At 63.7% G+C, this 53,618-nt stretch carries 58 protein-coding genes and 1 tRNA gene (2 of these 59 running past the window's edge); 35 read left to right on the forward strand and 24 right to left on the reverse strand.

Annotated features, from left to right (window positions below; translation table 11 throughout):
- The 3 genes from KMZ29_RS05875 to KMZ29_RS05885 form a co-directional block, all read left to right on the forward strand.
- On the forward strand, positions 1 to 307 hold the final stretch of the coding sequence (locus KMZ29_RS05875) for an acetolactate synthase large subunit (RefSeq protein ID WP_215622848.1). 1,238 nt of this gene lie to the left of the window's left edge; 307 of the gene's 1,545 nt are visible here — the last part of the coding sequence; its start codon lies off the left edge, out of view; the stop codon is at positions 305 to 307.
- Positions 308 to 487: 180 nt separating this feature from the next.
- Positions 488 to 991 carry a hypothetical protein gene (locus KMZ29_RS05880; protein ID WP_215622849.1) on the forward strand — a complete coding sequence of 168 codons (504 nt, stop codon included), beginning with the start codon at positions 488 to 490 and terminating at the stop codon, positions 989 to 991.
- 127 nt (positions 992 to 1,118) lie between these two features.
- Complete coding sequence (locus KMZ29_RS05885; protein ID WP_215622850.1) at positions 1,119 to 2,378, forward strand: sensor domain-containing diguanylate cyclase; 1,260 nt, start codon at positions 1,119 to 1,121, stop codon at positions 2,376 to 2,378.
- Between the two features lie 88 nt (positions 2,379 to 2,466).
- Here KMZ29_RS05885 and KMZ29_RS05890 read toward each other — a convergent pair whose 3' ends face one another.
- Complete coding sequence (locus KMZ29_RS05890; protein WP_215622851.1) at positions 2,467 to 2,985, reverse strand: PAS domain-containing protein; 519 nt, start codon at positions 2,983 to 2,985, stop codon at positions 2,467 to 2,469.
- 540 nt (positions 2,986 to 3,525) lie between these two features.
- Here KMZ29_RS05890 and KMZ29_RS05895 point away from each other — a divergent pair.
- Positions 3,526 to 3,771, forward strand: coding sequence for a PilZ domain-containing protein (locus tag KMZ29_RS05895; protein ID WP_215622852.1), 246 nt, complete (start codon positions 3,526 to 3,528; stop codon positions 3,769 to 3,771).
- Between the two features lie 43 nt (positions 3,772 to 3,814).
- Positions 3,815 to 4,537 (forward strand): HAD family hydrolase, encoded by a 723-nt coding sequence (locus tag KMZ29_RS05900; protein WP_215622853.1) that lies wholly within the window; start codon positions 3,815 to 3,817, stop codon positions 4,535 to 4,537.
- 37 nt (positions 4,538 to 4,574) lie between these two features.
- On the opposite strand, the gene KMZ29_RS05905 is transcribed toward KMZ29_RS05900, so the two are convergent.
- Positions 4,575 to 5,321, reverse strand: a complete 747-nt coding sequence (locus tag KMZ29_RS05905) for an endonuclease/exonuclease/phosphatase family protein (RefSeq protein ID WP_215622854.1) — start codon at positions 5,319 to 5,321, stop codon at positions 4,575 to 4,577.
- A gap of 273 nt (positions 5,322 to 5,594) precedes the next feature.
- Here KMZ29_RS05905 and KMZ29_RS26850 point away from each other — a divergent pair, with 273 nt between their 5' ends.
- A complete protein-coding gene (locus tag KMZ29_RS26850) occupies positions 5,595 to 5,723 on the forward strand; it encodes a hypothetical protein (protein WP_256442495.1) in 129 nt (42 codons plus the stop codon).
- A gap of 30 nt (positions 5,724 to 5,753) precedes the next feature.
- Here the strand turns inward: KMZ29_RS26850 and KMZ29_RS05910 are convergent, their stop codons facing one another.
- The 4 genes from KMZ29_RS05910 to KMZ29_RS05925 form a co-directional block, all read right to left on the reverse strand.
- Positions 5,754 to 5,981: a hypothetical protein gene (locus KMZ29_RS05910; protein WP_215622855.1), complete on the reverse strand. Its 228-nt coding sequence runs from the start codon at positions 5,979 to 5,981 to the stop codon at positions 5,754 to 5,756.
- A 65-nt stretch (positions 5,982 to 6,046) separates the two neighbouring features.
- A tRNA-Val gene (locus tag KMZ29_RS05915) sits at positions 6,047 to 6,121 on the reverse strand.
- 140 nt (positions 6,122 to 6,261) lie between these two features.
- The gene (locus KMZ29_RS05920; protein WP_215622856.1) at positions 6,262 to 7,545 is read right to left on the reverse strand and encodes a coiled-coil domain-containing protein; all 1,284 of its coding nucleotides are present in this window, start codon (positions 7,543 to 7,545) and stop codon (positions 6,262 to 6,264) included.
- Between the two features lie 135 nt (positions 7,546 to 7,680).
- Positions 7,681 to 8,286 (reverse strand): DUF1134 domain-containing protein, encoded by a 606-nt coding sequence (locus tag KMZ29_RS05925; RefSeq protein ID WP_215622857.1) that lies wholly within the window; start codon positions 8,284 to 8,286, stop codon positions 7,681 to 7,683.
- Positions 8,287 to 8,396: 110 nt separating this feature from the next.
- Here KMZ29_RS05925 and KMZ29_RS05930 point away from each other — a divergent pair, with 110 nt between their 5' ends.
- Positions 8,397 to 8,930, forward strand: a complete 534-nt coding sequence (locus tag KMZ29_RS05930; RefSeq protein ID WP_215622858.1) for a YHS domain-containing (seleno)protein — start codon at positions 8,397 to 8,399, stop codon at positions 8,928 to 8,930.
- 121 nt (positions 8,931 to 9,051) lie between these two features.
- On the opposite strand, the gene KMZ29_RS05935 is transcribed toward KMZ29_RS05930, so the two are convergent.
- A complete protein-coding gene (locus KMZ29_RS05935; RefSeq protein ID WP_215622859.1) occupies positions 9,052 to 9,891 on the reverse strand; it encodes a 3'(2'),5'-bisphosphate nucleotidase CysQ family protein in 840 nt (279 codons plus the stop codon).
- Between the two features lie 135 nt (positions 9,892 to 10,026).
- Between KMZ29_RS05935 and chpT the strand changes: the two genes are divergently transcribed.
- The 6 genes from chpT (at position 10,027) to KMZ29_RS05965 (ending at position 16,664) form a co-directional block, all read left to right on the forward strand.
- On the forward strand, positions 10,027 to 10,674 hold the full coding sequence (gene chpT, locus KMZ29_RS05940; RefSeq protein ID WP_215622860.1) for a histidine phosphotransferase ChpT: 648 nt from the start codon (positions 10,027 to 10,029) through the stop codon (positions 10,672 to 10,674).
- Positions 10,675 to 10,864: 190 nt separating this feature from the next.
- Positions 10,865 to 13,615, forward strand: coding sequence for a hybrid sensor histidine kinase/response regulator (locus KMZ29_RS05945; protein ID WP_215622861.1), 2,751 nt, complete (start codon positions 10,865 to 10,867; stop codon positions 13,613 to 13,615).
- A 12-nt stretch (positions 13,616 to 13,627) separates the two neighbouring features.
- Positions 13,628 to 14,098: a chemotaxis protein CheW gene (locus tag KMZ29_RS05950; RefSeq protein ID WP_215622862.1), complete on the forward strand. Its 471-nt coding sequence runs from the start codon at positions 13,628 to 13,630 to the stop codon at positions 14,096 to 14,098.
- A 72-nt stretch (positions 14,099 to 14,170) separates the two neighbouring features.
- A complete protein-coding gene (locus KMZ29_RS05955) occupies positions 14,171 to 14,536 on the forward strand; it encodes a response regulator (protein ID WP_215622863.1) in 366 nt (121 codons plus the stop codon).
- Between the two features lie 77 nt (positions 14,537 to 14,613).
- Positions 14,614 to 15,798: a protein-glutamate methylesterase/protein-glutamine glutaminase gene (locus tag KMZ29_RS05960; protein WP_215622864.1), complete on the forward strand. Its 1,185-nt coding sequence runs from the start codon at positions 14,614 to 14,616 to the stop codon at positions 15,796 to 15,798.
- On the forward strand, positions 15,795 to 16,664 hold the full coding sequence (locus KMZ29_RS05965; RefSeq protein WP_215622865.1) for a CheR family methyltransferase: 870 nt from the start codon (positions 15,795 to 15,797) through the stop codon (positions 16,662 to 16,664). Before KMZ29_RS05960 ends, KMZ29_RS05965 begins: the two co-directional genes overlap by 4 nt.
- Positions 16,665 to 16,771: 107 nt before the next feature.
- On the opposite strand, the gene KMZ29_RS05970 is transcribed toward KMZ29_RS05965, so the two are convergent.
- Complete coding sequence (locus tag KMZ29_RS05970; RefSeq protein ID WP_215622866.1) at positions 16,772 to 17,929, reverse strand: glutathionylspermidine synthase family protein; 1,158 nt, start codon at positions 17,927 to 17,929, stop codon at positions 16,772 to 16,774.
- A 103-nt stretch (positions 17,930 to 18,032) separates the two neighbouring features.
- Here KMZ29_RS05970 and KMZ29_RS26950 point away from each other — a divergent pair, with 103 nt between their 5' ends.
- Positions 18,033 to 18,221 (forward strand): hypothetical protein, encoded by a 189-nt coding sequence (locus tag KMZ29_RS26950; protein WP_215622867.1) that lies wholly within the window; start codon positions 18,033 to 18,035, stop codon positions 18,219 to 18,221.
- 130 nt (positions 18,222 to 18,351) lie between these two features.
- Here the strand turns inward: KMZ29_RS26950 and KMZ29_RS05980 are convergent, their stop codons facing one another.
- A complete protein-coding gene (locus KMZ29_RS05980) occupies positions 18,352 to 18,756 on the reverse strand; it encodes a DUF350 domain-containing protein (RefSeq protein WP_215622868.1) in 405 nt (134 codons plus the stop codon).
- Between the two features lie 238 nt (positions 18,757 to 18,994).
- Here KMZ29_RS05980 and KMZ29_RS05985 point away from each other — a divergent pair, with 238 nt between their 5' ends.
- From KMZ29_RS05985 to KMZ29_RS05995, 3 genes are all read left to right on the forward strand, one after another.
- Positions 18,995 to 20,617, forward strand: a complete 1,623-nt coding sequence (locus tag KMZ29_RS05985; protein ID WP_215622869.1) for an ABC-F family ATP-binding cassette domain-containing protein — start codon at positions 18,995 to 18,997, stop codon at positions 20,615 to 20,617.
- A gap of 260 nt (positions 20,618 to 20,877) precedes the next feature.
- Positions 20,878 to 22,677, forward strand: coding sequence for an adenylate/guanylate cyclase domain-containing protein (locus KMZ29_RS05990; protein WP_215622870.1), 1,800 nt, complete (start codon positions 20,878 to 20,880; stop codon positions 22,675 to 22,677).
- 281 nt (positions 22,678 to 22,958) lie between these two features.
- Entirely contained in the window at positions 22,959 to 25,757 is a 2,799-nt protein-coding gene (locus KMZ29_RS05995) for a di-heme-cytochrome C peroxidase (RefSeq protein ID WP_215622871.1), read from the forward strand.
- Between the two features lie 56 nt (positions 25,758 to 25,813).
- On the opposite strand, the gene KMZ29_RS06000 is transcribed toward KMZ29_RS05995, so the two are convergent.
- The 5 genes from KMZ29_RS06000 to KMZ29_RS06020 form a co-directional block, all read right to left on the reverse strand.
- Positions 25,814 to 26,545 carry a DUF8737 domain-containing protein gene (locus KMZ29_RS06000; RefSeq protein ID WP_215622872.1) on the reverse strand — a complete coding sequence of 244 codons (732 nt, stop codon included), beginning with the start codon at positions 26,543 to 26,545 and terminating at the stop codon, positions 25,814 to 25,816.
- Positions 26,546 to 26,597: 52 nt separating this feature from the next.
- Positions 26,598 to 27,026 carry a MarR family winged helix-turn-helix transcriptional regulator gene (locus KMZ29_RS06005; RefSeq protein ID WP_215622873.1) on the reverse strand — a complete coding sequence of 143 codons (429 nt, stop codon included), beginning with the start codon at positions 27,024 to 27,026 and terminating at the stop codon, positions 26,598 to 26,600.
- Between the two features lie 2 nt (positions 27,027 to 27,028).
- The gene (locus KMZ29_RS06010; RefSeq protein ID WP_215622874.1) at positions 27,029 to 28,108 is read right to left on the reverse strand and encodes an NmrA family NAD(P)-binding protein; all 1,080 of its coding nucleotides are present in this window, start codon (positions 28,106 to 28,108) and stop codon (positions 27,029 to 27,031) included.
- A gap of 129 nt (positions 28,109 to 28,237) precedes the next feature.
- Positions 28,238 to 28,936 (reverse strand): NrsF family protein, encoded by a 699-nt coding sequence (locus KMZ29_RS06015; protein ID WP_215622875.1) that lies wholly within the window; start codon positions 28,934 to 28,936, stop codon positions 28,238 to 28,240.
- A complete protein-coding gene (locus tag KMZ29_RS06020) occupies positions 28,933 to 29,574 on the reverse strand; it encodes an RNA polymerase sigma factor (RefSeq protein ID WP_215622876.1) in 642 nt (213 codons plus the stop codon). Before KMZ29_RS06020 ends, KMZ29_RS06015 begins: the two co-directional genes overlap by 4 nt.
- A gap of 177 nt (positions 29,575 to 29,751) precedes the next feature.
- On the opposite strand from KMZ29_RS06020, the gene KMZ29_RS06025 reads away from it, so the two are divergent.
- The 7 genes from KMZ29_RS06025 (at position 29,752) to KMZ29_RS06055 (ending at position 34,111) form a co-directional block, all read left to right on the forward strand.
- Positions 29,752 to 30,063, forward strand: a complete 312-nt coding sequence (locus KMZ29_RS06025; RefSeq protein WP_215622877.1) for a BufA1 family periplasmic bufferin-type metallophore — start codon at positions 29,752 to 29,754, stop codon at positions 30,061 to 30,063.
- A 9-nt stretch (positions 30,064 to 30,072) separates the two neighbouring features.
- The gene (gene bufB, locus KMZ29_RS06030; protein ID WP_215622878.1) at positions 30,073 to 30,957 is read left to right on the forward strand and encodes an MNIO family bufferin maturase; all 885 of its coding nucleotides are present in this window, start codon (positions 30,073 to 30,075) and stop codon (positions 30,955 to 30,957) included.
- Entirely contained in the window at positions 30,941 to 31,717 is a 777-nt protein-coding gene (locus tag KMZ29_RS06035) for an HvfC/BufC N-terminal domain-containing protein (protein ID WP_215622879.1), read from the forward strand. The genes bufB and KMZ29_RS06035 overlap by 17 nt, the downstream gene beginning before the upstream one ends.
- A 10-nt stretch (positions 31,718 to 31,727) precedes the next feature.
- On the forward strand, positions 31,728 to 32,216 hold the full coding sequence (locus tag KMZ29_RS06040; RefSeq protein ID WP_249779839.1) for a DoxX family protein: 489 nt from the start codon (positions 31,728 to 31,730) through the stop codon (positions 32,214 to 32,216).
- Between the two features lie 60 nt (positions 32,217 to 32,276).
- Entirely contained in the window at positions 32,277 to 32,684 is a 408-nt protein-coding gene (locus KMZ29_RS06045) for a thioredoxin family protein (protein WP_215622880.1), read from the forward strand.
- 131 nt (positions 32,685 to 32,815) lie between these two features.
- Positions 32,816 to 33,352 (forward strand): TlpA disulfide reductase family protein, encoded by a 537-nt coding sequence (locus KMZ29_RS06050; protein WP_215622881.1) that lies wholly within the window; start codon positions 32,816 to 32,818, stop codon positions 33,350 to 33,352.
- Positions 33,353 to 33,388: 36 nt separating this feature from the next.
- A complete protein-coding gene (locus KMZ29_RS06055; protein WP_215622882.1) occupies positions 33,389 to 34,111 on the forward strand; it encodes a cytochrome c biogenesis CcdA family protein in 723 nt (240 codons plus the stop codon).
- Between the two features lie 83 nt (positions 34,112 to 34,194).
- On the opposite strand, the gene ctrA is transcribed toward KMZ29_RS06055, so the two are convergent.
- Entirely contained in the window at positions 34,195 to 34,896 is a 702-nt protein-coding gene (ctrA, locus tag KMZ29_RS06060) for a response regulator transcription factor CtrA (RefSeq protein ID WP_007600544.1), read from the reverse strand.
- Positions 34,897 to 35,261: 365 nt separating this feature from the next.
- Here ctrA and fliI point away from each other — a divergent pair, with 365 nt between their 5' ends.
- From fliI to KMZ29_RS06080, 4 genes are all read left to right on the forward strand, one after another.
- On the forward strand, positions 35,262 to 36,587 hold the full coding sequence (gene fliI, locus KMZ29_RS06065) for a flagellar protein export ATPase FliI (RefSeq protein ID WP_215622883.1): 1,326 nt from the start codon (positions 35,262 to 35,264) through the stop codon (positions 36,585 to 36,587).
- A gap of 109 nt (positions 36,588 to 36,696) precedes the next feature.
- Positions 36,697 to 37,116 carry a flagellar export protein FliJ gene (gene fliJ / locus KMZ29_RS06070; RefSeq protein WP_215622884.1) on the forward strand — a complete coding sequence of 140 codons (420 nt, stop codon included), beginning with the start codon at positions 36,697 to 36,699 and terminating at the stop codon, positions 37,114 to 37,116.
- A gap of 206 nt (positions 37,117 to 37,322) precedes the next feature.
- Entirely contained in the window at positions 37,323 to 37,868 is a 546-nt protein-coding gene (locus KMZ29_RS06075) for a sigma-70 family RNA polymerase sigma factor (RefSeq protein ID WP_215622885.1), read from the forward strand.
- Between the two features lie 20 nt (positions 37,869 to 37,888).
- On the forward strand, positions 37,889 to 38,761 hold the full coding sequence (locus KMZ29_RS06080) for an anti-sigma factor (RefSeq protein WP_215624160.1): 873 nt from the start codon (positions 37,889 to 37,891) through the stop codon (positions 38,759 to 38,761).
- 136 nt (positions 38,762 to 38,897) lie between these two features.
- Here KMZ29_RS06080 and KMZ29_RS06085 read toward each other — a convergent pair whose 3' ends face one another.
- From KMZ29_RS06085 to KMZ29_RS06105, 5 genes are all read right to left on the reverse strand, one after another.
- Positions 38,898 to 39,098 (reverse strand): hypothetical protein, encoded by a 201-nt coding sequence (locus KMZ29_RS06085; protein ID WP_215614944.1) that lies wholly within the window; start codon positions 39,096 to 39,098, stop codon positions 38,898 to 38,900.
- Positions 39,099 to 39,410: 312 nt separating this feature from the next.
- Complete coding sequence (gene ubiV / locus KMZ29_RS06090; RefSeq protein WP_215622886.1) at positions 39,411 to 40,340, reverse strand: ubiquinone anaerobic biosynthesis protein UbiV; 930 nt, start codon at positions 40,338 to 40,340, stop codon at positions 39,411 to 39,413.
- 6 nt (positions 40,341 to 40,346) lie between these two features.
- Entirely contained in the window at positions 40,347 to 41,363 is a 1,017-nt protein-coding gene (ubiU, locus tag KMZ29_RS06095; protein ID WP_215622887.1) for a ubiquinone anaerobic biosynthesis protein UbiU, read from the reverse strand.
- On the reverse strand, positions 41,356 to 41,853 hold the full coding sequence (gene ubiT / locus KMZ29_RS06100) for a ubiquinone anaerobic biosynthesis accessory factor UbiT (RefSeq protein ID WP_215622888.1): 498 nt from the start codon (positions 41,851 to 41,853) through the stop codon (positions 41,356 to 41,358). The genes ubiU and ubiT overlap by 8 nt, the downstream gene beginning before the upstream one ends.
- Positions 41,854 to 42,058: 205 nt before the next feature.
- Entirely contained in the window at positions 42,059 to 42,571 is a 513-nt protein-coding gene (locus KMZ29_RS06105) for an Lrp/AsnC family transcriptional regulator (RefSeq protein WP_215622889.1), read from the reverse strand.
- A gap of 127 nt (positions 42,572 to 42,698) precedes the next feature.
- Here KMZ29_RS06105 and KMZ29_RS06110 point away from each other — a divergent pair, with 127 nt between their 5' ends.
- Positions 42,699 to 43,094 carry a nuclear transport factor 2 family protein gene (locus KMZ29_RS06110; protein WP_215622890.1) on the forward strand — a complete coding sequence of 132 codons (396 nt, stop codon included), beginning with the start codon at positions 42,699 to 42,701 and terminating at the stop codon, positions 43,092 to 43,094.
- Positions 43,095 to 43,111: 17 nt separating this feature from the next.
- Here KMZ29_RS06110 and flhA read toward each other — a convergent pair whose 3' ends face one another.
- A complete protein-coding gene (flhA, locus tag KMZ29_RS06115) occupies positions 43,112 to 45,340 on the reverse strand; it encodes a flagellar biosynthesis protein FlhA (protein ID WP_215622891.1) in 2,229 nt (742 codons plus the stop codon).
- A 198-nt stretch (positions 45,341 to 45,538) separates the two neighbouring features.
- Here flhA and KMZ29_RS06120 point away from each other — a divergent pair, with 198 nt between their 5' ends.
- Positions 45,539 to 46,831: an MFS transporter gene (locus KMZ29_RS06120; RefSeq protein ID WP_215624161.1), complete on the forward strand. Its 1,293-nt coding sequence runs from the start codon at positions 45,539 to 45,541 to the stop codon at positions 46,829 to 46,831.
- A 25-nt stretch (positions 46,832 to 46,856) separates the two neighbouring features.
- Here the strand turns inward: KMZ29_RS06120 and KMZ29_RS06125 are convergent, their stop codons facing one another.
- Positions 46,857 to 47,246 carry a tautomerase family protein gene (locus tag KMZ29_RS06125; protein ID WP_215622892.1) on the reverse strand — a complete coding sequence of 130 codons (390 nt, stop codon included), beginning with the start codon at positions 47,244 to 47,246 and terminating at the stop codon, positions 46,857 to 46,859.
- A gap of 115 nt (positions 47,247 to 47,361) precedes the next feature.
- On the opposite strand from KMZ29_RS06125, the gene KMZ29_RS06130 reads away from it, so the two are divergent.
- Entirely contained in the window at positions 47,362 to 48,273 is a 912-nt protein-coding gene (locus tag KMZ29_RS06130; RefSeq protein WP_215622893.1) for a LysR family transcriptional regulator, read from the forward strand.
- Positions 48,274 to 48,323: 50 nt separating this feature from the next.
- On the opposite strand, the gene KMZ29_RS06135 is transcribed toward KMZ29_RS06130, so the two are convergent.
- Positions 48,324 to 48,701, reverse strand: coding sequence for a rhodanese-like domain-containing protein (locus KMZ29_RS06135; protein WP_215605195.1), 378 nt, complete (start codon positions 48,699 to 48,701; stop codon positions 48,324 to 48,326).
- A gap of 59 nt (positions 48,702 to 48,760) precedes the next feature.
- Complete coding sequence (locus tag KMZ29_RS06140; RefSeq protein ID WP_215622894.1) at positions 48,761 to 49,081, reverse strand: hypothetical protein; 321 nt, start codon at positions 49,079 to 49,081, stop codon at positions 48,761 to 48,763.
- Positions 49,082 to 49,167: 86 nt separating this feature from the next.
- On the opposite strand from KMZ29_RS06140, the gene KMZ29_RS06145 reads away from it, so the two are divergent.
- From KMZ29_RS06145 to KMZ29_RS06160, 4 genes are all read left to right on the forward strand, one after another.
- On the forward strand, positions 49,168 to 51,744 hold the full coding sequence (locus KMZ29_RS06145; protein ID WP_215622895.1) for a cation-translocating P-type ATPase: 2,577 nt from the start codon (positions 49,168 to 49,170) through the stop codon (positions 51,742 to 51,744).
- Positions 51,745 to 51,746: 2 nt separating this feature from the next.
- Positions 51,747 to 52,349, forward strand: a complete 603-nt coding sequence (locus KMZ29_RS06150) for a hypothetical protein (RefSeq protein ID WP_249779840.1) — start codon at positions 51,747 to 51,749, stop codon at positions 52,347 to 52,349.
- 60 nt (positions 52,350 to 52,409) lie between these two features.
- On the forward strand, positions 52,410 to 52,985 hold the full coding sequence (locus tag KMZ29_RS06155) for a cytochrome b (RefSeq protein ID WP_215622896.1): 576 nt from the start codon (positions 52,410 to 52,412) through the stop codon (positions 52,983 to 52,985).
- A 70-nt stretch (positions 52,986 to 53,055) separates the two neighbouring features.
- Positions 53,056 to 53,618, forward strand: the 5' portion of a protein-coding gene (locus tag KMZ29_RS06160) for an AI-2E family transporter (RefSeq protein WP_215622897.1). It continues 490 nt past the right edge of the window; 563 of the gene's 1,053 nt are visible here — the first part of the coding sequence; it begins with the start codon at positions 53,056 to 53,058; its stop codon lies off the right edge, out of view.

Raw genomic sequence — 53,618 nt, forward strand, 5'->3', positions numbered from 1 at the left:
CAGCGCGATGTACACGCTGCAGTCGCTGTGGACGCAGGCCCGCGAAGGCCTCAACGTCCTCACCATCGTGTTCGCCAACCGCATCTATCAGATCTTGCGCGGCGAATTCGACGGCGTCGGCGCCGGCGAGCCCGGTCAGCGCGCCCAGGACATGCTCAGGATCGACCGCCCCACGCTCGACTGGGTCGCACTCGCCAAGGGCATGGGGGTTCCCGGCCGCGCGGTCACCACATCGGACGAATTCGTCAAGGCGCTGGCCGAAGGCGTCGCCGAACAGGGACCGCGGCTGATCGAAGTCCAGATGTAGAGGGCGGAAGGCGCGATCGACTTGCGGCGCTCGTCATGGCCGGGAGGACATAGGCGAGCGTTCTTCGAACGGCCAAGCCCGGCCATGACGGAACTGCAAATCGCCTTTAAGTTGTCAGAGAGTCCGAAAAAGCTCGATGCATTTCCGGTCAGGCGCTAAGGTGTCGCTGTCGGAGGCCACATGCAAGGCGAGTTGAACAGGGTTGTAGCCGCGCTTCGGGCATTCTATGCGGACGAGGCCTTTCTGTTCGCGAAGGACGTCGGCGAGCGCACGCTGACGCACCGGCTGGCGGTGCACCTCGAAAAGCAGTTTTCGGGATGGAACGTCGATTGTGACTACAACCGGCTCGGCGAGCGCAGGCTGCGAATGCCGCATGGCACGATCGTCTCGACCGACGACGAGTTCGGAAAGTCCGTCTATCCCGACATCGTGGTGCACCAGCGCGAGATTCCCAACAATCTGCTCGCGATCGAAGTACGCAAGACATCCAATCATCAGCCGCCGGATCACGATCGGCACAAGCTCCGCGCGCTGACCGATCCGCATTTGTGGTTCGCCTACGGGATCGGGCTCTATCTCGTGCTGGGAAAGACGAGTGTCGCCTCGGACGTCTATGTCGGTGGAGTGGTCGACCAGGCCCAATCGGCCTGGCTGGCCGGGCGGCTCGGGGATATCGGGCTGTAGTATGAAGCCAAACGGCGGAGCTGAACATCAGGATCATCAGCCATTTTTAGAGCTTTAGAGCCTCAATTCACTGAAAGTTAGCTCTTTCGTTCAATCCTGCCCATTGATCCCAGTGGACCAGGCAGCGATGGCAGACGAGCTTGCTGATACCGACAAGGTACGGGAACGGGTGGATGCGTACGCCGCCTGGGTCACGCAGCTGCGAAGCGGCGGATCGGTTCCTGAACTCCATCCTGACAGTTCCGATCCGTTGGCCCGGCTCGCCCGGGAACTGCAACTCCTCGCAGACACGCTGGCTCGGCGGGAGCGGGAGCTCCGGCAGCTGTTCGATCTGGTCGAGACTGTGGAGCAGGGCGTGTTGGTGGAAGACGTCCTGAGCCGCATCTTCGATGGCTTTGCCGGGTTGATCCCGTACGAGCGTATCGGCTGCGCGTTTCTTTCGGGTGATGGCATTCACCTGACCGCTTACTGGGCCCGTTCGAAGCTTGGGTCGGTCCAGGTCTCGGCGGGATACTCCCGGCCCCTGGCCGGTAGCAGCCTGGAGCAGATACTGCTCACGGGCCAGCCACGTATTATTAATGACCTGGAAAGCTACCTGGAAGCCAAGCCCGAGTCGGATTCAACCCGGCGGATCGTTCTGGAAGGGGGACGTTCCAGTCTTACCTGCCCGCTGATCGTTGACGATCGGCCGATCGGATTCCTGTTCTTCACAAGCCGCGAAAAGAATACCTATCGGGACGTGCACCAGACCATCTTCCGGCAGATAGCAAACCAGATTTCGCTCGTCATCGACAAGAGCCATCTCTACCAACAGATGATCGAGCGCAACCGCCAACTGGTGGAGGAAGGGCGAAAGCTCGAAGAGTCCGCAAGCCATGATGCCTTGACGGGAGTGCTCAACCGCGGCGCCATCATGCGGCTGGCGGAGCGGGCCTTCGCAGACGCAGCCAAGACGCATAAATCGGTTGGAATGATCATGGTCGATATCGATCATTTCAAGCGTATCAACGATACCCTGGGACATGCAGCGGGGGATGCAGCCCTGAAGGAGGTGACGCGCCGCCTCACGGGAGCACTTCGCCAAAGCGATCAACTCGGCCGGTATGGAGGCGAAGAGTTTCTGATCATCATCGTGGACGCCACGTTTGAAACCATCAGCAAGACCGCCGAACGCCTGCGCCAGGCCATTGCCGTCTCACCTGTCGACCTCGGCAGCGAAGGCAGGACCATCACGGCAAGCTTTGGCGTGGCGATTTCAGGCGGCGCCACCAACTCGGCGCAGGACGTGATTGCCGCTGCGGATCGCGCGCTCTACGCTGCGAAGAACAGCGGCCGGAACCGTGTCGTGTTCGACAATCCGGATTTGGGCATCGCCGCGGCGCGGTGATGGCGTCAGGTGGCGGCAACTTCGCCGTCGATGCCGCTTTCCATGACCGTGCGATCGCCACCTCCTGGCATGGCAATTCGGTCGCCTGCTATAGTTTGATGATTTGTCCGCTCGTCACGTCGCTCGCGTCGAAACCGTTTTCCTCGCTGAACAGCGTGATGACGCCGACGATTCGCTCGACATGGGAGCCGTCGCAGGTGAAGGGCAGCAACAGCCGCTCATATCTGATGATCGGGCCGTCATCTTTGCGCACCGCCGTGAAGCTGAAGGATGGCTGTCGACTGGCCACCACCCGTCTGTAATGTTCGAGCGCTTGGTCCCTGATCGCCGGCGACAGGGTTTCGTCGAGGAACTGCCCGACGCGTCTTTCCGGGTACATGCGTTCGAACTGTGCCCCGCTCTTGACGATACGAAAGCGTGGCCCCGAATCGGTGTGGACCACCTCGCAAATTGAAAGCTTGTCGACCGATCGCGAAATGTCCTCGGCCGCCAATGTACTGAATTGAGGAAGCTCTTGAGAACCGCGCAGCCGCTCCCATAGCTTGAGCAACGACACCTGTTGGACGCAACGCATGCCCTGTGACGTGAATTGATCGTGGTAGCGCACTGGAAATCCATCCATTCAAAATGACGATCAAAAGCGATCGGTGAATCCGTCAATGAAATCTTGGAATCGCAACGGGCCGGGACGGCGGGAGACTAGTGGAAGTTTGGCGCCGTTGCCATAAGTGTGGACGGTTTTTTGCAGCAAAACGATCCGGCCGAAACCGCACCGTCACGGAAGGCGACATCGCCGCCGCCTGAATCCTTTGAAGTTCGTCGCGCCGCCCGACCCTTCGGACGGTCTCCGCAAGTCTCCGTAAACGACTTCGAGCTACACAATAGTTCGGGGTGCGGAGTTAACGTGGCTGTCGATCCGCTATCCCTTCTCAAACCAAAATAGCCGCTGCTGCGTTCTTCGGACCGCAGCAGCGGCTTTTTTCCGTTGAAGCGGGACTGCGACCGCTGCTGTTTCAATATGGAATTGATCGGTCGCAATTTGCATGCATCATGGTAGATGGATTGCGTTGGGGGCAGTCGCTACTGCGGGTCAGTCGCAACTGCGCGCGAGCGGTCGCTGTAACATTTATTATATCGGACGAAGGCGATGGATGAGGGACGGAAGGCGGTAAGACACCGCGTATTGAAGGCTGGAACGATAACGTTCGGCGGCGGCGCGGGCATCTCCTGCACGGTTCGCAACCTTTCAGAGGCAGGCGCTGCGCTCGACGTCATCAGTCCGGTCGGAATCCCCCAGCAGTTTGTTCTGGTCATTGAGGCCAATGATTTTACCCGGCCGTGCCGTGTCGTCTGGCGAAAGGAACGCCGGATCGGCGTTACGTTCGAAGGCTGAGGCATGTCGCACCGCCCCGCTGTCTCGGGAAAAACCATCGCACATGGCGCAATCCGGTAAGGTCGGGCCAATCCGTGCGATCCTGTTCGACAAGGATGGCACCCTCGTCGACTTCCAGCGCAGCTTCGGCCCGGCGGTTCGGGAGGTGATGCAGCATCTTTCAGGCGGCGACCGCGCCGCCTACCAGCGGCTGGTGGCGGCGAGCCATTTTGTCGAAGACGGCCAGCGGTTGCTGCCGGATTCTCCGCTCATCGCCGAGCCGACCAGCGTCTATGGCGTGCTTTGGGCGACGGCGCTCGGGCGGCCTGCGAATACGGCGTTGTTTGCCGAGATCGATCGTCTGCTGTGCGACGCGACCACCCGGCATCTGACGGCGATCGGCGATCCCAGGACGCTGCTGACCTCGCTCGCCGCGCGGGGCTATCGGCTCGGAATGATCACCAACGATGCCGAAATCACCGCGCGCGCTCACGCGCACAAGCTTGGCCTGGATGAAGTTCTGCAGTTCGTCGCCGGATATGATTCCAGCTTTGGCGCCAAGCCGGCCCCCGGACCGGTTCTTGCCTTCGCGCAGGCCGTCGGTGTAGCTGCTTCGGAAATCGCCGTCGTCGGCGATTCCGTTCACGACCTTGCCGCCGCCCGTGCAGCCGGCGCTGTGGCCATCGGTGTCCTGACCGGCCCGGCGCCGTCAGCAATCCTTGCTCCCTATGCCGATGCAGTCCTCGGCTCACCCGCCGAATTGGCGGCGTGGCTCGATGGCCGTTGAATGTTCATTGACGCGCGCGCCGGCCGGAAACCCGGCGTCAGGCGCGGCTCCCAAGCCCGGAAAAGGTCGCGACAACGATATTGTGATCCGACAGGCCATCCGCGGGGAAGACGGAAACCTTCGCTTCCAGCGCGACGGACGAGCAGAAGAAATCGATCGGCGGCCGGCCATGGTCCTCGAGGTAGGTCCTTTCGGTGCTGGAATAGGAATAGGGCAGGGTCTGCCTTAACTCCGCAAGATCGCTGCTCGATGGTTCTACATTGAAATCGCCGCACAGGATCAGCGGCCCTTGCGCTGCAAGCGGCCGCAGCATGCCGGCAATCTTCCCGGCTTGAGATCGCCGCACGGCAGACGACGACCAGTCTGCGGTGGCGGCGAGATGGGTGTTGCCGATGAACGCCGGCCGCTCCAACGCCAGCGCCGCGACCTGCAGGATGCGTGGCTCATTTTCAGCATCGACGGCTGAACCGGTGCTCGCCGGACCCAGTTGAAACGCGGCCGTTCGGGACAGCGGAATTCTGGATAGGATCGCGAGCCCATAATATTCCGGTTTGCCGCCGCCCAACTCCTCCGGCACGAGCGCAGGCGTGAAGTGCCAGCAATAGCCGGATGCATTTCCCGGCCCGCGGCCAAACAGGACCGGCAGGTCAGCCGCCGGATCGAGCGATACTTCCTGCAACGCACAGATATCGATATCCAATTCCGCGATCTTTGCAGCAACCGCATCGTAGTTCTGGTTCGACGCCATATTCCACGTGGCAATTCGGAGGTTCTTCGCGCTCACAGTGGCTCCACGTTAAGTCGGCAGGGGCGGTCTTCCCGGGCGCTACCACTCACCAGCACGAAGGCGCGGGGCGCAAGAGCGAAGCGCACGGCGCCCACGGAAATTTCGCCGAATTCCATGGGCTCCCGATGCGGTGGCATTGGTGCGGCGCAAGATGGTCGCGGCGATGCGGCCGGGAACCCGCAGGGCCCGGTCGCGATTATTGTCGATGGGTTGAACCTCGCGCCGCTGGCGCAGACTTAACCACCAGAGGCACCCCCCAAGGAGGCTGTCATGACCCACTGGCACGATACGATGGTGGAGAGGCCGGAATCCGATGGTGCGGTTTACGCGACGGGCTGGACGATCTCCGGTCTGGCCGTGCTCGGGACCGTGGTTGCGGTTTGGCTACTCGGGATTTGACGGCGTAGCCTCAAGGCCCGACCAAATACCCTATCGGTGCAGCGCCCGCTTGCCGGTCGCGAGCAATCCCAGCCTGCGGCCGGTCAACAGTCCCGCGACCACAATCAGGCACCAGACCGGCAGGAAGAACAGTGTCAGGATTCCGGCGTCCTCGGGTTCGGTTTGCAGCAGCCATTTCACGATACCCACCGGCGCAAACAGGCCGATCGCGCCTCCGGTCAGGCTGGCGATGAGAACGACGAGCTTTTGAGGGGGCATCGGCACCGGATCCGGCAATCGCTTCGCGCCAACTGACTGGCTTTGAGGAGCAGGCTGCAGAGGCATGGTGGACGCACAAGGGATCGAACCTTGGACCTCTCCCGTGTGAAGGGAACGCTCTCCCGCTGAGCTATGCGTCCGGGATTTTCGTGCAAAATCAAGAGCCGAAACACGGCGCTTGGGCGAACATTGCACGCTGTCGCTGCCCGCGATTTACGAAGTGCGGGGCCATAGTGTCAAGCTGCAAGGGTCGTTCGGCTACCGGCTGAACGACGAAGTTTCAGCCGGGCTGCTGCTGGCGGGCGCGGGAGGCGTGGGACTGCAGCGCCCGGATGCGCTCGGCCAGCGTGCCGCCGCCCTCGGAAACGCCGGTATTGGCGGCTGTGCCGTTGGCGGCCTTCGCCGCCTTCGGCGGGGGGGCCGGTTCCGCCGCCAGCATGGCCTCGATCGGCGAATTCGGCCCCTCGAGCTGCATCGCGAGCTTTGCCACTTCGGCGGCGATATCGTTGATGCGCTCGCGCAGCAGCGCATTTTCCATGCGCTCGGTCGCCCATGAGCTTTCGGCCTGCTGCTGGATCGCGTTGATGTCGCGCTGCAGCTTGGCGCGTTCGTCGCGCGCCACGGTGAGCTGTTCCTCGACGGCCGCTTTTTCGGCCTTCAGCTTTTCCAGCGCCGGCCATTTGCCGCTGTTGGTGGTGTTGAGTTCGTCGCGCGCTTCCTTGGCCGCTTGTTCCGCGGCGGCCAACGCCTGGCGCAGCTGGTTGTTTTCGACGTCGCGCTCGGCCAGAAGCTTGCCCTGGGTGGCAAGGCGGGCTTCCAGATCGTTGACGCGGTTGCCGAGCATTTCGGCTTCCTTGACCTGGATGATCAGCTGGCGGTCGAGATCGGTGACGCGCTGGCTCAAATTCTCGACGCGGCTGCGCGCCTCGGCGAGTTCGCGCGTCGCCTTCTCGGAATCGGTGCGCTCCTGTTCGAGCCGGGCTTGCGTGGCGGCAAATTCCTTTTCGGCGTCGCCGACGCGATTCTTGAGCGCGTCGATCTGGGTCCGCACCGCCACCAGTTCGACCTGGCGGCTTTCCGCCGTCATCGAACGCTCGGACAGTTCACTGTTGAGTTTCGCCAGCTCGGTTTGCTTGGCCTTGAGCGCCTGCTCGGCGTCGCGCAGCGATTCGGTCTTGGCGGTGAATTCCTCTTCGGTCGCCCGCAATTGTTCCTTGACCGCCTTCTCGCGCGCCTCGAGCGAAAAGATCGTGGCGTTCTTTTCGCCAAGCTCGAGCTTCATGCGATTGATCGCATCGGATTTCTTGCCGAGTTCGGCGAGCTGGCTGGTGGTCTTGTTCTTGAGCTGCTCGACGCTCATCTCGAGCCGCCGCGCCGACATCGCGAATTCCGCGCGCAGCTGGTCCTTGTCGGCCTGGATTTCGGCCATCGACAGCGGCGTCGCCGCTTCCAGCCGCCGGGTCGTCAGCCGCACCGCGCGGTTATGCACCAGCGGCACGATCATCAGCCCGAACAGCATCGAGACCAGAAAACCGATCGCCAGATACATGATCGGTTCGATCATGGAGGATACCCCTGCGAGAAAACTCTACTTTTCACAATGCCATGGGGGGCACGGGAAAGGCCAGCCTATTGCAGCGTTAACGTGAATTCGTAACCGGAGCGACGCTGGCGCGGGAACAGGCAGGAAATAGGCGCGTCAGAACGGGTTCCAGGTCGCGCGCGGGGTGTATTTCAGATAGCCGATGTTGGCGCCAAGCCGCAGCCCGATACCGGAGCGGATCGGCACCAGCACGATGTTGTTCGCGGTCAGCGCGGTCATGCCGAAGCCGCCGATGATATAGGCGGAGCCGTCGATGCCGACGAAGCGCTGGTAGATCGCGTTGGTCGCGGGCAGGTTATAGACCAGCGTCATGGTGCGTGCGCCGTCGCCGCCCCAGTCGAAGCCGACCGACGGTCCCTGCCAGTACACCCGCAAGTCGCCGGCGTTCTTGGTGTAGAGCGTGCCTTCGCCGTATCGCAAGCCGGCGACAAAGGCGCCGGAGCCTTCCTCGCCGAGGACGTAACCGTTCGGCAGGCCCCATTGGCTCACCGCGCGCTCGATCACCGAAGCCAGCCCGCGCGAGACGTTGCCGAAGAACTTGTGTCCGGCGTTGACCAGTTCGTCCGGCCCATAGGTGTTGGGGGTCGGCTGGCGCTGCGGTGGCGGCAATTGCGGCGGCGGCGCCTGCTGCGCGGAAGCGGGCACGGTCCAGCACATCAGCGCGGCTAGCGCTGCCGCGGCGAGGCGTGATGCGAAAATCATAAAAGAACCCCTGGGTATCGTATCCCGGCCACCGCCTTAACCTGATGCCAACAGGCACGGATTTAGGTTGCGTCCGGTGTCCCCCGACTCGGATGTTATCGGTACCAACTATGACGGCACAACGGCAGGAAGGAAATGGCAGCGGCCGCGGAGCGCATTTTCGCCCCGGAATAGCCTTGATCGGTTTGCTGACCGGCCTTGCAGGCCTGGTCGCGCTGGCCTGCTCCCCGTCGGCGGCCCGGGCCCAGACCACCGAGCGGGTGATCATGAACCGTTACAGCGGTCTGGCCATCGAGGGGTACGACCCGGTGGCCTATTTCGCCGACGGCCGCGCCGAGCTCGGCCGGCCGGACTTCGAGGCGTCGGAGGCGGGGGCGGTCTGGCGTTTCCGCAACGAGGGCAATCGCGCTTCCTTTGTTGCCCATCCCGAGATCTACGGTCCCCAGTTCGGCGGCTATGATCCCACCGGTCTGGCCCGCGGCGTCACCTATGCCGGCAACCCCCGGTTCTGGGCGATTGCGGGACAGCGGCTTTATTTGTTTGGCCGGGAAGAGAACCGCGATGCGTTCGCCGCCGACCCGGCGCCGATCCTGCGGGAGGCGAAGGCGCGCTGGCCGGCGCTGGAGCAAAATCTGGCGCAATAGGGCACACGCCGTCATTCCGGGGCGGTGCGCAGCACCGAACCCGGAATCTCGAGATTCCGGGTTCGCATCCAACAGGACCGCGCCTTGCGCGGACCCGTTGGATGCGCCCCGGAATGACATCTCACGGTTTGCCCGCCGCGGCAGGATCGCCCCAAGCGATGAATTCCGGCACGAGAAAGCCCTCCCGCCCGCCGCCGAATTGCAGCGCCGCGCCCCGGCTATCCGTGATCCTGCCGCCGGCCGCGGTAACGACGGCGTGGCCGGCCGCAACATCCCATTCGCTGGTCGGGGCGAGGCGGGGATAGATGTCGGCGGCGCCCTCCGCCACCCGGCCGAACTTCACCGCCGAGCCCAGCATCTCGCGGACCGCGCCGGGCCTCGCCGAAATAAAGGCTTCGGTCCGGGGATCGCCATGCGAGCGGCTGACGGCCACGATCCAGGGGGCGCCGGGCGGAGGATGCTTGCGGGTATGGATCGGTTCGGGCACCCCCAGCGACGTGCCGCCGACGGTCAGCCGCTCCGCGCCCCGGCCTACCAGCCCGCGCCAGATCAATCCCAGCGCCGGCGCGCCGACGATGCCCAACAGCGGCGTGCCTTTGGTCACCAGCGCGAGATTGACCGTGAACTCGTCGCGGCCGGCGACAAATTCCTTGGTGCCGTCGAGCGGATCGATCAGAAAGAAACTGTCGCCGTAGGGCGGCTTCGCCAGTTGGAAGCGCTCCTCGGACAGCGCCGGCAGCTCCGGAACAAGCCGCGCGAGCCCTTCGCCGATGATCCGGTCGGCGGCGAGATCCGCCTCCGTTACCGGCGAGCCATCGACCTTACCTTCGATCCTCATCGCGGCCCGGTTGACCGCGAGTATAGCCGCCCCGGCCTGGACCACGAGATCGGTCAGGGGCTCCATCAGCGCGGCCGCGGCATCGCGATCGATCACGGGGCCTGAGGAACGTGCCTCATTCATGGGCGGTGTCATCTACAGTCGTCTTTCCACTTGAGCTGCCTTGTGTTGGCAGCACGCGCGTCCGCAGTGTATCAAGCCAGCGAGCATGCGTGATTCGCCATGTCCGCGTCTGTCACGGATTTCCAGGAACATCTTATGTCCGGCACCCCGTCTCCCGGTCCCGCCCCCGACGCCCTCGAACTGGCGGCGCTGCTGTGCTCGCGGGTTTGTCACGATCTCATCAGTCCGGTCGGCGCGATCGTCAATGGGCTTGAGGTCCTCGACGACAATCCCAAACCGGAAGATCGCGAGTTTGCGCTCGAATTGATCCGCAAGAGCGCCAAGACAGCCTCGGCGCGGCTGCAGTTCTGCCGCCTGGCGTTCGGCGCTGCCGGATCGGCGGGCGCGCAGATCGATCTCGGCGACGCGCAGACCATGGCGCGCGGCCATCTCGAGGACGCCAAGACCACGATTGCGTGGAACTTGCCGCGGGTGCTGCTGCCGAAAAACCGGGTCAAGCTGCTCCTCAACATGATGGTGATTGCGCAGCAGACCATCCCGCGCGGCGGAGTGCTGACCGTCGATCCGGTCGGCGAAGGCGAGACATCAGGCTTTCGCGTCGCCGCCGCCGGGCTCAACGCCCGCATGCCGCAGAATATCGCCGATATGCTGAGTTCCGGCTCGGCCTCGAGCATCGATGCCCATGCCGTGCAGCCTTATTATACCCGGCTGCTGGCGCAGGCCTGCGGCTTGAATGTGGTGCTCGCACCCGAGGGCGAAGCGGTGGTCGTGACCGCCTCCTGAGGCGTGATGTGCGTAAACATGGTTAACCAAGCGTTTACAGCGCCCCCGGATTCAATGAAGCCGTCTTATCTCTTTGTTGAGCCCGTTCTTTTCCATTTGCTCAACCAATATTAAACGCTTTGCATAGAAGCTGGCCAAACTGCGAAAGGCGCGTCGATGTCGCGCGCCGGTGCGTTCGAAGGCCGGTTTCATGGATGATTTGTTGCGGGAGTTTTTGACCGAGACCAGCGAAAGCCTGGATACGGTCGACAACCAGTTGGTGAAGTTCGAGCAGGATCCGAACAACGCCAGGATTCTGGATAATATTTTCCGGCTGGTCCACACCATCAAGGGCACCTGCGGCTTTCTCGGCCTGCCGCGCCTCGAAGCGCTCGCCCATGCCGGCGAGACGCTGATGGGCAAATTCCGCGACGGAATGCCGGTCACCTCCGAAGCCGTCTCGCTGATCCTCTCCAGCATCGATCGTATCAAGGAAATTCTCGCAGGGCTCGAGGCCACCGAGGCCGAGCCCGAGGGCACCGACCAGGATCTGATCGATCCCTTGGTCGAACTGAGCATGCGCGCCTTCGAGCCGGAATCGCCAGCGTCGGCTTCGCCGATCGCGTCAGCGTCGGCTCCGCCGATCGCGCCGGCCGCTGCCATCGCCGATGTTCCCGCGGTGGCGCAGGGCACGCTGGTGCCGCAGGTGCTGGAGCGTCCGCTGCGTCCCGGCGAAGTGTCGCTGGATGAACTGGAGCGCGCGTTCCGCGAGACCGCCATCGAGGCCGCGCCTCCCATGGCGCCCGCGCCCAAGCCCGCGCAGCACGCTGCGCCAGCGGAAGAGAAGAAGCCGGCGGCGAAGAAGGCCGTTGCCGAGAAAAGAGCTGCTGCCGATCCCGAAGCAGCCGAAAATTCCGTCGCCAACCAGTCGATCCGCGTCAACGTGGACACGCTGGAACACCTGATGACGATGGTGTCGGAACTGGTGCTGACCCGCAATCAGCTGCTGGAGATATCGAGGCGCAACGAGGACACCGAGTTCAAGGTGCCGCTGCAGCGGCTGTCCAACGTCACCGCCGAACTGCAGGAAGGCGTCATGAAGACGCGGATGCAGCCGATCGGCAACGCCTGGCAGAAGCTGCCGCGGATCGTGCGCGACCTTTCCGGCGAACTTAACAAGCAGATCGAACTGGAGATGCACGGCGCCGACACCGAGCTCGACCGCCAGGTGCTCGATTTGATCAAGGATCCCCTGACGCACATGGTGCGCAACTCGGCCGACCATGGCCTGGAGACCCCGGCCGAGCGCGCCGCGGCCGGCAAGCCCGAGCAGGGCACCATCCGGCTGTCCGCCTATCACGAAGGCGGCCACATCATCATCTGCATCGCCGACAACGGAAGAGGCCTCAACACCGAGCGGATCAAGGCCAAGGCGGTCGCCAACGGCCTCGTCAGCGAAGCCGAACTCGAGAAGATGACGGAAGCGCAGATCCACAAGTTCATCTTCGCGCCCGGCTTCTCGACCGCAGCCACCGTCACCTCGGTGTCCGGCCGCGGCGTCGGCATGGACGTGGTGCGCACCAATATCGACCAGATCGGCGGCACCATCGACGTCAAGTCGGTGGCCGGCGAGGGCTCGTCCGTCACCATCAAGATCCCGCTGACGCTCGCCATCGTCTCGGCGCTGATCGTGGAAGCCGCCGGCGACCGCTTTGCCATTCCCCAGCTCTCGGTGGTCGAACTGGTGCGCGCCCGCGCCAATTCCGAGCACCGCATCGAGCGCATCAAGGACACCGCGGTGTTGCGGCTGCGCAACAAGCTGTTGCCGCTGATGCACCTGAAGAAGCTCTTGAAGATCGACGACGGCTCCTCCTCCGATCCGGAGAACGGCTTCATCGTGGTGACGCAGGTCGGCAGCCAGACCTTCGGCATCGTGGTCGACGGCGTGTTCCACACCGAAGAAATCGTGGTCAAGCCGATGTCGACCAAGCTGCGCCACATCGACATGTTCTCCGGCAATACCATCCTGGGCGATGGCGCCGTGATCATGATCATCGATCCCAACGGCATTGCGAAGGCGCTCGGCGCCGCAGGTTCAGCCTCCCACGAAATCGCCGACGAGAACGCCGCGTCCCGCGCCAGCGCCGCCGAGCAGCTGACCTCGCTGTTGGTGTTTCGCGCCGGTTCGACCCAGCCCAAGGCGGTGCCGCTCGGGCTCGTCACCCGGCTGGAGGAGCTCGCCACCGACAAGATCGAACTCTCCAACGGCCGCTACATGGTGCAGTACCGCGACCAGCTGATGCCGCTGGTGCAGATGGAAGGCGTCAGCGTCCAGAGCTCCGGATCGCAGCCGATCCTGGTGTTCGCCGATGACGGCCGCTCGATGGGGCTGGTGGTCGACGAGATCATCGACATCGTCGAGGAACGGCTCAACATCGAGGTCGCCGGCTCCAGGGACGGCATCCTGGGCTCGGCCGTGATCAAGGGCCAGGCCACCGAAGTGATCGACGTCGGCCACTTCCTGCCGATGGCGTTCGCCGACTGGTTCTCCCGCAAGGAGATGCGCCCCTCGGTATCGGCGCAGTCGGTGCTGCTGGTCGACGATAGCGCGTTCTTCCGCAACATGCTGGCGCCGGTGCTGAAGGCCGCGGGCTACAAGGTGCGGGTGGCGCCCAGCGCCCAGGAGGGCCTCTCCGCGCTGCGCTCGGGCCAGGCCTTCGACGTGGTGCTGACCGACATCGAGATGCCCGACATGAACGGCTTCGAGTTCGCGGAAGTTATCCGGGCCGATGCGCATCTGAGTTCGGTGCCGATCATCGCGCTGTCCTCGGTGGTGTCGCCGGCGGCGATCGAGCGCGGCCGGCTGGCCGGCTTCCACGACTACGTCGCCAAGTTCGACCGCCCCGGCCTGATCGCCGCGCTGAAGGAACAGACCGCCGAGATCTCCAGGGCCGCGGCCTAAAGGAAGAAGACCATGACCGACAAGACCCAGAGCACCGAAGGCGCCGTCTCCGAATACGTCACCGCGATGATCGGCGGCCAGCTGTTCGGCTTGCCGATCTCCCGCGTCCAGGACGTGTTCATGCCGGAACGGCTGACCCGGGTGCCGCTGTCGTCGAGCGAGATCGCCGGCGTGCTCAATCTGCGCGGCCGCATCGTCACCGTGGTGGACATGCGCGCCCGGCTCGGCCTGCCGAAGAACGACGACGGCAAGCCGCCGATGGCGGTCGGCGTCGACCTGCGCGGCGAATCCTACGGCCTCCTGATCGACCAGATCGGCGAGGTGCTCAAGCTTAACGACGACGGCCGCGAGGAAAACCCCGTCAACCTCGATCCCCGCATGGCCAAGCTTGCCGGCGGCGTGCATCGCCTCGACGGTCAGCTCATGGTCGTCCTCGACGTCGATCGCGTTCTCGAAATCGTGCCCGACCTGCTGGCGGCATAATGTCCGGCGGCGGACAAAGCGTAGAGCTGAGTGGAAACGTCCCTTTGGGATAGGGAAGAAGTAGAGGCTGATATGAGAACATGTCTTGTTGTCGATGACTCGAGCGTCATCCGAAAGGTTGCAAGGCGTATCCTGGAAGGCATGGACTTCCAGATCATCGAAGCCGAGGACGGCGAGAAGGCGCTCGAGGTCTGCAAGCGCGGCCTGCCCGATGCGATCCTGCTCGACTGGAACATGCCGATCATGGACGGCTACGAATTCCTCGGCAATCTGCGCCGAATGCCCGGCGGCGACGCGCCCAAGGTGGTGTTCTGCACCACCGAAAACGACGTCGCGCATATCGCGCGCGCGCTTCACGCCGGCGCCAACGAATACATCATGAAGCCGTTCGACAAGGACATCGTCACCGCGAAGTTCCAGGAAGTCGGCCTGATCTGATCTGCCTGTTTCGATCCGGCGGCTGAACGGCCCCTCGGTATTTTTCTAGTGCCGCTCTCAGTTGCGTCTGGTGATTAATGAGTGTTGCGTTGGCAAGTTCCCCGACTTCGAATTCGACGCAGCAGGAGCCGCTGCGGGTGATGGTGGTCGATGACTCCGTCGTCATTCGCGGACTGATTTCCCGCTGGGTCGGATCCGAACCGGACATGGTGGTCGCGGCATCGCTGCGCACCGGCCTCGACGCCGTCAACCAGATCGAGCGCGTCAATCCCGACGTCGCCGTGCTCGATATCGAAATGCCCGAACTCGACGGCATTTCCGCGCTGCCCTTGCTGCTGGCGAAGAAGCGCAACCTCATCATCATCATGGCTTCGACGCTGACCCGCCGCAACGCGGAGATCAGCTTCAAGGCGCTGTCGCTCGGTGCGTCCGACTACATTCCGAAGCCGGAAAGCACCCGAGAACAGGCCGCCGCCGAGACGTTTCACCATGACCTGATCCAGAAGATACGTTCGCTCGGCGCCAAGCTGCGCCGCAACGTTCCGGCTTCGCCAAATCTTCCTGGGACTGGTCATCATACGACAAATCCGCCTCCGGCGCCGGATCGGCCGCGCGAGCCATTGTCCCGGCCGCCGGTTGCCCAGCCGCCGCTGGTGCGCCGCGCGTTCAGCAGCCACGCGCCGCGCGCGCTTCTGATCGGTTCCTCGACCGGCGGACCGCAGGCGCTGATGACGCTGGTCGGCGAGATCGGCGCGGTGATCGATCGCTTCCCCGTGCTGATCACCCAGCACATGCCGCCGACCTTCACGACGATTCTGGCGGAGCATCTGGCACGCTCGAGCCATCGGCCGGCGCATGAAGCCGTCGACGGCGAGATCGTCAAGGCCGGCCAGATCTATCTCGCGCCGGGCGGCCGCCATATGCGGGTCGTGCGCCGCGGCACGGATGTCGCGATCGCGCTCGATGACGGGCCGCCGGTCAATTTCTGCAAGCCGGCCGTCGACCCTCTGTTCAGCTCCGCGATCGATGTCTGGCAGGGCGGGATTCTGGCCGTCGTGCTCACCGGCATGGGTTCGGACGGGATGCGCGGCGGCAAGGAGATCGTCGCGGCCGGCGGCAGCGTGATCGCCCAGGACGAAGCTACCAGTGTGGTGTGGGGAATGCCGGGCGCCGCCGCCAATGCGGGGATATGCTCCGCCATTCTGCCGCTCGGTCAGATCGCGCCGAAACTGGTCCGGTTGTTTTCGGGGGATCGCTCGTGACGCCGTTGGACTATGAGTTTCTGCGCAAGCTTCTGAAGGAACGTTCCGGTCTCGACCTGTCCGCCGACAAGCAATATCTGGTTGAAAGCCGATTGGTTCCGCTGGCGCGTAGGACTGGCCTGCCCGGAATTCCCGAACTCGTGGCCAGGCTCAGGGGCGGAGCCGACCGGCTGACGTCGGAGGTGGTCGAGGCGATGACCACCAACGAGACGTTCTTTTTCCGCGACAAGATTCCGTTCGATCATCTGAAGGAAGCGGTGTTGCCGGCGCTGGTGCAGGCGCGCGCCAGCCGCCGCGCCTTGCGCATCTGGTGCGCGGCTTCGTCCACCGGCCAGGAACCGTATTCGATCGCGATGTGCGTGAAGGAATTCGCCGGCCTGACGGGATGGCGGGTCGAGATCGTTGCGACCGATCTGTCGCAGGAAGTGCTCGAGAAGTCGAAGGCGGGAATCTACAGCCAGTTCGAGGTGCAGCGCGGCCTGCCGATCCAGATGCTGGTCGAGTATTTCAAGCAGACGGGGGAGTTGTGGCAGCTCAATGCCGATATCCGCGGCATGGTGCAGCATTACCAGTTGAACCTGCTGCAGGACTTTTCCCATCTCGGAACCTTCGACGTGATCTTCTGCCGCAACGTCCTGATCTATTTCGACCATGACACCAAGACCGGTATTTTCGACCGTCTTGCAAGGATGCTCGAACCCGACGGCGTGCTGGCGCTGGGGGCGGCCGAGTCCGTGGTCGGAATAACCGACGCCTTCAAGCCCTATCCGGAGCGGCGCGGGCTTTACCGTCCGAACGCGGCCCGGGCCGTGCGCGCCGGTGCCGCGCCGGCTGCGCTGAAGCTGGTTGCCGCCGCCGCGCGCTAGAGCATCCCGGTTCTGATTGAATCAGAACCGGGCTCCAGTTTTTTGTTTTGACGCGTTTTCTTTGCGCGAACCGGTGCCCACTTCGCTCGAAAACGCTATTGCAGGATTCACAGGATCGCATGCGGCAGGAACCGCGAGGTGTTGCCGGTGATCGGATTTTCGTCCTCGCGGATCGATAATCCGCACGGCGTGTGGTCGATCAGCCAGCTGCCGAGCACCGGATACTGATCCGAAAAATTCGGCAGCGGCGCCAGGGCCTGGCGGACAAAACCCTCGGCGCCGTACGGTCCCTGCTGTTCCACCAGCGTGACGCCGCTGCTGACCAGCGCCACATTGGCGCCCTCGCGGGAATACAGCGGCTTGCGCACGAAGGAGGCGCCGAGCCGTGCGGCTTCCGGATCATCCTCGAAATAGGCCGGCAGCAAGTTCGGGTGATGCGGAAACATCTCCCACAGCAGGGGCAGAATGCCCTTGTTGGAAAGGATGGCCTTCCACGGCGGCTCGATCCAGCCGGTCGGCGCCCTGGCGAGCCCGGAGCCGAACGCATCGTGAAACATCCATTCCCAGGGATAGAGCTTGAACGCCAGCTCGATTTCGCGGTTGTCGAGATCGACGAAGCGGCCGTCGTCGCGCAGCCCGATGTCCTCGATGTCGATCAAGGTGGTCGACAGGCCCGCTTGTCTCGCGGTGTCCTCGAGATAGGCCAGCGTGCCGGCATCCTCGGTATTTCCGGTGGTGCCGGTGAGATGCAGGTGGCGTCCCCCGGCGAGCTTCTTCCACGCCTCGATCAGGCGCTCGTGGATCGAATTGAACTGGTCGGCGCGCACGGGGATGATGCGCCGTTCGATCGCCTGTTCCAGCCAGCTCCATTGAAACACCGCCGCCTCGAAGATCGAGGTCGGCGTGTCGGCGTTGTATTCCAGCAGTTTCGCCGGCCCTCGCCCGTCGAAACAAAGATCGAGCCGGCCGTAGAGGCTGCTCGCGTCCTCGTGCCAGCTTTCCGAGATCAGGGGCCAGAACGCTTCCGGTATCTTCAACCGGCGCAGCATGCGTTCGTCATCGACCGCATGGCCGACGAGTTCGAGACACATGGCGTCGATTTCGCCGGTGGGCTCTTCGATCCGGCGCTCGATTTCGTCGAGCGAGAACGCATAGTAAGCGCGCTCGTCCCAATAGCGCTCGCCGTCGATGGTGTGGAAATCGAACCCGGTTGCCTCGGCGGTTTGGCGCCAGTCGTCACGCTCGGGGCAAGTAATGCGCTGCATGGACGGCCGCTAACCACCGCCGGAAAAATGCGAGCTGAAGGCGTGCGCAAACCCGCCGAAGCCGCCGCGCGTCACATGGCCAGATCCGGAATCGGACGGCGAGGTGCCCGATGACGCATGGCTCGACGAGGAATCGCTGCTGAAAAAGCTGCTGCGCGACGACGTTCCGCCTGACGAGCCGCGGCTGGATGAAGATCCGCGCGACCGGCATTCGGTGCCGGTCTGCGTTCCCGACGGCGCCGCCATTCCCGGCTTGTTCGGCTCGCAGTTCTCGCTCGGCATCAGCGCATAGGCGCCACCGCCGACGGCAAGGGTGCCCATCAACAGCAGCGCCACGTGGTTGGAGCGCTTCGCGGGCGGGGCTGCGGGGACCGCAACCGGCCGGCGCCTCCCGAAATCCTTTTTTGGTTTCTCGGTCATGCTCAATAGATCATCGAAGCCGCGTTGAGCGCGCCGGCGGCGAGCGAGGCAAGCCCGAGCCAGATCGCAGGCGCAAGCTCGCCGGCTGCGATCCGCGCCGACAGGTTGGGCACCGGTATCCTGACCACGAAATAGACGACGATCTGAACGATCAGCGCGATCGCGCTCCAGACCAGGCAATCCACGACATTGGCGGAGTGCGCGATGGCGCTGACCACGGGCAGCACGAAGCCGAGCAGGCTCAAGCCCAGCGCGATTGCGGCCGACGGCACGTTGTCGCGGATCAGCTGGAATTCATCGTGATGCGTGACGCGGGTGTAGACGAAGAGATAGGCGAGCACGGCGACCAGCGCCGTGCAGAAATAGACCAGAAACGCCGGCAATCCGGCGAGAGATTGAAGAATCATCCTGGGCGCCCTCAGTCCTGCCATCGCAGGGTTGCACGATCCCTCTGTCGGCGCACGCGAGGCCCGCGTTCAATCCCCAAACAAAAACCCCGCCATTTGGGCGAGGGCCGGCCGGGCAGGCGGGAGCCTCCTTTTTTCGGGCATGGGAACGGGTAGCTGGGCCGCCCGGAATGCCCTTCCTTGGGCGCGCCACATGGAATAAGAGCGGCGCAACAATTTCCCTTTCCCTCAGGCAAAAATGATCCGTCTCGACAATATCAGCAAGCAGAATGGCCACCAGATCCTGTTCATCGAGGCCTCCGCGGCGCTCCAGAGGGGCGAGAAGGTCGGCCTCGTCGGTCCCAACGGGTCCGGCAAGACCACGCTGTTCCGGATGATCACCGGCCAGGAGCAGCCCGACGAGGGCCAGGTCGCCGTCGATCGCGGCGTTACCATCGGTTATTTCAGCCAGGACGTCGGCGAGATGGCCGGCCGCAGCGCCGTGTCCGAGGTGATGGATGGCGCCGGCCCGGTCAGCGCCGTGGCGGCCGAGCTGAAGGAACTCGAGGCCGCGATGGGCGATCCCGACCGCGCGGACGAGATGGAGAAAATCATCGAGCGCTACGGCGAGGTGCAGGGGCGTTTCGAGGAACTGGACGGCTACGCCCTGGAGGGGCGGGCGCGCGAGGTGCTCGCAGGGTTAAGCTTCACCCAGGAGATGATGGACGGCGATGTCGGCGCGCTGTCGGGCGGCTGGAAAATGCGCGTGGCGCTGGCCCGCATCCTCTTGATGCGTCCCGACGCCATGCTGCTGGACGAACCGAGCAACCATCTCGACCTCGAGAGCCTGATCTGGCTCGAGCAGTTCCTGAGGGGGTATGAGGGTTTGCTGCTGATGACCTCGCACGACCGCGAGTTCATGAACCGCATCATCGACAAGGTGGTGGAGATCGACGGCGGTCAGCTGACCACCTATTCGGGCAATTACGAGTTCTACGAACAACAACGCGCCCTGAGCGAGAAGCAGCAGCAGGCCCAGTTCGAGCGCCAGCAGGCGATGCTCGCCAAGGAGATCAACTTCATCGAGCGCTTCAAGGCGCGCGCCTCCCACGCCGCCCAGGTGCAGAGCCGGGTCAAGAAGCTGGAGAAGATCGAGCGGGTGGAGCCGCCGCGGCGGCGCCAGACGGTGGCGTTCGATTTCCTGCCGGCGCCGCGTTCGGGCGAGGACGTCGTCAGCCTGAAAAATGTGCAGAAGGGTTATGGCAACCGCAGCATCTATGACGGGCTGGACTTCCAGGTGCGCCGCAGGGAGCGCTGGTGCGTGATGGGCGTCAACGGTGCCGGCAAGTCCACGCTGCTGAAGCTGGTGGCGGGCTCCACCGAGCCGGACGACGGCACCGTGGCGCTCGGCGGCAGCGTGAAGATGGGTTACTTCGCCCAGCACGCCATGGACCTCCTGGACGGCGAGCGCACGGTGTTCGAGTGGCTGGAGGATTCGTTTCCGCAGGCCGGGCAGGGTAGCTTGCGCGCGCTGGCCGGCTGCTTCGGATTCTCCGGCGACGACGTGGAGAAGAAGTGCCGGGTACTGTCGGGCGGCGAGAAGGCGCGGCTGGTGATGGCGAAGATGCTGTTCGACCCGCCGAACTTCCTGGTGCTGGACGAGCCCACCAACCATCTGGACATGGCGACCAAGGAGATGCTGATCAACGCGTTGTCCGAATTCGAGGGCACCATGCTGTTCGTCTCGCACGACCGGCATTTCCTGGCCGCCCTGTCCAACCGGGTGCTGGAACTGACGCCCGAGGGCATTCATCAGTATGGCGGCGGCTACACGGAGTATGTCGCGCGCACCGGCCAGGAAGCACCGGGCCTGCGTAGCTGAGAGGCGGAAGCGCGAACGCCCAGAGGTGTTTGTGCGCTTATTACACAACTTTTAGATGAAGTTGTCGGTGATCTTTGCCGCAATCGCGACGGTTGGGTAACCTGTTCAGGATCAGCTCGCGCCTTGCGCGGCGGCAATGCTGTCTCCCGCCTGTCACATACATGCGAACTGGCATCTGGCGGCGACAGGTGGTTTAAAAGCAACAGGATTCGGTCAGCCGGCCACCCACCCTAAGGGCTGCGAGTTCAGGGGCACAGGAGATGGAGAGACGCCTAGCGGCCATAGTCTGCGCGGACGTCGCCGGTTATTCGCGAATGATGGGCGCCGACGAGGAAGGCACCCACGCCGCGTTCAAGGCCCATCGAAGCGCGATCTATCCGATCATTCTCAATCACGGCGGCCGGCTCGTGAAGAACACCGGCGACGGCTTCCTGCTGGAGTTTCCGAGTGTCGTCGGCGCGATCGAGTCCGGGATCGCCATGCAGGGGCTGATGGTGGAACGCAACGACCAGCTCCCTGCGGATCGGGTGATGCAATTTCGTCTCGGCGTTCACATGGGAGATGTGATCGCCGACGAGGACGAAGTGTTCGGGGACGGTGTCAACATCGCCGTCCGCCTCGAGGCGATTGCCGCGCCCGGCGGCGTAGCCGTTTCGGCGAAGGCCTACGACGAGGCCAGCAAGCACCTCAGCGCTCCCTTTGTCGACGCCGGTACGCACCGTTTCAAGAACATCGCCGAACCGGTGCATGTCTGGACCTGGAAGCCGGTCGGATATGACGACGCCGGCCGGGAGCAGAAGACCGCGACGAACCTGCCCGCTCAATATCGAACGGCGATCGTGGGCGTGCTTCCATTTGCGAATCTCAGTGACAGCGCTGACGAGTATTTTTCCGATGGTCTCACCGAGGACCTGATCCACGCCCTGTCGCTGCAGTCGTTTTACCGCGTGCTGAGCAGGAACTCGACCTTCGCCTTCAAAGGCAAGAGCCTGAGCACCCGCCTGATCGCGCGGGAAATCGACGCAACCTATCTGATCCAGGGTTCGGTGCGCCGCGCCGGCAGCAAGGTTCGCGTCACCGCCGAGCTGATCGCTCCCGAGAATGGCGAGCAATTATGGACCGGCCGCTATGACCGCGACATCGGCGATCTGTTCGCCATGCAGGACGAAATCACCACCAATCTCTGCGCGGCATTGGCCCCGGAGATCTATCGCGCCGAAGCTTCCGCGCCGGCGCGGTCGTCGTCCACCGATCTGACCGCGTGGGACCGGTTCCTGCGCGGGCTTTCTCACTACTACAAGCCGACCAAGGCGGATTACGAAGCCTCGATCGAATTGTTCAGGGAGGCGATCGCGCTCGATCCGGCGCTTTCGATCGCACGCGCCTATCTTGCCACCATCCTGGTGCAGGGCGTGCAGTTCGGCTGGATCAAGAGCACCAGTGAATTATGGCGCGAGGCGATGGAACTGGCGGAAAGCAGTGTCCGGCTCGATCCGCGTTCGTCGTTCGCATTTTCGATTCTCGCCTATGTGCAGGCGATGGAGGGCTATCACGACGCCGCCATGGACGCCGCGCGCAAGGCGGTCGAATTGAACCCCTACGACATGGGCGCGCGCGGCGTGCTCGGCATATGTCACCTCGTGATCGGCGAGCATCGGCAGGCCATCGAGCTGTTTTCGACGGCCGTGCAGCGCGGCAACAGCGACCCGCGGTATCAGTGGCCGGCCTTGAGTGCGTTCAGCCACTACCTGCTCCGGCAATATGACGCGTCGCTGTCCTGGGCCCGCGAAGCCCTGTACCTGAACCCCAATCATCTTCAGGTGCTCTGTGTCCGGGCGGCGGCGCTTGCGCAATTGGACCGGACCGAGGAAGCAGCCAAGGCCGTCGAAGTCCTGCTCGGAAGCTTTCCGGGCCTCACCGTCGAACGGCACCTGAAGAATTTCCGCTGGAAATCCCCGGCCGACACCGCCCACTACCGGGACGGGCTTCTGAAAGCCGGCGTCCCCCTGCGCAACCTGACCCTCGTCGGGTCTGGCTCGAAACGGACGGCCAATACCTAGGACGCGGTCAGCGCGCGTAACATTCCGCTGGCGCTCCTGGGGCTCGACTTCCGCAATCTGGCCTGGTGCGGCCGAAGAAGCCTCCGGCCGACGCACGAGGCCCGTGGGGAACGCCGTTCCGGCTCGGACTCCAATTGACTCGGATTCGGATTCCGCCAAAACTCCGCTGCAGCTTAAGGTAGCGTGCCGCAGGCAAATTCGCCTTTTTCAAATCAGGGCGAGTCAGTTTCATATTTTCATAATGCTTTTCAGGAATTCGTTGCTTTTCAGGATTCAGATCCATGCAAGACGACAGCATTCATAGAGCGGGCGGCGCCGCTGTTTCGCAGATTCCGGTTTCGCCCAACAATCCGTGCCCCTTCCTGCGCGCCGTCGTGGCGGAAGGTTTCGTCGGCGGCCACATCGTGCCGATCCCGGAGCTGTGCAGGACCGTCGAGGCCGCCAGCGGCAAGACCGGACTGCAGATGAAGCTGGTCGGCCTGAAGACCTACCCGGTCGCCCTGATCGCCAACGGCCTTAGTCCCTTGCGCCTGTTGCGCAGCTGGTGGTCAGGCGCAGAGCTCGACGCGCTACGCAATGGTCCCTTGGACAAGCATGGCGTCGGCTCGCGCATCCTGGACGCGAACGCCCAGGTGCACGAGAACGAAATCGTCCGTCTCGCCGGATTCGGAAAGGAACGGCAGGACCCGTCCGGCGGAGTCGAGATCGGGCTGACGAGCAGCGAGATCACGACCTACATGAACGCGAATTTCGCGCGCGCCAAGGGGCACCGGCGCTGGTTCGACCGGCTGTTGATGAACGGCGAATGGCCGGTTTTGCTGGATATCATGGGCAAGGGTGAGGGCAGGGGTCGCTACCTCAGCGTGGCGGAGATCAGAACGCTGTTCGTCGACCGCCGGCTGCCCGACCGCATCAACGCGCGCCTGGCGTCGCAGCCGGCAACGGCGCCTGCGCACGGTCCGCTGCGCAAGGCCCTCAAAGTCGCGGTTTGGCTGGTGGCGTTGGCCGTCGCGGCGATCGTGGCGATCGCCGAATTTCCCAACCAGGTCGGCAAGATCGTGCCGCCGCTGGCGCAGGTGCTGCCGCCGCCGCTGCCGGACAGCGCCCCGGCAAAGGAAGCACATTGGCTCGACCAGAACTGGCCGACGGAGAGGAGGCACTGGTTCCACCATGCAAGCCAGGGCACGGCGACCTTCCCGGTGCCCTATGCCTGGTTTCTCGCGCTGGAACAGCCAGGCATTCACTTGTTCACCCGACCCGGCATGCTCGCCGACAGCGCTTACCTCGAGCGGTTCGGCTTTCTTCCAAGCCCCAAATCCGTCGATACGGATGCCGCGAGTCTGCGCCGCTTTGGCTATTCAGCTACCTCCGATGCCAAGACCGAGCCGGCGCCGAAATTGGCGGCGGGTTTGCAGCCGACGCCGGCCGAGAATTTCGACGGCCTGCCGGTCGGTTTCGCGCGAATGAACGGGGTCACCAACCCCGGCACCGGCGCCCCCGAGGCCGACAAGATCGGGCTGACCTGTGCGGCCTGTCACACCGGGCATATCAATTACAAGGGCGTCAGCGTGCGCTATGATGGTGGCCCGGCCACGGTGAACCTGAAAAAGCTCGAGCTCGCGACCGGCCTGTCCATTGCCTACACCACGTGGGTGCCCGGCCGTTTCAACCGTTTCGCGACGCGGGTACTCGGTCCCGATGCCAGCAAGGATGAGCGCGACAAGCTCAAGAAGGGGCTGACGGAGATTCGCGACTTCCTGCTCGCCCAGATCAAGATCTATCAGAAAGCGATCGACAGCAGGAAAGGGTTCGACGGCAACAAGCAGAAGGATACCGAGGAAGGATTCGGGCGGCTCGACGCGCTGAACCGGATCGGCAATCAGGTCTTCTACACCGATCTGGTGATGTCGGGTCTCGCCGGATATGAAAAGAACCTGTACGCGGTTGATGCGCCGGTCAGTTTCCCGCCGATCTGGAGCGTGCCGTGGTTCTGGTGGGCGCAATACGACGCCTCGATCGAGCAGCCCTTGATCCGCAACGCCGGTGAGGCGCTCGGCGTTTCCGCGCTGGTCAATCTTTCACCCAATCCTCCCCCGGAGGCATTGTTCCGCTCGTCTGTCGCCCTCAACAATCTCGTCTACATCGAAGACATGTTGCGCGGCCCCGATCCTTTTCGCCAGAATCCGAAAGGTTTCGCCGGGCTGAAATCGCCGGAATGGCCGTCCAGGATCTTCGCCGGCGATCCGGCATGGAAGATCAAACCCGAGCGCGTCGCCAGGGGCCGTGCGATTTACGCGGAGATCTGCGTCGAGTGCCATCTCGGACCGGTCGCCGACCCCGTATTCGGCACGCAATTCCCGGACAAGAGCTTCTGGTCCTCGGATCGCTGGAAGAACCGCGACAGCGCGGATCCCGTGCTGAACCCCGTCCAGAAGGGCGTGGCCGGCATGGGAACGGATCCCGCCCAGGCCAATGTTCTCGCAAAACGGCCGGTCGAGATTCCAGGCTTCTTCAACCTGCAGCCCGCACGCGACCTCGACTCGCGGGGGAAATGTGCCGATCTTCCCGCCTACTCTTCGACGGAGATGCCGTTCGCCATCGCGCTGATGATCGTGGTGGACAAGGTCAGCGACAAATGGATGAAAGACCGCAAGCTTTCGGAGACGGATCAGGCCGCGCTGTGGGGGCCGCGGAAGAACTGTCCCAATACCGCGCCAAACGGACCGCATTATCGCGCGCGCCCGCTGAACGGCGTCTGGGCGACCGCTCCCTATCTCCACAACGGTTCGGTGCCCTCGCTGTATTGGATGCTCAAGCCCGCGGCCGAGCGTCCGAAGCAGTTCTGCATGGGCGCCCGCGACTTCGATCCGGAACACGTCGGTTTTCGTGTCGCGACATCCTGCAAGACCGGCGAAACCCTGTTCTCGATGACGGACAGCGACGGCAAGCCGATCCACGGCAACAGCGTTCTCGGCCATTCGCTGGAGGGGACGCCGGGGCCAGGCAAGAACGGCGTGATCGGCCGGATGCTGACCGAGGATGAGCGGTTCGACCTGATCGAGTATCTGAAGACGCTGTAGAGGGCGGGGGCCGCCGCTTCAATTTGTGGGCCTCGAGCCTGCCGGCTTGCGGACGACTACACGCGGACGTGACGTAGTTCCGCCGATTTGGCGTCGAGCTGCAAACGCCGAAACAGGAGAACGTGGCCCAGGAGCGCCGTCGTCACGAACACGGTGGGTATGAAGATGTAGGGGAGCGAGGCGACGAATCCCGCCGATGGCTCGTTGATGAACAGTCGCAATGGCCCGGGCATCGATGTCAGCGCGACGATCACGACGTTGGCCAGCAGTGCAAGCCCCACGATATTCCAGGCCATGAGCAGAGTGCGCGAGATTTTGCCATGCGCGGCGAGCCATGCCACAGGGAGCGCCGTCAGCCCCGTCAGGATGTCGAAATTCCACCCGCGATAGGTGATTTGAACCGGGGCTATTCCTTCGGCGTAGAGTGCATCAAGCAAGAGTTCGACGGGAATGCGGAACGCCTGGAGGCCAATGAGTACAACGATTGGCAGACCAAGCGCCAGGCGGCGGCCGTACGGCGAAATTGATCCGAGGATCAGTGTGAAGACCAGGTGTGGAAAAAGGAAGCGCATCAAATAGGGTGGGGTGGCATCGAAGTTGGCGATGAGGCCGGAGACGGAAGCGGCAACGGACAGCAACAGGAGGGACGCCGCGCCGGCTCCGACGTATCCGGTGAAATAGGCGGCCTGTTTCAGCGGCAATCCCGTTCGCCGCGCGGAAAACCAGGCGGCAAGCAGGTGGCCGAGGACGACGGCGAGCACCAGGGTGACCAACAAGGCTACGATCATATCGTTCTCATTTTGTGGAGGTGAACGGAGAGCGCGCGGCGGGGCGGGCACATCACAGGGCAATCCTCGCCAGGGTCGTCAAGGCGCCCTGCACCGCGGTCCAGTCCCGTGCGCCAAGCTTGCGGCGCAGCTCGCTTTGCGCGTTCTCCCAAAGGGGCAGGGCTTGTGTGAGGCGTTTGTTGCCAGCCGCCGTCAGCATGACGTTACGAGTACGGCCATCGACATTGACGACCTTGATCAATCCCTCACGTTCAATCAATTGAAGATTGCGCGTCAGCGTCGTGCGCTCCATGCCCAATATGTCTGCAAGCTTCCCGAGCGGTGCGCCACCGGTTACGCCGGCGGCCCCCAGGATGTTGAGCTGGGTGACCCTGAGGCCGGATGGCCGAAGCGCCCTGTCATAGGCCCGCGTTACCGCGCGCGCCGCCTTTCGCGCCTTGAGACACGCGCAACTTGCCGCAGCGTCCTGGAGCGTCACCATGTTCAGCGTTCCATGTTGGCAGCAGCGTGCGGGATCAGGTCGTGCACGGACATCCAGGCCGCCGAGTCCGCCGCGAGGACGGCGCGAGGGATTTCTGGCGTGCAGCGCTTGTCAAAGGCATCAAGATCCGGAGCTCGGCCCAGCATCGCTCCCGCAACCCCCAAAGCGGCTTTGATGCGCGATCCGACGCTGCGCCTCGCATGGGGCGACGATGCGACGTAGCGCCCGACGATGGCGTCGAAATCCTCAGGCGCCTGTCCGCCGACCTCGCGCACGACGTCGGTCGGCGCGCCGACGGCAAATGCATTCTTCTGATAGTCCCTGAAGTACCAGGCCACCTGGGCGATCACGAACTCTGGAAAACCCATCGATCGGGCGACCCGGGCGAACATGCCGATGGGCGCATCGACATACGTGACTGTCCGGCCAAGCGCCCTGCCGAAGGCCGCGGCAATTTGCTGTGGCGAAAGCAGCCGCGGGCCGGTCGGGCGGTAGGTCTTGCCGGCATGCTGCAAGGGCTTGTCGAGGCCGCCCACGATAACCCTGGCGAGGTCCTCGTTGGAGGGCGGAGCGTTCAGTCCGTCACCCAAGGGCATCGGCAAGAGTCCGAACTGCGCGGCCGACTCCATGACCGTCATATAGTTGTCCGCAAACCAGCCGGGGTTGATGGTCATGACCGCAGTGCCCGGCATCTGGGCAAACACGGAGTCGGCAAGCCAGGTCTCGCGCGTATGTGCGGATGGATGCGACGGGCAGGCGAGCCATTGGCTCATGACAACAATGGCTTCGAGGCGCCGCTCCTGCGCGGCGGTCGCGAAAATCACGCTGGCATTGAGGCAACCCGGAAGCAGCGGCGCACAGAAATAGGCGCGATGAACCCCTTCAAGCGATTGCCGAACGTCATCGATGTCGTTGAGCGATCCGACGAAGATCTCCGCACCCTTGTCCTGGAGCGCTGCGCTTCGGCTGTCGGATTTGCGAACGAAGGCCCGAACCGGATAGCCCCTCGCCAGTAGTTGCATGCTGGCGGGAAAGCCGGTTTTGCCGGTGGCGCCGGTTACGAGGATTGTCGGCTTCGTCATCGGTTGGCTCCAATTGATGTAGATACACTAGTGTAGATACATTAATTTGTCAATCCCATTCTGATGACGCGAAGGATCTTCAGTATGCCGACGTGTCAGCCAGGAAGCCCCAAGGGCGCCCTGCGGATTTCAGGTTTTCGGATGGATCGAGAGTTGCGGAGGCAGCGCCGGCATGACGCGGGCGGCAACCCACGCCAGGGTCGGCCGGCCGAACGCGCACGCCAGTCCTGCAATCAGGGCTGCCACGCCGAGATTCCAGATCAGGATCATGATCGTTGCGTCGAGATCGTGGATCAGCGACAGCGCAAACGACGTCATCGCAGCCACGGCCAGACCCCCGGCGGCACTGACCGCCGTCGGTCGCAGCAAGGCGGCATGGCGAAGCATGACCAGCATCGCGATCGAGAGCGGTACGCTGGTCAACAGCAGGGTCGCGAAGCACCGGGCCGCCTCGCCCATGCGCACGCCATCGGGGCTCATGCTGACCCAGTCGGTCAGGCACCCGTAGCCGATCGTCGACACCCAAACCCCAAGCGCCGGAAACGGCAGCAGGAGCCACCAGCGCGAACGATCCGGCAGGCTCAGCTTGAACGACGCCAGCGCTGCCAGGACGGCCGTGGCGAGCGCTCCGAACATGCTCACGACGAACACGGGTTGCTGCAACCGCGCGGCGATATCCGCTCGCACCCCGTGGGCAACGCCAAGCAGCCCCAGCACGACCACCGCCAGCGAAAGCCACAGGGCGGCACGCAGGAATGGCGGACGCAGGCGCCTGACCGGAGCCGCGGAATCGACGAGTTCATCGATGAGGTCGGATGTATTTCTCACGACGGTTCGCCCTTCAACAGCCGGCGCAGATTCCTGATGGCACGATGCGTCGCGACCTTCAGCGCCGTGACGGACCGGCCACTCGCCTGCGATGCCTCCTTCAGGGACATTTCCTTGAGTTTCAGCATTCTGATCGCTTCGCGCTGATCCGGCGGCAGCTTGTCGATGGCGCCAACCAGCGCAAGCTCTGCCGATATCGTACTATCAAGGTTCGCCGGAGCCTCGGCAAAGGTTTCATGTTCGGCGGACAATTCGATTTCCCGGGCTTTCTGCCGGGCATGCCGACGCAGCCGGTCGATGATGCGACGGTTGGCGATGGCCACCAGCCACGGACCGAACGGCCGTTTCGGGTCGTAGGTATTCCTGACGGCGTGGACGGTCAGCAGGACATCCTGAACGACGTCCTCGGCGTCGAAAGGCCGATTGAAGCACCTGATCGCTATCGATCGGACATAGGGCTCAATTTCCTTCAGCAGGGACCGATAGGCATCGCGGTCGCCATCCTGCGCCCTGACCATCAGGACCGACCAGTCCGACTGGCCGCCGGAAGCCCGCTTGTTCGCAGGCTCGGTCGAGACGACAAGCGTCAGCCTTGGCGTATGGGGATAGGGAGGGTCCTGCTTTCCGCAACTCGGCATGCTTTCCGCCTGCTTCCCGGCCCTGACGTCAGCGATCGTCGGCGCGACCCAAAAATACAACGGCTGCAAGCGCCGCGACAGCAATGAATTTTTTCCAACCCCGCTAACCTTTCCGATTCGGCGGCGAACCTCGTGATGTGCGTTCCGCGATGGGACCCAACAGGAGAGGAAGACACCATGAATCGTCGTCTGTTTGCCATTTCCACCTTGACCGCTGCCGTTGGTCTCGCGCTTGCGATGCAGGCTCCGGCCGTCCAGGCCCAGGGCATGGCCAATCCGCCCAAGGTCGTGAAGGACAACATGGAGCGGATGAGCAAGAACAAGCTCGAAAAGTGCTACGGCATCAGCGCCGCCGGCAAGAACGATTGCGCCGAAGGCGCGCATTCCTGCGCCGGACAGGCAACACAGGCCCGCGATACGAAATCCTTCGTGCTGCTGCCCGCAGGCGACTGCGGCAAGATCCAGGGCGGCAAGACCACCGCGACTTGAGACGGTTGGATGATGCGCGTCCCCAGCATCAGCGAAGGCGGCCTGATTCCGGCGCAAGCCGGGATCGGGTTGCGCTTTCAGCATCATCAGGCCGTGCTCGACACCCGGCCCGCGGTGACCTGGATGGAAGTCCACACCGAGAACTACATGGGCGGCGGCACGCCGCTGCGCTATCTCGACGCCATCCGCCGCGATACGCCGATCTCGCTCCATGGCGTGGGGCTCTCGCTCGGAAGCGCGGAAGGGATCGATCCCGCTCATCTCGAACGCATCCGGAAGGTCGCCGAACGCATCGAGCCCGGCCTGATGTCGGAGCATATCGCCTGGAATGTCGTGGGCGGGACCTATCTGGCCGATCTGCTGCCGCTGCCGATGACGGAAGAGGCGCTCGAGGTCGTCTGTCGCCATGTCGACCAGACCCAGACCTATCTGAAGCGGCGAATCCTGGTCGAAAACCCGTCGACTTATATTGCCTTCGGCAATTCGATCGTCCCGGAATGGGAGTTCATGACGGCGGTCGCCGCGCGCACCGGCTGCGGCATCCTCTGCGACGTCAACAATATCTGTGTCAGCGCCCACAACCACGGCTGGGATGCGTCAGCCTATATCGCGGCGTTGCCACCCGACGCGGTCGGCGAGATCCATCTCGCGGGACACAGCATCAAGACCCTTGCCGACGGCAGCACCCTGCGCATCGACGACCACGGCTCTCGGGTCAGCGATGAGGTCTGGGCGCTGTACCAGGAGGCGATCGCGCGCTTCGGCGCCGTTCCCACCCTGATCGAGTGGGACAACGACGTGCCGGCGCTGGAGATCCTGCTTAAGGAGGCCGAACACGCAGGCCGGTTCATTGACGGCTCAAGAAGGGCTTCGAGTCATGCCGACGCTGCTTGAACTTCAAACGGCGATGCGGGCGAGTCTCGTTCACCGGGACGGGCAGGCGGTTGCCGCGATGCTCGCCCGGCACATCGGCGCGGACCGGCTGGATGTCTATCGCAATACCTTCATCCATACCCTGACCAGGGCGCTCCGGTTGTCCTTCCCGATAACGGAACGACTGGTCGGCGGGGAGTTCTTCGAAGGCGCCGCGCAGATCTTCGTTGCCCAGCATCCGCCGCGGGCGGCATGGCTCGATCAGTATGGCGGCGAATTCGCCGGCTTTCTGCGTTCGCTCCCGCAGGCGAGGTCGCTGGTTTATCTCAGCGAGGTGGCGGAGCTGGAATGGGCCGTGAATGCTGCGCTGCACGCCGCGGACGTATCGCCGCTGGACGTTGCCGCTCTCAGCGCCGTCGAACCCGAAAGCCAGGGACTGGTCTCCTTCGTTGCCGATCCCTCGATCCGATTGTTGCGGCTGGAATACCCGGTCGACGTCATATGGCGCGCAGTGCTCGCCTCCGACGACGATGCGCTGGGCAGCGTCGATCTCGGTTCCGGCCCGATCAAGCTTCTGATCGAGCGACGCGCGACCGGCGTTGAGGTCGAGCGGCTCACCGATGAGGCCTGGCGCTTCCTGTTGGCGCTTTGTGCCGGCCGATCCATCGAATCGGCCCTCGACGATATCAAGGATTTCGATTGCACGACGGCGCTGGCGGAGCATCTCGCGCTCGGCAGGTTTGCCGAATTCGTATTGCCCGCAACACCGGCTGCCGAGTGAGGAAGACCGCATGACGGACGCTGCCAGAACCACTCAGCCGTCCCGGGGGATTTCCGGCATGCTCTGGGACATCCGCCGCGCGCTCGACGGCGTCAGCTATACCTGGCTGGCGCTGCCGCTGCGCTTTGCGGTCGCAACCATATTCTGGAATTCGGCGATGGCGAAGCTGGCGAACTGGGACACGACCTTGTCCCTGTTTGCCGACGAGTATCAGCTGCCGCTCATTCCTCCGGTCATCGCGGCCGATGTGGCGACGGCTGTCGAACTGACCGCGCCCGTCCTGTTGCTGCTCGGCCTTCTGACGCGGCCGGCAGCCCTCGTCCTGCTCGGCATGACCGCGGTGATCGAGATATTCGTCTATCCCCTGGCATGGCCCACGCACATTCAGTGGGCGGCAATGCTGCTGGTCTTGCTGTGCCGAGGTCCCGGCGCGCTGTCGGTTGATCATTGGCTGTTGGGCCGCTTTGGACCGCAGGTTCTTGCGCAAAAGAGTCCGTGACCGAGCGTAACATTTTCGCCCTCAAGATCGAAACTCCCTGAACCAAGATAGGAGAATTTCATGTTGTCCCGCCGCTCAATTCTGGTCGCCTCCCTCGTTGCAAGCTTCCTCGTGATGGCGCCCGCGCTTGCCGAAACGGCGCCGGCATTCGATGCCAAGGTTTTTGATGCCAAAATCTTTGCCGACGCGCAGAAGGCCGGCAAACCGATCCTGATCGCGATCCACGCGTCCTGGTGCCCCACCTGCAAGGCGCAGGCGCCGATCCTCAGCGAGCTCAGGGCCGATCCCAGGTTCAAGGACCTTGCCTACTTCGTCGTCGACTTCGACAGCCAGAAGGATGTAGTCAAGCGCCTCGGCGCCAACATGCAGTCGACCCTGATCGCCTTCAAGGGCGAGAAGGAAGAGGGACGTTCGGTCGGCGACACCAGGCGGGCGTCGATCTACGCGCTGGTCGAGAAGTCGATCTAGCCTTGCCGACCTTGCCAGGACAACTCCGCAGCCGCGAAGCAAGCAGCGTCCGGTCCCCGGGGCCGGCAGCCGGGTTGCCTTCGCGGCGCAGCGCCGTCGCCGGCGGACTGGCCGCAGCCGGATCCTGGCTCTTGCCGGACAGCGTTGTGGCGGCCCAACCAGCCCTGCCTCCCTCATTCACGTCGGGAAGGCATCAATTCACGCTTCTCTCTCCGCAGCGTATCCTGCCGTCCGTCCGTCTCTTCAGTCTCGGCGGAGGGTCGTTCGACCTTGCCACGCTTCGCGGTCAGCCAATTCTTCTGAATTTCTGGGCGACGTGGTGTGCCGCCTGCCGGATCGAACTGCCAATTCTTGACCAACTCGCCGAACCAACGCGCAACGACGACTTGAAGGTCATCGCCGTATCGGAAGATCGAGTTGGCCGGGAGCAGGTAAGCCGCTTCGTCCAATCCCTTTCGATTCGAAACCTCCCGATCTACCTGGATCCGAACGGCTACGTCGCCCACTCGGACCCGGACAACAGGACCGAAGCTCCATTTGCCCTTTACGGAATGCCGATCACCTACCTGATCGCAAGTTCGGGCCGGATCGTCGGCTACATGCCCGGTGCGGCGAACTGGGCCGAGCCGTCGGCAAGCGCGCTCATCGAATACCTCGCCGGCGCGTGACGAGATGAAGATGGTCAACAGAGGCGGCTTGATGCGATGACGATCGGCCATACGTTCCTGGCATTCGCAGCAGGGGTTCTTTCGATCCTTTCGCCCTGCGTGCTGCCGATCCTGCCCGTTGTTCTCGGCACCGCCGCGTCGAGCCATCGGCACGGCCCGCTGGCGCTTGCCGCGGGCCTGTCGCTCTCGTTCGTGGCCATCGGATTGTTCCTGGCCACCATCGGTCACGCCATCGGCCTCGATGCGGAACGGCTTCGCTATGTCGCGGCCTCGCTGGTCATGATCGTCGGCGCCGTGCTGCTGTTGCCGCCCTTGCAGGCGCGGCTGGCGGTTGCCGCCGGGCCGATCGGCAATTGGGCCGACAGCAGGTTCGCCGGCAACCGCAGCGCCGGCATCGCCGGGCAATTCTGGATCGGCGTTCTGCTCGGTGCGGTCTGGAGTCCCTGCGTCGGGCCGACATTGGGGGCCGCGTCCCTGCTTGCGGCCCAGGGCACGAACCTGGCGCAGGTCGCGCTCACGATGTTGGCCTTTGGCGTCGGCGCGGCGCTTCCCCTGCTGGGGCTCGGATGGCTTTCGAGGGAAACCATGGTGCGCTGGCGCAGCAGCCTGTTGTCGGCCGGCAGCGGCATGAAATCCGCGCTCGGCGCCGTGCTGCTGATCGTCGGCGCGCTGATCCTGACCGGGATGGATAAGGCGGTCGAGGCCGCGCTGGTCGAAGCCTCTCCGGCATGGCTGACCGATCTCACCACGCGCTTCTAACCCCCACAAACAAAAACCCCGCCATTTGCGGCGGGGTCCAGTCTGGGAGGAGAGAGCCAGAGGCCCTCGGTAGAGCTCTTCGATCAGGCGGGGATGCGCTCTTCGACCTCGTGCGGCTCGCGCAGCACGTAGCCGCGGCCCCAGACGGTCTCGATGAAGTTGCGGCCTTCGGAAGCGTTGGCGAGCTTCTTGCGCAGCTTGCAGATGAAGACGTCGATGATCTTCAGTTCCGGCTCGTCCATCCCGCCATAGAGATGGTTGAGGAACATTTCCTTGGTGAGCGTGGTGCCCTTGCGGAGCGAGAGCAGCTCCAGCATCTGGTATTCCTTGCCCGTCAGATGCACGCGCTGGCCGCCGACTTCCACCGTCTTGGTGTCGAGATTGACCACGAGATCGCCGGTCTGGATCACCGACTGGGCGTGGCCCTTGGAACGGCGCACGATCGCATGAATGCGGGCGACCAGTTCGTCCTTGTGGAAGGGCTTGGTCATGTAGTCGTCGGCGCCGACGCCGAGACCCTTAACCTTGTCCTCGATGCCGGCAAGGCCGGAGAGGATCAGAATGGGGGTTTTGATCTTCGACACCCGAAGCTGCTTGAGCACGTCGTAGCCGGACATGTCGGGCAGGTTGAGGTCGAGAAGGATAATGTCGTAGTCGTAAAGCTTGCCGAGATCGACGCCTTCCTCTCCGAGATCCGTCGTGTAGACGTTGAAGCTCTCGGATTTGAGCATCAGCTCGATCGACTGCGCAACGGCGCTGTCATCTTCTATCAGCAAAACGCGCATGCCAGTCCCCTATAGTCGCCGCTCCGGGCGTCAGGTCGGCCGCACTTGCGGCACTCAAAACGCCTTTGAACAACTGATTCGGATCCTGACGACATATGGTTAACAAAATCTGATTCCTGTTCGCAAGGTCTTTCAGTGCAATTTTCATCGAATCGCCCTAAGATATTGCGGTGAAGCAAGTTTTCGTAACCACTCCCGTTCAGTTTTCACATTAAGAGACGGGCCTAACCGACTCTCGCGACTCGTCCTTCTTCTGATGGGCGAGCGCTCTCAGTCACCAAAGACAGTGACGCAATGATTAACGATGCGGGTAAACACGAAGTTAAGGGTAGGGCCCTAAAGCGCTTAAACTTAAGGTTTTCGCAATGAAGGCGCTCGCCGAGCAGATCAGCGACATCGACGGCGTCAATATATATGGCCGGGTTGTGGGCGTCCGCGGCCTGATGGTCGAGATCGCGGGGCCGATCCATGCGATGTCGGTCGGCGCCCGCATCGTCATCGATACCGGCGGCAACCGTTTCATTCCCTCCGAGGTCATCGGCTTTTCCGGCAACAACGCCGTGGTGATGCCGTTCGCCGGCCTCGAAGGCGTGCGCCGTGGCTGCCGGGCGGTGATCGCCAATGCCGCAAGCCAGGTGCGGCCTTCGCCGTCCTGGCTCGGCCGCGTCATCAACGCGATGGGTGAGCCGATCGACGGCAAGGGGCCGCTGCAGCAGGGCGCCTCGCCGATGCCCTATCGCAACTCGCCGCCGCCGGCGCATTCGCGCAAGCGGGTCGGTGCGCCGCTCGATCTCGGCGTGCGCTCGCTCAATACCTTTCTCACCTGTTGCCGCGGCCAGCGGCTCGGCATCTTCGCCGGCTCCGGCGTCGGCAAATCGGTGCTGCTGTCGATGCTGGCGCGCAATGTCGATGCCGACATCACCGTGATCGGACTCGTCGGTGAACGCGGCCGCGAGGTGCAGGAATTCCTGCAGGATGACCTCGGCGAGGAGGGCCTGGCGCGCTCGGTGGTGGTGGTGGCGACCTCCGACGAGCCTGCGCTGATGCGGCGGCAGGCGGCCTATCTGACCTTGGCCATCGCGGAATATTTCCGCGACGAAGACAAGGACGTGCTGTGCCTGATGGATTCGGTGACGCGCTTTGCCATGGCGCAGCGCGAAATCGGCCTGTCGGCGGGCGAGCCGCCGACCGCCAAGGGCTATACGCCGACCGTGTTCACCGAGCTGCCGAAGCTGCTCGAGCGCGCCGGACCGGGGGTCGGCGCCGGCACCATCACCGGTATTTTTACGGTGCTGGTGGACGGTGACGATCATAACGAGCCGATCGCCGACGCGGTCCGCGGCATTCTCGACGGCCATATCGTGATGCAGCGCTCGATCGCCGAGCGCGGCCGCTATCCGGCGATCAACATTCTCAAATCGGTCTCCCGCACCATGCCGAAATCGGCCGATCCGGCCTATCTGCCCGTCATTACCCGGGTCCGCCAGGTGATGGCGACCTATGCCGACATGGAGGAACTGATCCGGCTCGGGGCCTATCGCCAGGGCTCCAGCGCTGAGGTCGACGAGGCGATCCGGCTGCACGAACCCCTGGAAAGCTTCCTGCGCCAGGCCAAGGACGAGACCACCGGCCTGAACGAGGGCTACCGGCAGCTTGAGCAAATCCTGAAGGACTTGGAAACGGAACGCTAACTTTGTCAGGCCATCATCCGCGCCACACAACGAGCTGCACCGGCGGGGCCCCTGAGGGGCGCCGGTTCCGTCCCGCGTTCAGGCCGGGACTTCTGGGGAGTATGAGTCGATGAAGTCACGTGAAACGCTGATCCGCCTGAAGAAATTTCAGGTCGACGAAAAGCGCCGAAGGGTCGCCCAGATCGAGGGCATGATCGCCGATTTCCAGCGGATGTCGGTCGACCTGGAGCGCGAAATCCAGACCGAACAGGAGCGCGCCGGGATCAACGATCCCACGCATTTCGCCTATCCGACCTATGCCAAGGCCGCGATCCAGCGGCGTGAAAATCTGACCCGCTCGGCCGACGAATTGCGGATCCAGCTCGAAGACGCCAAGAGCCTGTTGGGCGAGGCGTTCGACGAACTCAAGAAAGTCGAGCTCCTAGACGAGCGCGACCAGGCCCGCGAACGGGCCGAGGAGAGCGCCCGGGAACAGGCCGATCTCGACAGTATCGGCCTGATGCGCGCCCGCATCGGGGCGGTTGCCTGACGGCTTCGATTCCGAGATTTCAGCAAGATCGAGAACCCGGGCCGCAAGGCCCGGGTTTGTCGTTGGCGGGGTTGTCGTTGGAATGTCCACAGGCCTGTCATCGGCGACTTGGTGGCCCGCTCCGGCGCAAGGTATGATACTGACATGTCAGGACTGCCGCTCCGGTATGTGAGAAGCGATGGGGCATCGCGATTTGGGGACGCTGAATGCTGACGCCGGCTGAGTTGGTCTGGCTGATTGCCGCCGTTGCCAAAGGGGATCAGGCCGCTTTCGAGCGGCTTTACGCGGCCACGCGCGCGAAACTCTTCGGCGTGGTGCTGCGTATCTTGCGGCGACAGGATCTCGCCGAGGAGGTCCTCCAGGAGGCTTACGCCAGGATATGGAACGGCGCCGGGCAATTCAATCCCGGTCTGTCGTCGCCGATCACGTGGATGGCGTCGATCGCCCGCAACCGGGCCATCGACATCGTGCGCAAGCGCAGCGAAGTCTCGATCGAAGAGGAGCCCTCGGCCATGGAAGTGGCCGCCGACAGCCCGGATCCGCTGGCGCGCCGGGAGATGACGGAGGAGTTGAAGCGGCTCCTGGAATGCGTCGGCCGCCTCGAACCGGACCGGCAGAAGCTGGTGCTGCTGGCCTATTACAACGGCTGGAGCCGCGAGCAGCTGGCGGCGAAGTTCGAGACGCCGGTGAATACGGTGAAGACATGGCTGCGCCGCAGCATGATGGATATCCGGGAGTGTCTCGGGCTTTGAGAGATCTTGGACTCTAGATGATGGCCTACAGCGAAGACCATATCGCGCTCGCCGCGGAATATGCGCTCGGCACCCTCGATGCCGACGAGCGCGCGCAGGTCGAGACCATGATGTCCGTCGACAAGGACTTCACGGCGATGGTCGAGGCGTGGCAGCGCAAGCTCGGCGTCCTGAACCAGATGGTCGGATCGATCGAGCCGAGGCCCGAGGTCTGGGACAAAATCAAGACCGCGATAGGACATTCCGAGCCGCAGTCGCCGCTGGTGCTTCCCGAAGCGCCGCCACCGCCGGCCGCGCCCGAGGTCAGCGAGCCCGCTGCGCCCGTCGACACCTCCAACGTCATCCGGCTGTCCGCACAGGCCCGGCGCTGGCGCAACATCGCGACGCTCACGACCGCGATGGCCGCAGCACTGGTGGCGATGATCGCGACCCAGCTTTACCAGCCGGATCTGCTGCCCGACGGCCTGCGCCCGAAGGTGCGGACCCGGGTGGTCGAAGTGAAGACGACCGTTGCGCCGACGCCGTCGGCGCAATATGTCGCCCTGCTGCAGAAGGACAGCGGGTCGCCCGCCTTCATTCTCACGGTGGACGGCACCACCAAGAACTTCACGGTGCGTCGGGTCGGCGCGACCCCCGAGCCCGGCAAGAGCTACGAACTGTGGCTGGTCTCCGACAAGCTGCAGCGGCCGCGTTCGCTGGGCGTGATCGGCGGCAATGATTTCACGATGCGGCCGGCGCTGGCGTCCTACGACACCGACACGGTGAACAAGGCGACCTATGCCGTGACGGTCGAGCCGGAAGGCGGCTCGCCGACCGGCGTCGCCACCGGCCCGATCGTGTTTACCGGCAAGCTGATCGAGAGCGTTCCGCCGGCGACTGCTGCGCCCCGCTGAGGCAGCCGACAAAAGAAAACGCCCGTGGGGAGCGGGCGTTTTCCGTAGTCAACTTGGGGGTAGTTGGGGTCTTCTAAATATCCACGTGGCGACCTTGGGGGGCTGATAAAGAGCCGCGTGAATTCCGTGAATTCCGTTAGCGAACCGTCGAGGTGGTCGCGCTGGTGATCGCCACCGGCTTGCCGGCTTTGATGACGCGCGCGGTCTGGGTGTATCCTTCATCTGACGTGGTGCGTGCCAAGACGCTGAAGCCTGCCACCGCGATACCAGCAACGAGCGCCACGACCACGATCTTCAGATGGGTCGAGCGATCTGCGCTGTAGATCGAATGGTTCATGGAAGCCTCCTGCCGCCTTCCTGCTTACGGAATTTGTCTGGTGCATCCGCCGACAGGTTCAACGTCTCCCGGCTGGAAACGTAGGGATTCGGCCTTTGGTTCCTAAGATGCGATCACAAGGCAGTGAAAAGACTTGAACGCCCGCGATCCGGTTGCAGGGCAACAACCCTCGAGACAGCAAGTTATCGAATTATTGCAGTATGTTATATTTTTCTGACTTGCCGCGGTGCAAAATGACGGCAATTGGCGCTGATCAAGAAAACATTTGCCTGTGGCGAAAAAGTCCACCTCTTCCGCACTGATTTGCGCCGCTCAGTGCGGCGCCGTGCCGGTGAGGGCGGTCCAGCCGTAGCCGGGGCGGCCGTGATGGAAGCCGTTCGAGAACGGTGCATCGAGCGGCAGTTCCTCAAGGCAGGCCAACGCCTCCGCGACCGTCAGATCCCCGTCCAGCACGCTGCGAAAGGCGGTCGCAACCCGGACCATGTCGCAGCTGTGCGGCGACAGCCGGTAGCGGGAAACGCCGGCAGCTTTCAGAGCCGGGATTTCCTGGACCAGGTTCAGGTACTCCCACGACAAGGTCTGCACGCCGTTGGCGACGAGAAACGGCTTCCGCTCCAGCGTCGAAAGTACCAGCCCGTCGGGATCGTTCTCGCAGACGAACAGGCAGGTGTCCTTGGTGCGGCCGTGCGCCCGGGCGTGATAGCACCGCGCCGAAAGCGCCAGCGACTGGCGGCCGAACACCTGAACCTCGATCGTCACCTTCGCAGGTCCTGCGGCCGCGCAGAGCACGCCGATCGCGGAAGACGGCAGCTCGATCGGGAGACAGATATTCTGCGCGCCTTTGGCTGCGAGAAAGCGCAAGGTCTCTTCGTTATAGACGTTCATCAGCGGGCCGATGCAATGCGGCCGCCCGCGCAAATGGAACGCCGCCGAGGCATCGTTGGCTTCGACCAGCTCCGACGTCCGCTCGCAGACGTCGCTGACCAGCCGACGGTCGAGCCGCGAAGCGGTTTCGCCGAGCGTCGTATGCACCACGGTCTTGCCGGCTGCGCGCAGACGTTCGGCAACCGCCTCGTAATGATCCCGGAACAGCGGCGCGCGCTTGGAGCAGATGGTTTCGCCGAGATAGACCACGGATACCGGCGCTTCTTCGGCGATGCGGAAATAGAAGTCGCGCCAGGTCTCGGGTGCCCAGTTGAACAGGTTCGGGCCAAGCGTCAGTTCGGTTCGCGCGCCGCTCATGTTCGGTTATCTCCAGCTCTTGCTCTGAAAGGCGCCCTGGGTCTCCTTGTGGCCCTCGGTCAGCGCGATCAGGTCGGTCAGCGACGGTTGTTTGCCAGTCATGATCTCGTCGACCGCCTTGCGAAAGGCGGCGACCACGGATCTGACATAGGCGCGGCTGCGCTGGCGTCCCTCGATCTTCAGGGCGGTGACCCCGGCGCGCATCAGGTCGGGCAACAGCGCCGAAAGGTTCAGCGAGCGCGGCTCCTCGAAGGCGTAATAGGGCTCGGGCTGCGCCGAGCAGGAATACCGTCCCTTGCAGATGGTCGGATAGCCGCCGTTTTCGCCGCAGCCATAGCGATCGATGACGAACGATCCGAGCTTCGTCGTCAGCGTGCCGTCGGCTTCCTCTTCATAGTGGACGTCGGCCGCCGGCGAACACACGCCGTCCATGTTGGTCGAGACGCCGGTCACGTAGTTGGTCAGGCTGCAGCGGCCTTCGGCCATCATGCCGATATTGCCGAACACGAACGCCTCGATCTCGCAAGGGATCTGCCGGTGAATGTCGGCGATCTCCGCCACCGTCAGGATGCGCGGCAGCACCACGCGCCTGACGTTGAATTCCTCGCAGTGGAAGCGGATCGCCTCCGGCGACGACGCGCCGGCCTGCACCGACAGATGCAGACGCAGTTGCGGGAACTCGCGCGCGGCATAGGCCGCAACCCCGATGTCCGCGACGATGATCGCATCCGCCGCGACGGAAGCCGCAATTCCGATTGCATCCTTCCAGAGCTGGAACTGGCCGGCGGGGGGAAAGGTATTGACGGCCAGGAGAACCTTGGCTCCGCGGGCATGGGCATAGTCGACCGATTTTCCGAGCTCGTCGGGCGAGAAATTCAGTCCGGGAAAGTTCCGCGCATTGGTCGCGTTCTGCAGGCCGCAATAGACGGCGTCGGCCCCGGCATCGACCGCGGTGCGCAGGCTCGCCGGCGTGCCGGCCGGGCAGACCAGTTCGGGACGGCGGGGGGCGACATGGTCATTCATGGTTTCTTCCTCTGCCGCCAAGTCCTCTGCTGCCAAGTCCTCGGCCGCCAAGCGTGCGCATATGGGAGACCGTCATCGCGGCGACGCCGGAGAGCGGACCGAAAGCCTTGGTGATGCTTTCCACGACCCCGCCGTCGACGTCGTCGAGCGCGTTGCGCAAGGCGACGACGGCTTCGGTGTCGCCGGTGACGCGGAGCTTGCGCGAGAAGAACAGGGCGTCGCCGTCGAGCGAGCCGTCGATCAGGTCGAACAGATTGAGAAACGAGCCCGCGATCCGCGCATGCGAATGAGGTGCGCTGTCGCGGCGCCAGGCGCTGAGCGCGGGAGCCTCGGGTTTCGGTTTCAGCACCAGCACGAACGGAAGATCGGTCGGATCGATGACGAAGGATTTCTGCGCGTGCGGCCCGAGGCGCGAGAAGACGTCGGGCTGGGCTTTCGCAACCTGGGTGCCGATGAGAGTGAGAATAGGTTGCAGGAGCGGAAGTGGCACTAGGCGAAGCAGTGGAAGGGGCCAGGGAAGATCAGGTGCGCGCGGCGAAGCCAACATGGCGCTTCAGTAGCGCCGCGATGTTTCGACAGCAAGCGCGTCACCCGCAGCCTTGAACAATTCTAGTAAAGAATTTTTCTGCGCATGACACGCAACTTCAATCGCGAAATCAACGCGGCGTTCAGACGCTGCCGACGGTCTGTCTCGATCATTCCGCCACGATGGTTCTTGCGCCCATCGCGGTCTTGAGGTGTTCGAGCGGCAAGGGGCCCCCGGACTTTAGGGTCTGGATCGCGATGTTACTGCGTACTTCGCGTACCTGCGGCAGGTTGAGCAGCTTTCCCACCAGAAAGCGCTGGTAGTCAGCGAGCTCCGGTACGACGACTTCAAGGAAATAGTCCGCCTCACCCGAGACGAGATGACACGCTACGACTTCCGGCATCTCGACGACGGTCTGCTCGAAGGCCATTGCGCAGTCATTGGCGTGGCCATTGAGCTTGACGCCGATGAAGACCGAAAATCCCAGACCAACGCGGTCCCGCTGCAGCGCTGCGCGATAGCCTTGAATATACCCTTCCTGCTCCAGCCGCTTGACGCGGCGCAGGCACGGCGATGGCGACAAGCCGACCTTGTCCGCGAGTTCGACGTTGCTCAGGCGGCCGTCGGATTGAAGTTCGGCGACGATGCGGCAATCGATGGCATCAAGGTCGTGTTTTGGCATGGCTATGAACTTCTGGGGATCGAAGAGGTGAGTAATTGCTAATCGATGGCCAATTCTAGCATGTTTCGCAAGGACATGGCGCAGGGTTCGGTGACATCTTTAGGCGTCTTCACGGAGTGACATGGCGATGTCCGATCCTGCGACCATCCAGTCTCTGCTTGCCGCCATCGAGCATTACTTCGACCTGATGTTCGACAATGATATGTCGCGCTTCGATCTGGTGTTCGCTTCGAGCGCCCAATTGCACGGGCTGCGCGACGGCAATTTGCGCCTGTTGCCGGCGCAAGACTACAAGAAGGCACTTGCGTCCGGGCCATCGCCGAAATCCAAGAACGCCCCGCGCCATCAGGAAATACTGCTGGTCGATTTCGCATCAGCCGTTCAAGCGGTGGCGAAGGTTCGAGTCAGGATCGATGCACTTCAGTATCTCGACTACCTATCCTACCACCGTATCGATGGTCGATGGCTGATTACGGCCAAGTCCTTCCATATCGAGCGAAGATACGATGCGTCGACCGCCTGACCGGCTTTAGATTTGTCTTACACGCTGCCGACGGTCTTCAGCCGCGCGCGCGGGTGAATTTCCGCCTGCGACAACACGGTAGTTTGCGACCTGAAGCGTTCCACCAGCGAACGCACGAACGGCCTGATCGCCGCCGAGGTGACCAATACCGGCGCCTCGCCTTCGCGCGCGGCCTGCTCGAAGCGGTCGCGCACCACGGTCATGAATTCCGACAGTTTCGACGGCTGCATCGCCAGGCTGCGTTCCTCGCCGGTGCCGATCATCGACTCGGCGAAGGCCTGTTCCCATTTCGCCGACAGCGCGATCAGCGGCAGGTAGCCGCTGTGGGAAGTGTTTTGCGCGCAGATCTGCCGCGCCAGCCGGGCGCGTACGTGCTCGACCATGGTCGCCGGGTTGCGCGAGAACGCCAGCGCGTCGGCGATGCCCTCGAGGATGGTCGAGAGGTCGCGGATCGAGATGCGTTCGGCCAGCAGCAGCTGCAGCACGCGCTGGATGCCGGAGACCGTGACCTGGCTCGGCACGATGTCCTTGACCAGTTCGCCCTGCTCCTTCGGCAGGTCCTTCAGGAGCTTCTGCACCTCGCCATAGGACAACAGGTCCGACATGTTGTTCTTGAGCAGTTCGGTGAGGTGGGTCGAGAGCACGGTCGCGGCGTCCACCACCGTATAGCCCTTCAGCGAGGCTTCCTCCTTCAGGCTGGCGTCGACCCAGGTCGCCGGCAGTCCGAAGGTCGGCTCGATGGTGTGAATGCCGGGTACCCCGACCTGGTTGCCGGCGGGGTCCATGACCATGAACTGGTTCGGCCAGATCCTGCCGGTGCCGGCATCTACTTCCTTGATCTTGATGACGTAGGTGTTGGCTTCCAGCTGCACGTTGTCGAGAATGCGCACCGCCGGCATCACGAACCCCATTTCGACCGCGAGCGAGCGGCGCAGCGCCTTGATCTGTTCGGTCAGGCGGTCGGTGCCGTCGGGTCCGTTGACCAGCGGAAGCAGCGCGTAGCCGAGTTCGATCTTGAGATCGTCGATCTTCAGCGCTGTCGAGATCGGCTCTTCCGCCGCGGCCGCGGCGGCGGCGGCATCCGGAGCGGCGGTCGCGACAGCCTCGGCTGCCGCGGCGGCATGTCTCTTTTTGCGCGCGGACAGCGCCAGGTAGGCAGCGCCGCCGCCCAATGCGAGGAAGGGGATCATCGGAATGCCCGGCAGCATCGCCAGCACCAGCATGACGCCGGCCGACATGCCCATCGCCTGCGGATAGCCGGACAGTTGCTTCATCAGCGCCTTGTCGGCGGCGCCGGTGACGCCGGCCTTCGAGACCAGCAGGCCCGCCGCGGTGGAGACGATCAGCGCCGGGATCTGCGTCACCAGGCCGTCGCCGACGGTCAGCAACGTGTAGGTGCGCGCGGCATCGCCGAAGCCCATGCCCTGCTGGGCGACGCCGATGATGATGCCGCCGATGACGTTGACGAACACGACCAGGAGGCCCGCGACCGCGTCGCCGCGCACGAACTTGGAGGCGCCGTCCATGGCGCCGAAGAAGCCGCTTTCGTCCTCCAGCGCCTTGCGGCGCTCCTTGGCGGTCCTCTCGTCGATCAGGCCGGCGCCGAGGTCGGCGTCGATCGCCATCTGCTTGCCCGGCATGGCGTCGAGGTGGAAGCGCGCCGCGACTTCCGCGATGCGGCCGGAACCCTTGGTGATGACGACGAAATTCACGATCACCAGAATCGCGAAGACGATAATTCCGATGACGAAATTGCCGCCCATCACGAAATTGCCGAAGGCTTCGATGACATGGCCGGCGGCGGCGGTGCCCTCATGCCCCTTCGACAGGATCAGCCGGGTCGAAGCCAGATTGAGCGACAGCCGCAGCATGGTCGAGATCAGGAGGATGGTCGGAAACGACGAGAATTCCAGCGGCGCCTGGATGAACAGCGACGTCATCAGGATCAGGATCGACAGCGTGATCGAGATCGCGAGAAACAGATCGAGCACCACCGAGGGCAGCGGCAGGATCAGCACCACCAGAATGGTGAGGATGCCGAACGCCAGCCCGAGATCGCCGCGCTTCAGGATCCGGCCCATCTCGCCAAAACCGGGAAATCCGCCCGTTGCGCCCGCGCCGTGACCCGCCGTGACATCGACCATCGTAGCTGCTTCCCCCCGCGAATGCCGGTCCCGGGCGCCAAACGTCTGCGCGGCGGCCGAAGGGCCACCGTTTCGAAAGTGAGGCACCGCACTGGCGTCCACGGGGGCTCTCCCGTCTTACGCGGCTGACGACACTCGACTTCACTGGGCAATTTTTGCCCGGTTTATGGTTAGGAAAGGGTTAACGGCACGTCATTCCGGGGCGCCGCGGCAGCGGCGAGCCCGGAATCTCGAGATTCCGGGTCTGGTCCTTCGGACCATCCCGGAATGACACTTACGGCCCTGCTGCACCGCATCTGCATGCCCAATATCGCGCCATGTGGCTTGACCCCGGCGCAGCGGGCGACGAACTTGCCGCCCGTGCACGCTCCCTCCAGCCACAGAGATTCGCGCCGCTTCACCCCCGACTCCGGTCAGGCCTGGGTACGGCTTGCGCTCGCGGTTTTGATTGGCTCGATCGGCAGCGTCGGCATGTGGTCGGTCGTGGTGGTGCTGCCGGTGGTGCAGACCGAATTCGCCGCCACCCGCGGCGCTGTGTCGCTGGCCTTTACCCTCACCATGCTCGGTTTCGGCCTCGGCGGCGTCGCCACGGGGCGGATCACCGACCGCTTCGGCATCGTGGCGGCGATGGCGCTCAGCATCGGCTTCCTGGGAATAGCCTATGTGCTCGCCGGCCTTTCGAGCACGCTGTGGCAATTCATCGCGGTGCACGTCCTGATCGGGCTCGGCACCTCGGCGACGTTCGGCCCGCTGATGGCGGAAGCCTCGCACTGGTTCGAGCGCTATCGCGGGCTGGCGGTGACCATCGTCGCCAGCGGCAACTATGTCGGCGGCACGATCTGGCCGCCGCTGGTCAATTGGGGCATGCAAACCTGGGGCTGGCGCACCACCCATATCGCCATCGGCATCTTCTGCGCGGTGGCGATGACGGTCGTGCTCATGGTGCTGCGCGCGCAGATCGGCGGCGCTGTGGCGCACGATCACGCGAATGCGCCGCCGCCGCGGGTCGATCTGCAGCTCTCGACCAATACGCTGACGGCGCTGTTGTGCATCGCCAGCATTTCCTGCTGCGTGGCGATGGCGATGCCGCAGGTCCATATCGTCGCCTATTGCGGCGATCTCGGCTACGGCGTGGCGCGCGGCGCCGAGATGCTGTCGCTGATGATGGCGTTCGGCGTCGTCAGCCGGATCGGCTCGGGATTCCTGGCCGACAAGATCGGCGGCATCCGCACCCTGTTGATCGGATCGGTGGCGCAGGGCTTTGCGCTTTTCTTCTATTTGTTCTTCGACGGCCTCACCTCGCTCTACGTCATCTCCGCGATGTTCGGCCTGTTCCAGGGCGGCATCGTGCCGAGCTATGCCATCATCGTGCGTGAATCGATGCCGGCGCGCGAAGCAGCGACCCGCGTCGGCATCGTGATCATGGCTTCCGTGGTCGGCATGTCCGGCGGCGGCTGGGTCTCCGGCGTTATCTTCGACGCCACCGGCTCCTATGCCGCGGCGTTCCTCAACGGCGTCGCCTGGAACGCCGTCAACGTCGCCATCGTTGTGGCGCTCTTGATCCGGGCGCGCTCGCGGCTGGCGCTGGCGTAGCGGTAGCGCCGCGATAGGATTTGCACTACGTGGTCCCGTGCCTGTCATAGGCTTCACCGCGCCCGAGCGACCAGTCGATCGGGCTGTTTTCGATCAGCGTCACCATCACATCATCGGAACGGAAGCCGGCTGCAACAGCACCCGCCACGATCGCCCTGTACAGCGAGCGTTTCCGGTCGTCGCTCCGCCCGGCCAAGAAGATGATTTCCACGATCGAGGCATCAGCCGAGCGCTCAACCTCCGGGAATGTGGGATCGAGAAGCATGTCCTTGTCTTCGAACCGCGACACGAGCTGAAACCGGTCGTTCGCCGGCACGTTGCACGTCGATACCAACGCTTCATGCACCGCGTCGGCCAGCGCCAGCGCCTTGGCGGCCGCCAGATGCGAGGGAATTGAAATACGTGCCAGCGGCATTGCGTGCTCCTCAAGTTGACCAAACTGTCACTTCGCGTGATATTGCATCATAAAATAGCGATAAATATGCAATTCTTGCATTCAATACGTACTTCTTGTCACGAATGGAGAATCGATGAATCCCTCCCACGACATTGCCGTGTTCATCCGCGTCGTAGATCTGGGCAGCTTTGCCGCTGTGGCCAAGGAGGCCAATCTTTCGCCCTCGGCGGTTTCGAAAATTGTGTCGCGACTGGAAGACCGTCTCGGCGTCAAACTGCTGCAGCGGACGACGCGTCGGCTGGTTCTTAGCCAGGAAGGTGAGACCTATTCCATCCGCGGCCGCGAAATTCTGGCCGCAATTGAAGCCGCCGAGGCCGAAGTAACCGCCGGCCGCGGACAGCCGCGGGGGCACCTTCGCATCAACACCGGAACGGCCTTTGCCAAGCACCGATTGGCGCCGCTATTGCCGGAATTCTTGAAGAAGTACCCGGATATGACCGTCGAGCTTTCAGTGACCGACCGCCGCGTCGATGTTGTTGCCGAACAAGTCGACGTCGCCATTCGTGTCGGCCCGTTGGGCGATACTTCGCTTGTTACGCATCGTCTCGGTGAAGTCCGGCGTATTATTGCGGCAAGTCCAGCCTACCTTAGACGTCACGGCACACCGAAGCAGGCGCGCGACTTGCTATCGCACAACTGTTTGCACCTCCGCGGCTTCTCGCGTCTCGCGGGCTGGCCAATGTACGTAAACGGTGAGCGGGTTCTGTTGCCCGTGACGGGATCAATGAGTTCCGATAGCGCCGACCTGTTGCTCGATCTTGCCGTCTCCGGAATCGGCATCGTTCGTCTCGGAGATTTCCTGGGCGAAGCCGCCCTTTCTGCCAAACAACTCGTTCCACTTCTCGAGACCTGCCACGATGATGACCCGACGCCGTTGAATGCGTTGATGCCTCCCGGCAGGCAGAACATTCCCCGCGTTCGAGCCTTCGTGGATTTTCTTGATGGCAAACTAAGAACGGCAAACCAACGCAGCATCAGGGGCTAGTGCGCCAGGTTTGAAGCCCTCTCATGTCACGCTGCATGGGCGGCGCGCCGCTATCCCTTTTCGACCTCGCCGCCGGCATCGAGCCAGCCCTTGAAGCCGCCGAGGTTGCGGACGTTTTCGTAGCCCATTTCCTTCAGCGTCTTGAGGACCAGCGCCGAACGTCCGCCCGACGCGCAGTAGGCAACCACGGTCTTGGCCCGGTCGAATGCCGCATCGTGCAAAGCGGAAGCCGGATCGGCGCGAAATTCCACCAGTCCGCGCGGGATGGCGAGGGCACCCGGGACTTTTCCCGATGCCGCGACCTCGGCCGGTTCGCGGACGTCGAGAAACAGCACGTCGGGCCGGCCGACCAGTCCCTTGGCTTCCTCGGGACTGATCCGCGGCACCACGGCTTCGGCCTCGGCGAGCATTGCCTGCACTGTTTTCATTTGAGTCTTCTCCCGGATAAGCATGCACACGCGCTGTGCGGGCAAGTAACGCCCAACTCTCAACCAATGCAATTCAAAAAAGTCTGCGCTGGAAAGCGTCTCATACCGGCGCGGGAGGGAGAGGCGAGGCCGATCAGGAAGGCGACGAGCAGGAGGAAGGCGCGCATGACGTTGCTCCGCTTGGCGGTGGTCGTACCCCTCGGATACGCAGCTGCCCCCGCACAAGGTTCAACCATGCCCCGCGACCGCTGCTTCGTTCCGTCGCAGGCGATGCAAAAAAGGGGCATTCCGCGGGAAATGTGCGGCAGCTTCTGCGATGAATCAAATGCCGGGAGCCCGAAGCCGATAAATTTTCTGTCACCCGGCGGGAGTTCGGTCATGGTCCCTTGCGAACTTCCTGTAGCATCCAGGGTACGGATCCCGCCCAAAGTCCAAATAAATACCCAGCAAATACCCAGCAGGTGAAATGCCCGACCAAACGCCATCGCCCGCCCCGGTTCCCGGCCTCAGCGAGGCGGATGCCCAGATCAGACTGAAGACCGAAGGCTATAACGAGCTGCCGAGGCCGGACCGGCGCACGCCGCTGCGCATCCTGCTTGAGGTGGTGCGCGAGCCCATGCTGGCGCTGCTGCTCGGCGGCGGCGCGATCTATCTGCTGCTGGGCGACCTGAAGGAAGCCGTTATCCTTGCCGTCCTTGCGACGCTTTCAGTGGCGATCACGGTGATCCAGGAAACCCGCACCGAGCGCGTGCTGGAGGCGCTGCGCGACCTCACCAGTCCGCGCGCGCTGGTCATCCGCGACGGCGTGCGCAAAAGGATCACCGGCCGCGAAGTCGTGCGCGGCGACGTCCTCGTGCTGGCCGAAGGCGACCGGGTGCCCGCCGACGCCGTGATTCTCGAATGCCGCGACCTGCAGACCGATGAATCGCTGCTGACGGGGGAATCGGTCCCGGTGCGCAAGACCACGCGTGCCGGCGCCGTCCATTCGGATCGCCGGCGGCCCGGCGGCGATGATCTTCCATACGTGTTCTCCGGTTCGCTCGTGGTGCGCGGGACCGGAATGGGCGAAGTGGTGGCGACCGGCATCCGCAGCGAGATCGGCAAGATCGGTCATTCGCTCTCGACGCTGGAGACCGAACCGCCGCGGCTGCAGGCGCAGACCCGGCGCCTGGTGCGCGTTTTCGCCATGTTCGGAGCTGCGGTCAGCATTCTGGCGGTGCTGCTCTATGGCACCATGCGCGGCGGCTGGCTGGATGCGGTGCTGGCGGGCATCGCGCTTGGCATGTCGATGCTGCCGGAAGAGTTTCCGGTCGTGCTCGCCGTGTTCATGGCGATGGGCGCGTGGCGGATCTCGCAGGCGAGGGTGCTGACCCGGCGGGCCGCCGCCATCGAAACCCTCGGCTCTGCCACGGTGCTTTGCACGGACAAGACCGGGACCTTGACCGAGAATCAGATGACCATCGCCGAATTGCGGCTCCGCAACGACGAGACCTTCCGTCCGAGGGAGACACCAGGCGCAGCCATGCCGGAGCGCTTCCATGCCCTGGCCGAATGCGGAATCCTTGCCAGCGCGCGCGATGCGTTCGATCCGATGGACAAGGCGTTCCATCTGCTCGGCGGCGAGCGGCTGGCCGGCACCGAACATCTGCATGATCCCCAGTGGAAGCTGATGCACACCTATGGGCTGCGCCCCGGGCTGCTGGCGATGTCGCGGGTCTGGCAATCATCCGAGGACAGCCAGCCATTCGTCGTCGCGGCCAAGGGCGCGCCGGAAGCGATCGCCGAGCTTTGCCGCCTCGGCCCCGCCGAGCTTGCCGCAGTGAAGCGCTCAGGGGACGCGATGGCGGCCGAAGGCCTGCGCGTCCTGGGTGTCGCCCGCGCCACCTTCGCAGGCCACACATGGCCTGCCTCGCAGCACGAATTTGCATTCGAGTTCGCAGGCCTGGTCGGCCTTGCCGATCCGCTGCGGCAGAGCGTGCCCGCCGCCGTCGCCGAGTGCCGCTCCGCCGGCATCAGGGTGGTGATGATCACTGGCGACTACCCGGCGACGGCCAGGGCCATCGCCCGGCAGGCGGGTCTGGACACTCACGATCTCATGACCGGAGAAGAACTCGAAGCGCTCAGTGAAGCAGAACTGGCGCAGCGCGTACGGACGGCAACGGTATTCGCGCGGATCATGCCCGAGCAGAAGCTGCGCATCGTCGAAGCGCTCAAGGCCAATCGCGAAATCGTCGCCATGACCGGTGACGGCGTCAACGACGCGCCGTCGCTGAAGGCGGCGCATATCGGAATTGCGATGGGCGGCCGCGGCACCGACGTGGCGCGCGAGGCGTCCTCGATCGTGCTGCTCGACGATGACTTCGGCTCGATCGTGCGGGCGGTCCGGCTCGGCCGCCGCATCTACGACAATCTCCTCAAGGCGATGGGGTTCATCTTCGCCGTGCACGTGCCGATCGCGGGACTGGCGCTGCTGCCGCTGTTGTTCGGCCTGCCGATCATATTCGGGCCGATTCACATCGCGTTTCTCGAGATGATCATCGACCCCGTATGTTCGCTGGTGTTCGAGGCCGAAACGGAAGAGGACGACGTCATGCGCCGTCCGCCGCGGCCACCCGAGCAGCCGCTGTTCTCGGCCAACCTGATCGGGTGGAGCCTGGTGCAGGGAACGCTCGCGTTTGCGCTTGTCGCCGTCATCTACCTGGTTGCGATCGATCGCGGCGTGCCGGAAGCGGAGGTGCGGGCGCTGACGTTCTTCTCGCTGGTGCTGGCCATTGTCAGCCTGATCTTCGTCAACCGATCCTTCTCGGCGTCGCTGATCACGGCGCTGCGGCGGCCGAACGCCGCGCTGGCATGGGTGCTGCTGGTGGTGCCCGTGATGCTGGGCGTGACGTTGCTTGTCCCATCCGTCAGCGCGCTGTTCCGTTTCGGACCCTTGCACCTCGACGATCTCGCCTTGACGCTGGGGGCAGGCATTGTAGTGCTTGTTGCCCTGGAAGCCCTGAAGTCCATTTCCCGCGGTCGGCTCAGTTTCACGTTGCGGTGACCATGACAACCGGAAACACAAACGATTCGATCGAGCTGCGTGTCGACGAGATCGCGCAGCTCTTCGATACCCTGGACCCGTTTCCGTTTCGGGAGCGTGACCTCGACCGCGAGGCGGAGGAATTCATCGTCGGCTGGGCGCGCGAACTGCCGGTCGACCAGCCCATCCGAATTGTCGTCCATTTCCCGGAAAGCGACCTTCAGCGCAAGGCGGCGCAGGATTTGGCCGAAGCCTTCCGCAGGTATTTTTCCTACAGGTCGACCGTCCAGCAGCGCGACCTGACCGAACTGTTCCGGATCGGCCGTCGTTCGCTCGGCATCGGCGTGATCGTGCTGATCGCGTGCTTTGCCGTCGCTCACCTCGCAAGCGGGTTTGTCGAGAGGCCGCTCAGCCGCATGATCGAGGAGAGTTTCCTGATCCTGGGCTGGGTCGCGAACTGGCGCCCGCTCGAAATCTTCCTGTACGACTGGTGGCCGATCGCTCGACGCCGCGATCTGTATCGCCGTCTTTCCGGCGCGGTTGTCGAGGCCCGGCCGTTCCCGGCAAGCCAATCGGGTGCGGATGCTGCCGGCAAATTGGCACCGGGCGTGCTTCCGTCACACTAGCGATGTATCAGGTTGATCCAAATCAACCATATTCCCGTCGTCTCTGGCTATGGAACAGCCATGCAAATCTTCAACTCGCCGACGCGCTACGGCGCCGTTGCACAGTCGCTGCACTGGCTTGTGGTGGTGCTGGTGATCCTGGCCTGGGTGCTCGGCGTATCGGACGACCTGCTGCCGAAGGGACCGGCGCGGGAGGCGGGGCTTTACATTCATATCACCGCCGGATTGCTGGTGATCGTGTTGACGTTCGTGCGCCTGCTGTGGCGCACGGTGGATCCGTCGCCGCCGGCCGAGAGCACCGAATTCGGCGACTGGTCGTTTGCCGGCTGGATGGGCCTCGGAGCCAAACTGGCGCATTTCGGGTTGTACGTGCTGCTGGTGGCGGCTCCCCTGGTCGGCATCGCGGTGCAGTTTGCCCGGGGGAATGGCTTGCCGGTGTTCGGGCTGTTCGAGATCGCTTCGCCGTGGCCCGCCGACCGCGCTTTCGCGCGCGATCTGAAGGGAATTCACGAATTGCTGTCGCATGGGCTGTTGGCATTGGCCGCCCTGCATGCCGCGGCGGCGCTGGTGCATCATTGGGTGTTCGGAGATCGCACGCTGACCCGGATGCTGCCGGGATCGGATGCCGGCCGATAGGCAGGCGGCTTCCGCGTTCGAGCCCGGTAGTGGCGTAGACACTCGCCGCGGAATCCTTCAGAAACATGCCATGTTCGAAAGCCGTTCGCTCACCCGCCAAGCCATTTCGAATATCGCGCTGGCTCTGGGCCTCGTTCTCGGTGCCGTGCTTTGCTATTTGCTCGCAGTGCCGTTTCTTGCCGCGATCGTCTGGTCGGTGACGCTTGCGATCCTGTTTTCGCCGCTCGACGCGAGAATCGGAAAGAAAATCAGATTTCCCGGTCTGTCCGCGGCCGCGACGGTCGCCATCACGGCGATCATCGTCGTCGTTCCCGGCATCCTGGTGGCCGGTACCCTGGTCAACGAGGCGGTGCGCAGCGCGCCCGTCATCAACGGCTTGATAGACGCGCACGGCTGGACGCGTGCGATGGATGCCCATCCACGGCTCGCGCCGGTGCTGCAGTGGATCAGCGAGCGGCTCGACATTCCCGATCTGCTCCGCACGCTGGCTTCGTGGCTGGCGGGATGGAGCGGATCGGTGGTGCGCACTTCGTTTTCGGGGTTGGTCAGCCTGTTCCTGACTTTTTACTTCCTGTTCTATCTGCTGCGCGACAGGTCGGAAGCCGTCGCGGTCATCCAGCAGAATTTGCCCTT

The organism is Bradyrhizobium sediminis, assembly GCF_018736085.1.
GTDB lineage: Bacteria > Pseudomonadota > Alphaproteobacteria > Rhizobiales > Xanthobacteraceae > Bradyrhizobium > Bradyrhizobium sediminis.

What these genes read in the sequence shown, in the direction of transcription:
- KMZ29_RS06120 (WP_215624161.1), top strand. Translation starts at nt 45,539, where the DNA reads ATGCCCAATATCGCGCCATGTGGCTTGACCCCGGCGCAGCGGGCGACG.
- ubiU (WP_215622887.1), bottom strand. Translation starts at nt 41,363, where the DNA reads ATGAATGACCATGTCGCCCCCCGCCGTCCCGAACTGGTCTGCCCGGCC.
- KMZ29_RS05895 (WP_215622852.1), top strand. Translation starts at nt 3,526, where the DNA reads ATGGATGAGGGACGGAAGGCGGTAAGACACCGCGTATTGAAGGCTGGA.
- KMZ29_RS06125 (WP_215622892.1), bottom strand. Translation starts at nt 47,246, where the DNA reads ATGCCGCTGGCACGTATTTCAATTCCCTCGCATCTGGCGGCCGCCAAG.
- KMZ29_RS05960 (WP_215622864.1), top strand. Translation starts at nt 14,614, where the DNA reads ATGAGTGTTGCGTTGGCAAGTTCCCCGACTTCGAATTCGACGCAGCAG.
- chpT (WP_215622860.1), top strand. Translation starts at nt 10,027, where the DNA reads ATGTCCGGCACCCCGTCTCCCGGTCCCGCCCCCGACGCCCTCGAACTG.
- KMZ29_RS06010 (WP_215622874.1), bottom strand. Translation starts at nt 28,108, where the DNA reads ATGACGAAGCCGACAATCCTCGTAACCGGCGCCACCGGCAAAACCGGC.
- KMZ29_RS05900 (WP_215622853.1), top strand. Translation starts at nt 3,815, where the DNA reads ATGGCGCAATCCGGTAAGGTCGGGCCAATCCGTGCGATCCTGTTCGAC.
- KMZ29_RS05990 (WP_215622870.1), top strand. Translation starts at nt 20,878, where the DNA reads ATGGAGAGACGCCTAGCGGCCATAGTCTGCGCGGACGTCGCCGGTTAT.
- KMZ29_RS06055 (WP_215622882.1), top strand. Translation starts at nt 33,389, where the DNA reads ATGACGATCGGCCATACGTTCCTGGCATTCGCAGCAGGGGTTCTTTCG.
- KMZ29_RS06145 (WP_215622895.1), top strand. Translation starts at nt 49,168, where the DNA reads ATGCCCGACCAAACGCCATCGCCCGCCCCGGTTCCCGGCCTCAGCGAG.
- KMZ29_RS05980 (WP_215622868.1), bottom strand. Translation starts at nt 18,756, where the DNA reads ATGATTCTTCAATCTCTCGCCGGATTGCCGGCGTTTCTGGTCTATTTC.
- KMZ29_RS05910 (WP_215622855.1), bottom strand. Translation starts at nt 5,981, where the DNA reads ATGCCCCCTCAAAAGCTCGTCGTTCTCATCGCCAGCCTGACCGGAGGC.
- bufB (WP_215622878.1), top strand. Translation starts at nt 30,073, where the DNA reads ATGATGCGCGTCCCCAGCATCAGCGAAGGCGGCCTGATTCCGGCGCAA.
- KMZ29_RS06085 (WP_215614944.1), bottom strand. Translation starts at nt 39,098, where the DNA reads ATGAACCATTCGATCTACAGCGCAGATCGCTCGACCCATCTGAAGATC.
- KMZ29_RS06110 (WP_215622890.1), top strand. Translation starts at nt 42,699, where the DNA reads ATGTCCGATCCTGCGACCATCCAGTCTCTGCTTGCCGCCATCGAGCAT.
- ctrA (WP_007600544.1), bottom strand. Translation starts at nt 34,896, where the DNA reads ATGCGCGTTTTGCTGATAGAAGATGACAGCGCCGTTGCGCAGTCGATC.
- KMZ29_RS05885 (WP_215622850.1), top strand. Translation starts at nt 1,119, where the DNA reads ATGGCAGACGAGCTTGCTGATACCGACAAGGTACGGGAACGGGTGGAT.
- KMZ29_RS06020 (WP_215622876.1), bottom strand. Translation starts at nt 29,574, where the DNA reads ATGCCGAGTTGCGGAAAGCAGGACCCTCCCTATCCCCATACGCCAAGG.
- KMZ29_RS06140 (WP_215622894.1), bottom strand. Translation starts at nt 49,081, where the DNA reads ATGACCGAACTCCCGCCGGGTGACAGAAAATTTATCGGCTTCGGGCTC.
- KMZ29_RS05935 (WP_215622859.1), bottom strand. Translation starts at nt 9,891, where the DNA reads ATGAATGAGGCACGTTCCTCAGGCCCCGTGATCGATCGCGATGCCGCG.
- KMZ29_RS05955 (WP_215622863.1), top strand. Translation starts at nt 14,171, where the DNA reads ATGAGAACATGTCTTGTTGTCGATGACTCGAGCGTCATCCGAAAGGTT.
- KMZ29_RS06075 (WP_215622885.1), top strand. Translation starts at nt 37,323, where the DNA reads ATGCTGACGCCGGCTGAGTTGGTCTGGCTGATTGCCGCCGTTGCCAAA.
- fliI (WP_215622883.1), top strand. Translation starts at nt 35,262, where the DNA reads ATGAAGGCGCTCGCCGAGCAGATCAGCGACATCGACGGCGTCAATATA.
- KMZ29_RS05970 (WP_215622866.1), bottom strand. Translation starts at nt 17,929, where the DNA reads ATGCAGCGCATTACTTGCCCCGAGCGTGACGACTGGCGCCAAACCGCC.
- KMZ29_RS06130 (WP_215622893.1), top strand. Translation starts at nt 47,362, where the DNA reads ATGAATCCCTCCCACGACATTGCCGTGTTCATCCGCGTCGTAGATCTG.
- KMZ29_RS06155 (WP_215622896.1), top strand. Translation starts at nt 52,410, where the DNA reads ATGCAAATCTTCAACTCGCCGACGCGCTACGGCGCCGTTGCACAGTCG.
- KMZ29_RS06025 (WP_215622877.1), top strand. Translation starts at nt 29,752, where the DNA reads ATGAATCGTCGTCTGTTTGCCATTTCCACCTTGACCGCTGCCGTTGGT.
- KMZ29_RS06035 (WP_215622879.1), top strand. Translation starts at nt 30,941, where the DNA reads ATGCCGACGCTGCTTGAACTTCAAACGGCGATGCGGGCGAGTCTCGTT.
- fliJ (WP_215622884.1), top strand. Translation starts at nt 36,697, where the DNA reads ATGAAGTCACGTGAAACGCTGATCCGCCTGAAGAAATTTCAGGTCGAC.
- KMZ29_RS06080 (WP_215624160.1), top strand. Translation starts at nt 37,889, where the DNA reads ATGGCCTACAGCGAAGACCATATCGCGCTCGCCGCGGAATATGCGCTC.
- KMZ29_RS05985 (WP_215622869.1), top strand. Translation starts at nt 18,995, where the DNA reads ATGATCCGTCTCGACAATATCAGCAAGCAGAATGGCCACCAGATCCTG.
- KMZ29_RS06045 (WP_215622880.1), top strand. Translation starts at nt 32,277, where the DNA reads ATGTTGTCCCGCCGCTCAATTCTGGTCGCCTCCCTCGTTGCAAGCTTC.
- KMZ29_RS26850 (WP_256442495.1), top strand. Translation starts at nt 5,595, where the DNA reads ATGACCCACTGGCACGATACGATGGTGGAGAGGCCGGAATCCGATGGT.
- KMZ29_RS06135 (WP_215605195.1), bottom strand. Translation starts at nt 48,701, where the DNA reads ATGAAAACAGTGCAGGCAATGCTCGCCGAGGCCGAAGCCGTGGTGCCG.
- KMZ29_RS05995 (WP_215622871.1), top strand. Translation starts at nt 22,959, where the DNA reads ATGCAAGACGACAGCATTCATAGAGCGGGCGGCGCCGCTGTTTCGCAG.
- KMZ29_RS05950 (WP_215622862.1), top strand. Translation starts at nt 13,628, where the DNA reads ATGACCGACAAGACCCAGAGCACCGAAGGCGCCGTCTCCGAATACGTC.
- KMZ29_RS06150 (WP_249779840.1), top strand. Translation starts at nt 51,747, where the DNA reads ATGACAACCGGAAACACAAACGATTCGATCGAGCTGCGTGTCGACGAG.
- KMZ29_RS05920 (WP_215622856.1), bottom strand. Translation starts at nt 7,545, where the DNA reads ATGATCGAACCGATCATGTATCTGGCGATCGGTTTTCTGGTCTCGATG.
- KMZ29_RS05930 (WP_215622858.1), top strand. Translation starts at nt 8,397, where the DNA reads ATGACGGCACAACGGCAGGAAGGAAATGGCAGCGGCCGCGGAGCGCAT.
- KMZ29_RS06040 (WP_249779839.1), top strand. Translation starts at nt 31,728, where the DNA reads ATGACGGACGCTGCCAGAACCACTCAGCCGTCCCGGGGGATTTCCGGC.
- KMZ29_RS06105 (WP_215622889.1), bottom strand. Translation starts at nt 42,571, where the DNA reads ATGCCAAAACACGACCTTGATGCCATCGATTGCCGCATCGTCGCCGAA.
- KMZ29_RS05925 (WP_215622857.1), bottom strand. Translation starts at nt 8,286, where the DNA reads ATGATTTTCGCATCACGCCTCGCCGCGGCAGCGCTAGCCGCGCTGATG.
- KMZ29_RS05880 (WP_215622849.1), top strand. Translation starts at nt 488, where the DNA reads ATGCAAGGCGAGTTGAACAGGGTTGTAGCCGCGCTTCGGGCATTCTAT.
- KMZ29_RS06000 (WP_215622872.1), bottom strand. Translation starts at nt 26,545, where the DNA reads ATGATCGTAGCCTTGTTGGTCACCCTGGTGCTCGCCGTCGTCCTCGGC.
- ubiV (WP_215622886.1), bottom strand. Translation starts at nt 40,340, where the DNA reads ATGAGCGGCGCGCGAACCGAACTGACGCTTGGCCCGAACCTGTTCAAC.
- KMZ29_RS05945 (WP_215622861.1), top strand. Translation starts at nt 10,865, where the DNA reads ATGGATGATTTGTTGCGGGAGTTTTTGACCGAGACCAGCGAAAGCCTG.
- KMZ29_RS06005 (WP_215622873.1), bottom strand. Translation starts at nt 27,026, where the DNA reads ATGGTGACGCTCCAGGACGCTGCGGCAAGTTGCGCGTGTCTCAAGGCG.